The sequence below is a fragment of the Microbispora catharanthi genome, from assembly GCF_006334915.2.
Classification (GTDB): Bacteria; Actinomycetota; Actinomycetes; order Streptosporangiales; family Streptosporangiaceae; genus Microbispora; species Microbispora catharanthi.
This window is the reverse complement of record NZ_VDMA02000025.1, coordinates 54,911-111,177: the sequence shown is the minus strand read 5'-3', so window position 1 is coordinate 111,177 and position 56,267 is coordinate 54,911. Positions and strand designations below refer to the sequence as shown.

Here is a 56,267-nt window from a genome sequence, read left to right as displayed (position 1 = left end):
GTGAACCCGGTGCCGAACAGGTCGCGGACCGAGACCGGCACGCCCTCGCGGCTGAGCCGCACATGGGGCGCCCGGGTTCCCGGACGTCCCGAGGGCGAGGCCGGATCCTCGAAGAGCGGGCGCTCCTCGCCCGGTTCGCGGACGAACGCGCCGGACGGCGAGACGTACCCGAACAACACGACCGCCGGATCCATGATCTCCGCGACCGTGTCGTCGCGCAGGTGCGGCGCCCGGCGCTGGACCATGTTCGCGTACTGCTGCTCGGCGAGGGCGTCGGCGTACGGGCGGCGCTCGGCGTCGTAGGAGGCGACCAGGCCGGGACCCGCCACACCGGCCAGCGCGTACGCGAGCCTCCAGGCGAGGTGATACCCGTCCATGACGGCGGTGCTGCCGCCCTGCCCGCCGGTCGGCGGCATGAGGTGGGCGGCGCCGAGGCACTGCGAGCTCTGATGGAGGCGATGCGCGAGAACGCCGGCCGCGGAGTCGTGCTGCACCAGGCGATCGCGGATCGATTCGGGCTCGGTCCGACCGATCTGAAGTGCCTCGATCTGGCCCGCCACGAGCCGGAGCTCACGGCGGGACGGCTGGCCGAGCTCACCGGCCTGAGCACGTCGGCCGTCACGTCGGTCGTCGACCGGCTCGAACGCGGCGGCTTCGTCGAGCGGCATCGGGACGACCTCGACCGCCGCAAGGTGCTGATCCGTTCGACCGGACGGCACGAGGCGGCGCTGGAGGAGGTCTTCGCCACGGTGGAGTCGGAGTTCCTGGCGGTCGTCTCCGACTACGACGACGACCAATTGGAGAAGTTCGTCGATTTCGTCCGCCGTCTCAACGCGCGGGCGCACCAGGTGACGGCGGCACTCATCGCGCGTCCCCGCGCGTGACCGCGCCGCCGTACGACACGCAGGGCGTCGCACCCGAGTACGCGGGAGCGGACATCAGTGCGCCCCGATTCGGTACGCCACCACGCACCTGACGGACCTGAAGCCGCCCTGCCGGATGAGCCGGCACGAACCCGCCGGCCCCGCAGGCGCCACAGGACGATCACGGGAAGGCGCGGATCGACGCCCCACGATCTTCCTCACACCGCCGGGTGCCGTTTTGTTATGTTCACCGCCCTTGACCCTCCAACATGGACGGGTATAAACACATACGAAACAACATCGAAACGGCGGTGAACCAACACGATGTACGCCGAGGAGCGGCAGCAGGAGATCCTGCGGGCGGCCCGCGACGCCGGCCGGGTCGACGTGGTGACGCTGGCCGAGCGGTTCGGCGTCACGACGGAGACGATCCGCCGCGACCTGACCGCACTGGAGCGCGCGGGCGTCCTGCGGCGCGTGCACGGCGGCGCGATCCCGGTCGAGCGCCTGGGGTTCGAGCCCGCCCTGGCCGCCAGGGACGAGGTGATGACGGCCGAGAAGGAGCGCATCGCCAAGGCCGCCCTGGCCGAACTCCCCGAGGACGGCTCCGTGGTCATCGACGCGGGCTCCACGACGAGCCGGCTCGTGCAGGCACTGCCTCCGGACCGCGAGCTCACCGTCGTCGTGAACTCGCCTCCGCTGGCCACGGTGCTGGCGGCCCGTCCCAACCTGACCGTGCTCATGCTGGGCGGCCGGGTGCGCGGCCGGACGCTGGCCACCGTGGAGGACTGGGCCATCCAGCAGTTGTCGCAGCTCAACGTCGACGTGGCCTTCATGGCCACCAACGGCTGCTCGGTGGCCAAGGGCCTGACCACCCCCGACCCGGCCGAGGCGGCGATCAAGCGGGCGATGATCGCCTGCGCCGATCGCGCCGTCCTGCTGGCCGACCACACGAAGTTCTCCGGCACCTACCTCGCGCGCTTCGCGACGCTCGGCGAGATCGACGTCGTCATCACCGACACCGGGATCGACCCCGACCAGGCCGCCGCGCTGGCCGCCGCCGGACCCGAGGTGGTCCGCGCATGATCCTCACCCTGACCCTGAACCCCAGCCTCGACCGCACGATCGAGGTCGGCGCGCTGACCCGCGGGGCCGTCATCCGGGCGGCCGCCACCCACCTCGACCCCGGCGGCAAGGGCGTCAACGTGTCGCGGGCCCTGCTGGCCAACGACGTCCGGTCGTGCGCGGTCGTCCCGTACGGCGGCAGCGAGGGGCGCCGGCTCCTCGACCTGCTGTCGGCGGAGGGCATCGACATGATCCCCGTGCCGGTGGAGGGCCCCACCAGGTCCAACGTCGCGATCGCCGAGCCGGACGGCACCGTCACCAAGGTGAACGAGCCGGGCACCGCGCTGACCCCCGCCGAGCTGGACACGCTGGCGGGCGCCGTGCTCGACGCCGCACGGTCGGCCGACTGGGTGGTCGCCTCGGGCAGCCTCCCGCCCGGCGTGCCGGTGGACGTCTACGCCGGGCTGTGCCGCCGGTTCGCCGACGCCGGCATCAACCTGGCGGTCGACACGAGCGGCCCCGCCCTCGTGTCCGCCGTCAACGCCGGCCCCGCGCTGGTCAAGCCGAACCGCGACGAGCTCGCCGAGGCCACCGGCACGTCGATCGCCCGTGTCGGCGACGTGCTCGACGCGGTCGGCAAGCTGCGCGCCATGGGCGCGCGGTCGGTCCTGACCAGTCTCGGGGCGGACGGCGCGCTGCTGGTCGACCACGACGAACAGGTCTGGTACGGCGAATGCGCGGTCGAGGAGCCGCGCAGCAGCGTGGGCGCGGGCGACGCCCTGCTGGCGGGCTTCCTCGCCGCGGGGGCCCGCGGCGCGACGGCCCTCGCCGAGGGCCTCGCCTGGGCCGGCGCGGCCGTGGGACTGCCCGGCAGCCGGATGCCCCGCCCGGCCGACATCGATCGCACACACGTCCGGATCGGTCCCCCCGACCCGTCCCGGCCGCTCACGCCACCCCCTCGCTCGGCGCTCGACGGCGCCTGAGCGCGACGCACCGTCCCCACCGATTCACTCGCTTCGCTCGCTCATACCCGGGGGATGAGCGCCACCCCCCACCAACCGGCCAGCCAGGCCGGTCGCCCCGGAAGGAGCACGTCAATGGCCACGCCCTATACCCCCACCGTCAACGGCACCGGTGTGCGGGCCACGATCCAGCGCTTCGGCGGCCATCTCGCCGGGATGATCATGCCCAACATCGGCGCATTCATCGCCTGGGGCCTCATCACGGCCCTGTTCATCCCGACCGGGTGGCTGCCGAACAAGACACTCGCCGAGCTCGTCGGCCCGATAATCAGCACCCTCCTCCCGGTGCTCATCGGTTACACCGGCGGCCGGATGGTCCACGCCCAGCGCGGCGCGGTCGTCGGCGCCGTCGCCACGATGGGCGTGGTCGTCGGGGCGGACGTCCCGATGTTCCTCGGCGCGATGATCATCGGCCCGCTGGCCGCGCTGATCCTCAAGTACGTCGACAGGTTCACCGCCGAGCGGACCAAGGCCGGCTTCGAGATGCTGGTCGACAACTTCACCGCCGGCATCGTCGGCGCGGTGATGGTGATCGCCGGCGTCCTCGCCATCGGCCCGGTCGTGGAGAAGGTCACCGAGGTGGCGGGCAGCGGCGTTGAGTGGCTCATCACCCACTCTCTCCTGCCGATCGCCTCGCTCATCATCGAGCCGGCCAAGGTGCTGTTCCTCAACAACGCGATCAACCACGGCGTGCTCGGGCCGCTGGGCGTCGCCGAGTCGGTCAAGCACGGCAAGTCGATCCTGTTCATGCTGGAGTCCAACCCCGGCCCCGGCCTCGGCCTGCTGATCGCCTACCTGCTGTTCGGCCCGAGGTCACTGCGTCCCAGCACCCCCGCCGCCATGATCATTCACTTCTTCGGCGGCATTCACGAGATCTACTTCCCGTACGTGCTGATGAAGCCGCGCCTGATCCTCGCGGTGATCGCCGGCGGCGCCTCGGGCGTGCTCACCTTCCTGGTCACCGGGGCGGGCCTGGTCGCGACGCCGTCGCCGGGCAGCATCTTCGCCTACATGGCGGTGACCCCGAAGGGCGGCTGGTTCGGCGTGATCGCCGGGATCGTGGTCGCGACGGCCGTCTCCTTCGCCGTCGCCGCCGCGCTGCTGGGCTTCGGCCGCGCCAACGGCGACAAGGCGGACGACCCGGCGCAGGACGCCATCCCGGGCGACACCGACGACATCACCATGACGAGCGACGAGAACCGCGACACAACCGGCGAGACGGCGGCCGAGAGCGTGCCCGCCACCAAGGAGGCGTAGAACCGTGTCCAGCATCGAGGGCAAGGACGTCCGCAAGCTCATCGTGGCCTGCGACGCGGGCATGGGCAGCAGCGTCATGCTGGCGAGCACCCTGCGCAAGCAACTCAAGGGCACCCCGGTCAGCGTGGAGCACACCCCGGTCAACTCGATCCCCGGGGACGCCGACGTGATCGTGTGCCACACCGGGCTGGCCGACCGGGCCAGGGCGAGCGCCCCCGGCGTCGTGCTCGTGCCGTTCCAGGTCTTCATCGGCGACCCGGCCGTGGGACGGGTCGTCACCGCCATCAAGAACGGGGGCACGATCGATGGCTGACCGGGCCGGCACGGCCCCGCTCCCCCTCGATCCCCGCGCCGTACGGACGGCCGCGACCGCGGCGGACATCGAGGACGCCATCCGGCAGTGCGGAGCGGTCCTCCAGGAGGTCGGCGCGGTGGACGGGAGCTACACCGAGGCCATGCTCGAACGCGAGCGGTCGATCTCCACGTACGTCGGCGAGGGCGTCGCCATCCCCCACGGCACGCTGACCTCGAAGGAGGCGGTCCGCCACGACGCCGTCTGCGTGCTGCGCTTCCCCGAGGGCGTCGACTGGCACGGCGAGCGGGTGACGGTGTGCGTCGGCATCGCGGCCCGCGGGGACGGCCACCTGCGCCTGCTGTCGCAGCTCGCCCAGATCCTGCTCGACCCGGACCGCGCCGCGGCCCTGCGCGCGGCCACCGAGGTCGACGAGGTCATCTACCTGCTGCAACCGGACGGAGAGGAAGACTCCGAGTGAAAGTCGCCCGTTTCCACGCTCCCGGGGACATCCGCCTGGAGGAGGTACCCGAGCCCGTCGCCCGCCCCGGCGAGGTCAAGATCCGCGTGCGCAACTGCTCGACGTGCGGCACGGACGTGAAGATCTACCGGTTCGGGCACCACCACATCAGGCCGCCCCGTGTGATGGGCCACGAGATCGCCGGGGAGATCGTGGAGCTCGGCGAGGGCGTCACCGGCTGGAGCCCCGGCGACCGGGTGCAGGTGATCGCCGCGATCCCGTGCGGCCGGTGCGAGGAGTGCCGCCGGGGCCACCTCACGGTCTGCCCCAACCAGGAGTCGATGGGCTACCACTACGACGGCGGCTTCGCGCAGTACATGGTCGTGCCGGCCAAGGTGCTCGCCGTGGACGGGCTCAACCGCATCCCCGACGGGGTGGGGTTCGCCGAGGCGTCCCTCGCCGAGCCGCTCGCCTGCGTGCTCAACGGGCAGGAACTGGCCCGCGTCGGCGAGGGCGACGATGTGGTCGTGGTCGGCTCGGGCCCGATCGGCTGCCTGCACGTGCGGCTGGCCCGCTCGCGCGGCGCGGCCCGGGTGTTCCTCGCCGACCTGAACGCCGAACGCCTCACGATGGCCGCCGACCTCGTACGGCCGGACGCGGCGATCTGCTCGGGAGAGACCGACCTCGTGGACGAGGTGCTCAAGCTGACCGGAGGCCGGGGCGCCGACGTGGTGATCACGGCGGCGGCCTCCGGCGCGGCCCAGCGGCAGGCGTTGCAGATGGCCGCGCGGCAGGGCCGGATCAGCTTCTTCGGCGGGTTGCCGAAGGACGACCCGATCATCGCCTGCGACTCCAACCTGGTGCACTACCGGGAGCTGACCATCGTCGGCGCCAACGGGTCAAGCCCGGCGCACAACGCCCGCGCCCTGCGGCTCATCGCCGACGGAGCGGTGCCGGTCGCCGACCTGATCACCCATCGCCTCGGCCTGGACGAGGTCATGGACGCCATCGACGTCGTCGCCCGCGGCGCCGCCATCAAGGTCACCATCGAGCCCTGAAGCCGAGCCCCGAAGCCGAGCTTTGAAATCAAGCCCTGAGAGGAACACGATGCCGGAAAGGACAGTGGCGGTCGCCTCGCGCTCCGGCCTGCACGCCCGCCCCGCCAAGATCTTCGTCGAGGCGGCGGCGCGGCAGGCGGTGCCCGTGCGCATCCGCGTGGGCGACGGGAAGGTCGTCCCCGCCAACAGCATGCTGGGCGTGCTCACCCTCGGGGCCGGGCACGGCACCGAGGTCACCCTGGAGGCCGACGGCCCGGGGGCGGAGGAGGCCCTCGCCGCCCTCGCGGACCTCCTGTCCCGCGACCTCGACGCCGAAGGGGCCGAAGGGGCCCCGGATGCCGGAGCCGGAGCCGCCGGGGCCGCCTGACGGTGCCGAGGGCCCCGGCCGCCCGGCCGGGCGCGTCCCCGCACCGCGTCCCCCGCGGCCGTCCTCGCCCGATGGCCGCCGCGCTCCCCTTCGTGGAGACTGGGAGAGCGGGAAGGAGGACCAGTCGATGGCGGCGCGGACACGACGGACGACGGACGCGGACGAGCGCGAAGAGCGCGAAGAGTCACGCTTCCTGCACCGGCGGCCCGCTCCAGCGCTGCGTCCGCTGGTCGCGTGGTACACCGGCTATCGCGAGGCCGGAGTCCCGCCCGCCACGCACCGCGGACTTCCGTCGCCCTACCTGACGGTGATCGTCACGCTCGACGACCCGCTCGTCGTCGCGGCGCACCCCGATCCGCGCACCCCGCCCGGGTCGTACGACACGCTGATCGGCGGGCTGCACACCAGCCCCGCGCTGATCACGCACGACGGGCGGCAGTCGGGCGTGCAGCTCGCGCTGACGCCGCTCGGCGCGCGGGCCCTGCTCGGGCTGCCCGCCGGGGAGCTGTCGGGGCTCGACCTGGACGGCGCCGAGGTGCTCGGCCGGCGGGCGGGCGAGCTGCGCGAGCGCCTGCTGGAGGCGCCCGGCTGGGACGAGCGCTTCGCGGTCCTCGACGCGGTCCTGTCCCGCCACGCCCGCCCCACGCGGGCGCATCCGGCCGAGGTGGCGCGGGCGTGGCGGCGGATGCTGGCCGCCGGCGGGCAGGTCACCGTGTCCGGTCTCGCCCGCGAGGTGGGCTGGAGCACCAGACACCTGAACGGCCGGTTCCGTGAGGAGATCGGCCTGTCCCCCAAGGAGGCGGCGCGGGTCGTGCGGTTCGACCGGGTCCGCCGCCTGCTCCGCGTCCACTACCAGCCCCGGGGCGCGGTGGCGTCCGGACGGCGGCGCACGCTGGCCGACGCGGCGGCCGAGTGCGGGTTCTACGACCAGGCGCACCTCGCCCGCGAGTTCGGCGCCCTCGCCGGGTGCTCCCCCAGCCGGTGGCTGGCCGAGGAGGGCGGCCATGGCAGTGAGCTGTTCCGAAACGTCCAAGCCGGGGCGGGGGACGGCTCGCCAGACTCGGTGGCATGAACGACACCACACCAGCACCGCAGGTATGGCCCACGCTGCGGGCCAGGAACGCACGCGCCCTGATCGCCTTCCTCGACGAGGCGTTCGGCTTCGAGGAGACCGCCGTGTACGGCGAGGGCGACCGCGTCGACCACGCCCAGCTCTCCTGGCCGCACGGCGGCGGGATCATGCTGGGCAGCGTCCGGGACACGCCGGACGACAAGTGGAGCCTCACCCCCGGCTCGTTCGGCGCGTACGCCGTGACCGACGACCCGGACGCGTTGTTCGCCCGGGCGACCGCCGCGGGGGCGCGGGTCGTCCAGGAGCCGTACGACACCGACTACGGCTCCCGCGAGTTCGTCGTCCGCGACCCGGAGGACAACCTCTGGTCGTTCGGCACCTACCGCGGCGAGCCGCGGAAGGCGGCCCTTTAAACGTCGTCTCATTCGGTGAGACGGCGGTGGCGAATAGGGGCGGCAGCGATGGCGCCGACGTTCGTAGCGGCGGTGGAGACGGCGGCGGGGTCTCGCGTCTACGTCTCCGCGTCCGTGGCCGGCGCCGTCGTCCGCGTCGCGCGCACCGATCGCAGGATGACGAACATACAGGCCGTCCCGGCCGCACCGGCTCCGCAGATCACCGCGTACGGAGGAATGAACGCGGCGACGGCGCCGCCGGCGGTCACGCCGAGCCCCTGGAGGGTCATGAGCCCGGCGCCCAGCAGGGACATGGCGCTGCCCCGCACCGTCGCAGGCACCGCGTGTACGAACCACTGGTCCATGCCGAGCGTGTAGGCGGCGCACAGCCCGGTGAGCAACAGGAGCGCGACCGCGAGCGGCAACGGCGGATGGACGGCGAACGCCGCCATCGGCAGCATCGACCCCGCTGCCAGCGGCAGCGCGATCCGCTCGCGGGCGGCCGCCCCGAGCAGGGTGCCGGCCAGCACCTCGCCCGCCGCGGTTCCCGCGGGCATCGCGGCCATGATGAGCCCGAACCCCGCCGAGCCCGCACCCGCGGCGTCCGCGAAAGGCGCGGCGGTTCCTTCGGCGACGATGAAGAACATCGGCGGGATCCACCACATCAGCAGCAGCGCCCGGATTCGGGGGGCGCCGAGCAACGACCGGGTGGAGGCGATCGAAGCGCGCATCATCGCCCCGCCCCCCGATGCCCGGGCCGGGCGGCCGCGCGTGCCGAGACGCAGGAGCAGCGCGGAACCGAGAAAGGTCGCGACGGTCACGAGAAGCGCGGTGCGGGGTGACAGCCATACCAGGGCCAATCCGCCGAGTCCGTAGCCGATGATCTGGGACCCCTGCGAGACCATCCGCACCAGCGAGCGGCCCAGGACGTACAAGTCATCCGGCAGGATGTCGGCCAGGCTCGCCGCCCGGGTGCCGGTGAACAGGGGCGACATCATCGAGACGGCGAAGCGGAGGACGAACAACACCGCGAGCGGAGTCACCGGAACGGCCATCAACGTCACGCAGCCGGCCGAGAGCAGGTCGCAGGCCACCAGCACCCGGCGGGCGGGGTATCGGTCGGCGACACCGGAGAGCAGGATCCCGCTGAGAGCGTAGGGCAGGAAGCCGAGGGCGAGGACGAGCGCGGTCAGCGGCGCCGAACCGGTCTGCCGGAATACCAGCACGGCCAGCGAGGCGTCGGCGAAGACGCTTCCCAGCATGGAAAGGACATGGGCCGTGAAAATCGCCCGGAATTCTTTGACCGCGAACACGGCGCCGTATCCGGCTTTGACGCGTGCTCGGCTTCGTGAGGCCGCTGAGGCGTCCTGGGATTCGGTCGTGGAGGAGGGCTCTGCCATGCGGAGATTCGCTTTTCCCTGTCATGACGGTCACAGCAGGCATCCGCGGGCGCCGAAGCCGGATCCGAGGGGCGGCACGACGGCCACGGCATTCTGCCCCTCGGACCCGGCACGACGATCTCGTGACCGAATCGGACTGAGATCAACTTCTTGGGTCATGCCTGATTAGGCGGGGAACCAGCCCTTGGGGAACGACGTCATGGCAATTCACCTCCCTATAGGCAGGCAGTCTCATGTGGCGGGGATGGTCGCGGGGGAATGCGTCAACCGCGATCGCGGGCGTGACACGACCCCCGACTAACCTGAACAACTATGTTCGAGTTTCACTCTAGCAGTTAAGTTGTACATCAGTGTTCGGATTGATGCGTGACAAGGGTCACAGCGCGCTGCCGCTGTGAAGAGGAGAGGTGAGTCACTCCGCGGGGTCCGGGCCGGTGACGGTCTTACCGCCGAGCATGGTGGTGATCACCTGCGTGCCGGGAAGCTCGTCGAGTGGGCAGGCGAGCGGGTCGCGGTCGAGGATGACCAGGTCGGCGTGGTTACCGGGTCGCAGCGAGCCGATGTCGTCCCAGCGAAGGACGTGGGCGGCTTCGCTGGTCCACATGGCCAGTGCCCGGCGGCGGCTGATACCGGGGGTCGCCGCGGCGTTGCCGCTGGCGGCATAGCGGGGTTCGACGGCCAGAGCGATGTGTTCGAAGACGTTCTTGGGTCCCCAGTCGGTGCCGGCGGCGACGTGCAGGCCGGCGTCCAGGAGCCGGGCGAGGGGGATGAAGTCGGGGAGCAGGTGGTCGCCGAACCGTTCGCGAACGAGCTCTCCTTTGCCCCAGGAGAATGACATGGTGGTGGTGATGTCGAGGCCGAGGGCGGCGGCGCGTCGCACCAGGTCGGGTTCGGCGAAGGAGAAGTGCTGCAGCAGCCAGGCCCGGCCGTCGGTGGTCAGGGGCACGTGCCCGAGCTCTTCGAGCCGGCCGAGCAGGCCGTCGATCTCGGCTTGGCCTGAGGTGACGATGTTGAGGCGCACCCCCTTCTCGTGGCAGTACCGGATCGCCTGACCGACCTTTTCCGGGCTCACGGTGGACCGGCCTCGGGTCTGCCTGCCGTACGGGTCCTGGTATGCCTCGCGCATGCGGGCGAATCCCGGCCAGCACGGGCCGTACGGCGAGACGGTGACGCCGTCGACGCGGAACATCCGATCCGAGCGGTCGGTGAGGTCGCGAGCCCGGTCCAGCCGCTCCCGATAGCCGGGGGGTTGCAACGGGTCGCTCCACACCACCCCGAAGGGCTCGGCCTCTGGGGAGCACAGCACCCTGAGGGTGAGCTGGTCCTGGTCGCGCAGCGACCGGTAGAACTCGATGAGCGAGAAGGTCATCAGGTGCGCCTCGTACACGGCGGTGACGCCGAGGGCGTTGAAGGCGCGCATCGCCCGCCGCGTCCCGGGGACGATCGCCTCGGGCTGCAGCAGCGGAAGCCGGCGGAGCAGGCCGTTCATGAACGGGTCGTCGCAGTAGTAGTTGGTCACCGAGCCGTGCAGGCGTCCGGTCGGGCGGCCGGCCGGGTCCTTCTCGATCCAGACGTCGCCGACGCGATCCGGCGTGACGTGGCTGATGTCCAGCAGGTCGAGCGCGAGGCTGTTCATGGCGCAGACGTTCGGTACCACCGGTGCCCATGCCTGGATGAACACCGGATGCCGAGGCGCCGCGCGGTCGAGGACGTCGCGGTGCGGCAGGACGCCCTCGACCAGATCGCGGTAGGACCGGCGGATGAAGTAGTGCGGTTCGCCGACGGGAGTGGTCATGATCCACTCACCCGGTGGGGTCACGGCCGCCCGGGCGGCGATCCGGGCCACGATGTCCTCGTGGGAGCTCGCGTCCGTGAGGTCGACCAGCGGCTCGGCGAGCGCGCCGAAGTGCATCAGGTGCGGGTGGGTGTCGATCAGGCCGGGGATGACGATGCCGCCGCCCAGGTCGGCCACCCGGGCGCCGGTCCCGGCCTGAGCGCGGACGGTGTCGCTGTCGCCCACGGCCAGCACCCGGCCGTCGCGGATGGCGATGGCCTCGGCGATGGTGCCGCGTTCGTCGCAGGTGATGATGCGGCCGCCGTCCAATACGGTCGTGTCCATTGGTCCTCCGTGCTTCCGTTGCCGGTCTCTGATGGGCGCCTCCTTCAGACCCGTCCGAAGGTGCGGCCGAGCAGCACGTAACCCAACGCGTACGGGGCGGCGCCGATGATCTCGATGACGGATGTGATCACCGAGTGCGGTCCGAAGCCGAACAGGGACGCGGTTCCGCCGATCGCGTAGACGACGCCGCCGAATCCCAGGAGCAGGCCGGTCCACCGTTGTCCGTACCGGTTGAGCAGCAGGGCGAGCAGCACGTATCCCAGCGGGAAGACGATGTTCGCGGCCAGCACGATGATGCCGCCCTCGATGTCGATGTCCTTGGAGGTGTGCACGAGGTCGGGCGCGTACCTGGCCGTCACCGGGTTGTGGCCGCCGTCGAAGACGATCAGACCGAACCAGAGCATGGTCCCGACCAGCGCGGTGTACAGCGTGGTGAGTCCGCGCGGACCGAACCTGTTCATGACCAGGGCCAGGACACCGGCCAGGCAAGTCGCCTGGACCAGCAGGCTGATGGCCTCCATGGAATGAGTGAAGGCATACCACTGGGCGCCCGCCGCGATGTCGTGCCCGTCCCGGGCCGGGTGCAGGATGACGGTGAGCAGGAAGAACGGGCCCCCGATCATCGCGGTGAGCCTCACCATCCCCCGTACGTACCGGGTGTCGTCCTCGGCGCCGTGGTGGCGGAGGGGCCGGGGCGGTGTCGTCGTGCCGGCGTCATCGTGCGCCGAGCGGTGGGTACTCATCGTCGTTCTCCTGGATCTCGTTGCATTGCGGGTGCGCGTCTGGTGCGCGACTCGGCGGGGCGTGTGGCGCCGCGCCGACGCGTGCGGCCCTCGCGGGCACGACCAACGCGCTCAGCGCGGCGGCGGCCGACGCGACGACGGCGCCGACCGGGAAGGCCAGGGTGACGCCGGTCGTGCCGTAGGCGGCGACGGTGGACAGGACGGCGACCCCGAGTGCGCCGCCGAGCCGGTGGAAGGTGTTGACGATTCGGGAGTTAACCTGAACAACCATGTTCAGGTTTCAGGTTAGCACCTAAGTCGTACGCAAATGTTCGGGTTTGGGTGGCGAAGTCTCCAGGTCGCTGTCACCGGGAAGAGGCGTGCGCGGTCGCGGCACGGCGGTGAGGAGGTCTTGCGCCTTGAGAGGTCATCCGGCGGAGACCATGCCGAGCCGCGCCGCCGCGGCATAAGGGTGCGCGGCCAGGGCGGACCGGTGACGTCGGCGGTTACGGGGCCGGCGTGGGCACGGCCCTGCCGGGCGCGGTGAGGGCGGCGAGCAGCGTCGCCGAGATGACCCGCGCGGCGTCGTCGGCGTCCAGCCTGCCGGCGGCGGTGTCCTCCACCGCGGCGTGCATCAGGCTGAACACGGTCGTGACGAGCCACCTCGCGGGCAGGTCGTCGCGGAAGGCGCCGGCGCGTCGCCCGCGATCGATGATCGCCTGGACCCTTTGCAGGGTCCGGTCGTGGACGGCCAGGATCCGCTCCGGGGGCAGTTCGCGCTGCGCGGCCTGAAGCACGGAGTGAAACTGGTGGACGATCTGCCACGAGGCGCCGACGAGCCGGGTCAGCGCCTGGCAGGGGTCACCGGTGGTGTCGGTCGCGTCGAGCGCGGCGTCGGACTGCTCCATCGTGCGCGTCAGGACGGCGTCGACGAGATCCGCCCGGGTTTTGAAGTGCCCGTAGAGCGTGACCCGGCCGACCCCCGCCGCCTTGGCGATGTCGGCGACGCTGGCGTCGGCGTCGCGGGCCAGGCAAAGCTGGGCCGCGTCCAGGATGGACCTGATGTTGCGCCGGGCGTCGGCTCGCCGCTCGGCCTGCGCCGCGGGGCGCTGCGCGGACCGCGACCTGTCACCGGCGCCGCGCGGTGTGGCTGCCATTTCCGCTCCTGTGCTCCCTGAGCCGACGTTCCCGAGCAACTCGAACAGTGTAGTTCACGTTGCCAGGACGCGAGCGAGCCGTCACAGGGTCAAGCGCGCCGAACGCGCGCTAACGAGTGAGGTAGGGGATTCCCCACCATGGTTTCGGCGGTGCGCGGGATGGGTTGTGATCACCGCCGGAACCTACCGTCATCGCCATGACAAACCCCCTCTCCAAGCGACTCCTCGCCGCCGCGGCCTGCGCCGCCCTGGCGGTCACCGTGCTCTCCGTTCCCGCCACCGCCTCCGCCGCGATCACCCGGCCCGCCGCCACCGCCGTCACCGCGGTCGCCGCCGAGGCCCCGCGGGGCGCGATCGTGTCGGCGACCCGCCTCGACCGGCTGTCGCCCGCCCAGGTCTCCGCCACCCTGCGCGCCGCCGGATTCCCCGCGCCGGAGCACCCGCTCGGCGTCGACGTCCACCGGGTCGTCTACCGGACCATCGGCACCGACGGGGCGCCCACGACCGCCAGTGGCGTGGTGGCCCTGCCCCGCTCCCGGGACGGGCGCCTGCCGTTCGCGGTCTACGAGCACGGGACGCTCCCCACCAAGCGCTACGCGCCGTCGGTCTCGGCGGACGGCGACGGCCGGCTGGTGCCCGTCATGTTCGCCGCCGCCGGCTTCGCGGGGCTGGCGCCCGACTACCTCGGTCTCGGCCTCGGGCCGGGCCGGCACCCGTACATGGACACGGCGTCGGAGGTGACGGCCTCGGCCGACCTGCTGCGCGCCGCCCGCGATCTCGCCGCCCGGCACGGCCGGACCCTCGACGGCCGGGTGATGGTCACCGGCTTCTCCCAGGGCGGGCAGGCCGCGATGGCGCTGGGCCGCGCGCTCCAGCAGGGCGCCGTGCCCGGTCTCCGGCTCGCCGCGCTCGCCCCGATCAGCGGGCCGTACGCCGTGGAGCGGGCCGAGCTGCCCGCCGTCCTGTCCGGGGACATCGAGCCGCACACCGCGACGTTCTACCTCGCGTACTGGATCACCTCGATGAACCGCCTCCACCACCTGTACGACACGCCCGGCCAGGCGTTCCGCGCGCCGTACGACACGACGGTGGAGGGGCTCTTCGACGGGCTGCACACCGAGGAGCAGATCGCCGCCGCGCTCCCGGCGAGTCCGGCCGAGCTGCTGACCGGCGAGTTCATGGACCTGGTCAGGCAGCCCACCGGCGCTTTCCTCGAAGCGCTGCGCACCGGCGACACGACCTGCACCGGCTGGCGGCCCCGGGTCCCGGTCACGCTGTACGCCTCCCGGGGCGACCGCGACGTGGCGATCGCCAACTCCCGGCTGTGCCGCGACGACCTGGCGGCGGGCGGGGCCGAGGTGCGCCTGGTGGACGTCGGAGCCGTGGACCACGTGAACGGCGCCCTGCGGTCCCTCCCCCGCGTGCTCCGGGCGTTCCAGGATCTCCTCTCCTGAGAGCGCCGGGACGAATACCCCGACAAAAAGCGGAAAGGGGAGTCTTGAAGAGGACAAACAACTCAAATGAGATCAAATAGCGAGAGGAGCCGTCCCATGACGGACGTGTCGAGCAAGGGACCGGAGCCTGGGGACGAGCGTCCGGTGCTGACCAACCGTCAAGGGCACCCGGTCTACGACAACCAGAACCAGCGGACGGTCGGCGCGCGCGGCCCGGCCACTCTCGAGAACTACCAGTTCCTGGAGAAGATCAGTCACTTCGACCGGGAGCGCATCCCGGAACGGGTGGTGCACGCGCGCGGCACGACGTCGTACGGCTTCTTCGAGGCGTACGGCATGTGGGGCGACGAGCCGATCGCCCGGTTCACGAGGGCGAAGCTGTTCCAGGAGACCGGCAAGCGCACCGACCTGGCGGTGCGGTTCTCGACCGTGATCGGCGGGCGGGACTCGTCCGAGTGTGCCCGCGACCCGCGCGGCTTCGCCGTGAAGTTCTACACGGAGGACGGCAACTGGGACCTCGTAGGGAACAACCTCGCGGTGTTCTTCATCCGCGACGCCATCAAGTTCCCCGACGTGATCCACGCGCTCAAGCCGGACCCGGTCACGTTCCGGCAGGAGCCGAACCGGATCTTCGACTTCATGTCGCAGAGCCCGGAGAGCATGCACATGCTGGTCAACCTGTTCAGCCCGCGCGGCATCCCGGCGGACTACCGGCACATGCAGGGCTTCGGGGTCAACACCTACAAGTGGGTGAACGACCGGGGCGAGACCGTGCTCGTGAAGTACCACTGGATGCCCAAGCAGGGAGTCAGGAGCATGACGGCCGAGGACGCCGCCCGCATCCAGGCACACGAACTGGGCCACGCCACGAAGGACCTGCACGACGCCATCGAGCGCGGCGACTATCCGGAGTGGGAGCTGCTCGTCCAGATGATGAGCGACGACGAGCACCCCGAGCTGGACTTCGACCCGCTGGACGACACCAAGGTCTGGCCGGAGGAGATCTTCCCGGCCAAGCCGGTCGGGCGGATGGTCCTGAACCGGACGTTGGACAACGTCTTCGCCGAGAACGAGCAGATCTCCTTCGGCACCGGCGTCCTCGTCGACGGGCTGGACTTCTCCGACGACAAGATGCTGGTGGGCCGCACGTTCTCCTACAGCGACACCCAGCGCTACCGCGTCGGGCCGAACTACCTGCAGCTGCCGGTCAACCAGGCCAAGAACGCCGACGTGCGGACCAACCAGCGCGACGGCTTCATGACCTACCACCAGGATCGGGGAGGCGAGAACCCGCACGTCAACTACGAGCCGTCCATCACCGGCGGACCGCGCGAGGGACAGTTCCCGACGCACGACGAGCAGGGCCCGGAGATCGTCGGCAGGCTCACCCGCAAGCGCATCCCGCGGACCAACGACTACAAGCAGGCGGGCGAGCGCTACCTGCTCATGGAGCAGTGGGAGCGCGACGACCTGGTGGAGAACCTGACCACCATGCTGTCGCAGTGCGACCGGCCGATCCAGGAGCGCATGGTGTGGCACTTCCTGCTGGTCGAGGACGACCTCGGGCTGCGCGTCGGCGAGGGGCTCGGAATCACGCCGGACGACGTCAAGCACCTGGAGCCGCTGGCGAGCCAGGACCTGACCGACGAGGACAGGGAGCGCCTGTCCAACCTCGGCAAGAACGGCCCGCGCGACGTCTCGGGGCTGAAGATGACGCACTGCGTCCCCGACGAGCGGGCGACGATACCCGCGATGTGAGAGCCGCCGTGCGGATCAGGGCCCGGCCCGGACCTCCGAGCCGGGCCCTGACACGTCCGCACCCGCGTGGGCCGCTACCCTACGGGAAGGCCGCGATGTTGAGGAGTGTGCGACTATGCGCGTTATTGATGCTTTCCGTCAGGCGTACGGCGGCGATCCCGCCGGGGTCTGGCACGCGCCCGGCAGGGTCAACCTGATCGGGGAGCACACCGACTACAACGACGGCTTCGTGCTGCCGTTCGCGGTGCCGTGGGGCGTCACCGCGGCCGTCAGCCCCCGCGAGGACCACACCGTCCGGATCTCCTCGCTGCAGGCCCCCGGCGAGGAGCAGGTGCTTGAGGACGTCGAGCGGGCCGAGGGCTGGGCCCGCTACCCCGCCGGAGTCGTCTCGATCCTGCGCGGCGCCGGGCTGCCGGTGCGCGGCGCCGACATCGTGATCGACGGCGACGTGCCCAAGGGCGCGGGGCTGTCCTCCAGCGCGGCGCTGGAGGTGTCCGTCGGACTCGCCCTGAGCGACCTGTACGGCCTCGGCCTGGAGCCGATGGAGCTGGCCAGGCTGTGCCAGAAGGCCGAGAACGAGTTCGTCGGCATGCCGTGCGGGATCATGGACCAGGCGGCCTCGGCGCTGAGCAAGGAGGGGCACGCGCTGTTCCTCGACTGCCGCTCGCTGGCCGGCCGCGCCGTTCCGTTCGACCTGTCGGCGTACGGCCTGCAGATCCTCATCATCAACACCGGCGTGCACCACGAACTGGCCGACGGGCAGTACGCCAAGCGGCGCCAGGACTGCGAGAACGCCGCCAAGCACCTCGGCGTCCCGTCGCTGCGGGACGTCACCGACCTCGCCGCGGCCCTGTCGAGGCTCAGCGGCGACGAGCGGGCCCGCACCCAGCACGTCGTCACCGAGAACCACCGGGTGGAGGCCGTCATCGGACTGCTGCGGGCGGGAGCCGTACAGGAGATCGGCGCCCTGCTGAACGCCTCACACCTGTCTCTCCGCGACCAGTACCAGGTCTCCTGCCCGGAACTGGACGTGGCGGTGGAGGGCGCGATCAAGGGCGGCGCGCGCGGGGCGCGGATGACCGGCGGCGGCTTCGGCGGCTCGGCCATCGCGCTCGTCGCCGACGACCGGGTGGACCGGGTCCGCGCCACCGTGGAGCAGGCCTACGCCGAGCGCGGCTGGGCCGCGCCGACGTTCCTGCCCGCCACCCCGGCGGCCGGCGCCCACCGCCTCCGCTGAGTCCTATCCCAGGGGCGGGAAGTCCGGCGGCCGGCGTTCGAGGAAGCTCGCCACTCCCTCGGCGAAGTCCGGCCGCCGGAACGACTCCGTCATCAGCCGTACGGCCTCGTCCCTGGCCTCGTCGAGCCCCGCCTGCCAGCCGCCCCAGATCTGCCGCTTGATGATCGCCATCGAGGCGGGCGAGCACTGGGTGGCAAGCTCCTTCGCGTACGCGACGGCCTCGGCGAGCAGCCGCTCCCCCGGCACGGCCCGTACGGCGAGGCCCATGGCGCATGCCTCGGCACCGGTGAAGACGCGCCCGGACAGCAGCAGGTCCATGGCGCGGGCCTGCCCGGCGAGCCGGGGCAGGATCCAGCCGAGGCCGTACTCCGCGATGAGCCCGCGCCGGGAGAACGCGGTCGTCCACTTGGCGTCGTCGGCGGTGACGACCACGTCGCACACGAGCGCGTGGACCATCCCCAGACCGGCGCAGGCGCCGTTGACCGCGGCGACGACCGGCGTCCGCAGGGTGGTGGGGAAGGTGGTCAGCCTTTTGTCCTGCTCATCGGCGTACGTGCCCGCCTGCAGGGCCGTCAGGTCGGCGAAGTCGGCCCCGGCGCAGAAGCCCTTTCCCGCGCCGGTCACCACGATCGCCCGTACGGACGGGTCGAGGTCGGCCTCCTCCAGCAGGTCGAAGTAGCGCCGTCCCATCTCGGCGGTCCAGGCGTTCAGCCGTTCCGGCCGGTTCAACGTCAGGATCCGCACACCGCCGTCGTCCTCGGACAGCACCACCATGTTCACCCTCCCTCACCCGAACTATGTTCTACACCACGGGAGGGCGGTGGACGTAGGCCGGCGTGAGCCGTACGTCGTCGTAGTAGCGGTGGAAGACCGGCGTCGCGGCGCCGGACAGGGGAGGCACGATCCAGGACCAGTCCGCGGGGCAGACGCGCCCGCTGCGCTCCTCCCGCTCCAGATGGGTCAGGAACCGCCGCGCCTCGGTGTGGTGGTCGGTGATCGTGACGCCGTCCTCCGCGAAGGAGTGCAGCACGGCGACGTTGAGCTCCACCAGCGCCTGGTCGCGCCAGAGCGTCCGCTCGTGGGAGGTGTCGAGGCCGAGCCGCTCGGCGACCACCGGAAGCTGGTCGTAGCGGTCCCGGTCGGCGAGGTTGCGCGCGCCGATCTCGGTTCCCATGTACCAGCCGTTGAACGGCGCGCACGGATAGGCGACCCCGCCGATCTCCAGCGACATGTTCGAGATCGCCGGCACGGCATGCCATTTGAGGCCCAGGTCGGCGAACCACGGGAAGGCCGGGTGCCGCAGGGGCACCTCCAGGACCGCCTCGTGCGGCACCTCCCGCAGGACCAGGGCGCCCTTGGCCTCCACGACCAGCGGCAGGACGTCGAACCTCGTGCCCTCCCCCCGCCAGCCCATCCGCAGGGCCCGCTTGGTGATCTCCGCGTTCGCCGGGTCGCCGAGGACGGAGCCGTCCTCGCGGGTGTACCCGGCATACCGGATGAGCTGGTCGTTGAGGATTCGCGGCGCCCGCTCCCCCGGCCGGTCGGGGGCGAGCACCGTGATGGCGGGGCGGATCCTGCCCCTCCCGGTGGCCGCCCTGAGGTGCTCGACGCACTCCTCGGCCACGCCGTCGGCGGTGTCCACGTGCCGCCGGTCACGGACCTGCAGCGACCGCCAGTAGAGGCGCCCGATGCACCGGTTGCTGTTGCGCCACGCCACCCGCGCGCCGAAGGTCAGCTCGCCCGTGGTGTGCGTGTACGTCCCCGTCTGGTCGATCTCCGCGAGGACCTCCCGGAGCCGGGGCTCCACCGGGCCCGCCACCGGGTTCTCCGCGTGGTGGAGCCGGATGAAGTTCTCCGCCTCCCGCCAGTCGATCTCCTCCCCGCGCTCCCGTACGGGCGCGGGGGTCTTTTTCGATTTCCGCCAAGTCAGCACGACCGCCACACACTTCGCGCTCACGGGCGCCCCGCGCCGGTTCCGGGCCGGCGGCGACACCCTTCCCGCAGTGGCCCTCACCCCACTGCGCCGTCCGTGGTCCGCGGCAGCCGCGACCGGTACGGCCACGGCGATCACATTTTCCGCGATGTCCCCGGATTTGTCCGCCAAATCCCCACACCGGTGCGGTCAGTCTCCGGTGGCGACGACGCCGGCCTTCTCGATCATCAGTACGGCGCTGCGGACGGGGACGACGGGCCGGTGCGACATCCCGGCCGGGACGGTGAACGCCTGCCGGGGACCGAGCTCGACGGTGTCGGCACCCTCCAGCTCGATACGGAACAGCCCGTCCAGGACGAAGAAGAACTCATCCTGCTCGTCGTGCTTGTGCCAGTGGAACTCGCCGTGCATCACCCCCAGCCGCACCCAGACGTCCCCGACCTGGATGAGGGTCTGGTTGTACCAGGGGTCGTCGACCTGGTCGATCAACGCTTGGACGTCCATCGCCTGCAGGGTGGTGAACAGCGGCTGGTAGTGGATGGCGTACCGCCCGATCCCGGCTGCCGCTTCGCGGGCGAGTAGGCGTTCTCCGTGACGGCGGCGTCGAGTCCGCGCCGCGGAGACATGTGCCGTTCCTCCGTGGAGAGCAACACTGGAGAGCAACACAAAAACCCCGGGGCGGTGGTCTGTGACCACCGCCCCGGGGTGAAATGCTCCCGCGATAGGACTCGAACCTATAACCTGCCGGTTAACAGCCGGCTGCTCTGCCGATTGAGCTACACGGGATCGTGCTCTTACTGCTGTTACTGCCTGCTCCGCTCGTTCCGGCCTTTCGGCTTTCCTTGCGGCGCGGAACTAGATTAGCGCACTCCGGGGGGTGTCTGTCACATCGATTCCGTCCGCGAGTCGTCGGGTCTTGATCGGCGTACGGCAAAGAGCGCCCGGACGGCCCGGGAGCCCGCCCGGGCGGGGCCGGAACGGCTGCTGTTGGATAGAGACAGGCCCTCGGGGTAGGGGGGCGGGGAACACGAGCGCGGAGGTGGAAGATGCGATACAAGGCGATGTTCGCCACCGGGCTGGCCGTCGGCTACGTCCTCGGCACGCGGGCCGGGCGTGAGCGCTACGAGCAGATCAAGCGTTTCGCGCAGCGGTTCGCGGACAGCCCCACGGTGCAGGAGGCGGCGGGGCTGGTCGGCGCCCAGGCCTCGAAGGTGGCGGGCAAGGCCAAGGACTTCGCGGGCGACAAGGTGCCGTTCCTGAAGAAGACGGAGACCTGGGAGCAGGCCGACAGGACCGACCGGGTCGGCACGGCCACCGGCTGGCCGGCCGGCGCCGACCAGATCCCCTGATCCGCCCCCGAGACCGGACGGGTGCCGGTCCGGCTCCGTCTCCCCATGGAGGACCGGCCCGGACGGTGCGTGCCGTGCCATCGGCGGGCCCCCGGCATCACGCCGGGGGCCCGCCGCGTCAGACGCCGAGGCTGCGGCGCACCTCTTCGAGGGCCTGCTCGGCGTGGGCGCGCAGGCCCGGGTCGTCGGCGTCGAGCCCGGGGTCGAAGATGAACTCCCAGCGCGGGGTGTCGTAGCCGGGGATCCGGCGGGCGACAAGGCGCACTCCCCCACGGCCGTTGATGGTCACATGGCGACTCGCGACGATCGTCGAGGTCACCCGCTCACGGATCGTCTCCGGCAGTCTGCCCGGCTCGGGCAGGAGAGCCCGGTGGACGGCCCCGTCCGTCATCGTGACCGTCACGCCCTCCTCGTCCCACACGGCCTTGTCCATCAGGTGCCACGCCAGGCGCGGCCCGTCCGGCAGGTGCAGCGCCCGGGTGGTGGCGACGATGTGGCCGCCCTCCGGGGTCAGCCCGTGGCTGATCGGACGCTCGCCGCTCTCCAGGGCGAGAGCCGTACGGACCTCACGGGGCAGCCGGGAGCCGAACAGACGGGACAGCGAGGGCTTCTGAGAGGTCAAGGGAGCACCGCCAGCGTACGTCGACCGTTAACACCCCCGAGGCTATCCGGCGCCCCGGTGTCGACTTCGCTCCCCCCGGAAGGAGCCGCTTCACATCTCAGGGAAGCCACTCCTGAAGTCCGGCGAGATGCCCGAGTTCCGACTCGACGCGCCGCCTGTCGTCAACGGTGAGCTCCAGAGCACGCAGATCGGCGAGCCAGGGATCGATGGGCTCACCGAGCACCGTGGCCACGTCGACAAGGTGACACAGGGCGATGGCCCGCTCGACCGGCGAGGCGTCCGCGCCGTGCCTGCGCACCGCGGACTTGAGCGCACGGAAGGCCTGCAGGTCATCGTTCTTGAACTCGCGCAGGATCCGCGCGTTGTCGAGCGCCTTGGCCAGGCCCGTCAGCTTCTTCGAGCCGCCGTACTCCAACTCGGCCGGCTCGTCGCGCTGGATGAATATGATCGAGTTCCCGGACGGATCGATCACCGTGAACCGGGACGCGCCGGGCCGGTAGCGGGTGATCCGCGGAAGGCCGGAACTCAGCACCTTCCCGTAGACCCGGCGCATCGCGGTGGCGAACGCCGCATGGTAGGGCGCCACGGCGTCGACCATGACCAGGCAGCCTCCGGACTCCTCCCGGACCGGATCCAGGCCCTTGGGCGCCGGGCCGAAGTGCAGCTGGAATCCGCTCCACTGCAGCGCCACATAGACGTAGGGCTTGCTCTGTTTGTAGGTCGCCTCGAATCCCAGCGCCTCATAGAACGCCAGGGTCTCCTCCACCGACGCGCACGGCAGCAACGGCACCGTCGTCTCGTTCGGCCGAACCGCGGACTCACTCACGTCATCCACCTCCAGATCGCCCGGCGATGGTTACATTCCTCGGCACAGCTCGCATATGGATCGCTCCAGAGACCCGGCCTCGCGCCACCAGACGTCAACGTTCACCTGGGCGCGCCGGGCAACGCCGACCAGGTCATCGCCAACCTGACAACCCCGGCCGCCGGCCACCGCGAAACGCGACGAGCGCCTCCCAGGGGCGGGAGGCGCTCGTCCGCGGTCGAGGCGTCAGTCCAGGTAGTCCCGGAGCATCTGGGCCCGGGTGGGGTGGCGCAGCTTGGCCAGCGTCTTGGACTCGATCTGGCGGATGCGCTCACGCGTCACGCCGAACTCCCGGCCGACCTCCTCCAGCGTGCGGGGGTGGCCGTCGGAGAGGCCGAACCGCAGCTGGATGATCCGCTGCTCGCGCTCCGACAGCGTGGCCAGGATGTCGTCGAGCTGGTCCTGCAGCATGATGAAGGCCGCGGCCTCCATCGGCACCACGGCGTCGGCGTCCTCGATGAAGTCGCCGAGGTCGGAGTCCTCCTCGCCGATGGGCGCCTGGAGCGAGACCGGCTCCTGCGCGATGCGCTGGATCTCCACCACGCGGTCGATCGGCAGGTCCATCTCGGCGGCGATCTCCTCGGGGGCGGGCTCTCGGCCGAGATCCTGGTGGAGCTGCCGCTGCACGCGGACCAATTTGTTGATCGTTTCGACCATGTGCACGGGAATCCGGATCGTTCTCGCCTGGTCGGCGATCGCCCGGGTGATCGCCTGGCGAATCCACCAGGTCGCATAGGTCGAGAACTTGTATCCCTTGGTGTAGTCGAATTTCTCGACCGCACGGATGAGACCGAGATTGCCTTCCTGAATCAGATCCAGGAACAGCATTCCGCGCCCCACATAGCGCTTGGCGATGGAGACCACGAGCCTGAGGTTGGCCTCGATGAGCCGCTGCTTGGCGCGGACGCCCTCCCAGACCAGGTCTTCCAGCTCCGGCCGGGCGAACCTGGCGGCGGGGCTCTCGCAGAGCTTGTCCTCCGCGAACAGACCGGCCTCGATGGCCTTGGCCAGTTCCACCTCCTCCTCGGCGGTGAGCAGCGGAACCCTGCCGATCTCCCTGAGGTAGATCCTGACCAGGTCGCTGGTCGGAGCGCGTTTGCCGATATCCTCCTCGTCCGGCTTGCTGGGCTCCTCGTCGCCTTGCGGCTCGAGGACCTCAACCCCGTTCTCGGCGAGCATCCGCACGACGCGCTCCAGCGCGTCGGCGGGCAACTCGGATCGGTCGAGCGCGGCGGCCACGTCGTCAACCGTGACGCTCCCGCGTTCCCTTCCCTTAGCGACGAGGTCCGCCACCTGGTCTACCGATGGCGGCCTGCTTGGCAGCACCGATGCACCCACGCAACACAGTGTGCAGGAAAGGCACCACTAAATGGCAGGCCTATTTTTGTCACCCAAGGTAAGGCGGAAGTCAATACCGAATCGAGATCAAAACATATGTTTGGCGGCTGTGAGATCTGGAAAGGGACGTTTATTCAGGCCCCGCTGGCGCGTTCTCGCAACACGCGTCGCTGCTGTTCCAGCGCCACGAGTTCGCCGAACAGCCGGTTGTACTCCTGCTGCTCCTCGACCGGGTTGAGCCGCTGCAGGCGCGACTTCACCTGGGCGACGGCCCGGCCGACCGCGACCTCCTGGATCTTGGCCAGGACGGCCGCGCCGTACCGCTCCTCGACGTTGACGTCGGCGCGCACGGCCTCGACCGCGAACCGGGTGACGAGCGACCTCAGGTCGACGCCGGTCCCGCCGGGCGTCCCGGCGTCGGCCTGCTCCAGCAGCCGGTCGACCCACTCGCGCCCGCCGGGCCCTCCGGCGGCGGTCCCCCCCGCCGCCACGATGATCTCGTAGAGCGCGACGTGCTCGGGCAGGGTGAACGTCGCCGCGCCGAGCGCGTCGAACTCCGGCCCGAGCAGCGCGGGCCGCTGGACGGCGAGCTTGAGCGCCTCCGCCTCCAGGCGGACGGCGGGGTCCAGGGGCTCCTGACGCGCCGGGGCGGACCGCGCGGGCGCGGCTCCGCGCGCCGGCTGCCGGCGCCCGGGAGCGTGGACGCCCTCCTGCGCCCGCCCCACGACCTGCTGTACGCGCTGGATGACGAAGCCCTCGTCCATGAAGCCGATCCAGCGGTCGAGGTCCACCACGTAGGTCTTGCGCAGCCCCGGGTCCTTGATCGAGGCCACGACGGGCGCGGCGGCGTCGAGCGCGGCCAGGCGTCCCTCGTTGGTGTTGAGGTCGTAGCGCGACAGGATGCTGCGGATCGCGAAGGCGAACAGCGGCTCGCGGCTGGCGACCAGGTCGCGCACGGCGGCGTCGCCCTGCTTGACCCGCAGGTCGCACGGGTCGAGGCCGTCGGGCTGGACGGCGACGAAGGTCTGCGTGACGAACTTCTGCTCGTCCTGGAACGCGCGCAGGGCGGCCTTCTGCCCCGCCGAGTCGCCGTCGAAGGTGAAGATCACCTCACCCCTGAACTCGGCCTGGTCGAGCAGCAGCCGGCGCAGGACCTTGATGTGGTCCTCCCCGAAGGAGGTGCCGCAGGTGGCCACCGCGGTCGGCACGCCGGCCAGATGGCAGGCCATGACGTCGGTGTAGCCCTCCACGATGACGGCCTGGGACCGCTTGGCGATCTCCCGCTTGGCGAGGTCCACGCCGTACAGCACCGAGCTCTTGTGGTAGATCGGGCTCTCGGGGGTGTTCAGGTATTTGGGGCCGTCGTCGGAGTCGAGCAGCTTGCGCGCGCCGAAGCCGATGACGTCGCCGGTGATGTCGCGGATCGGCCAGACCAGCCGGCCGCGGAACCGGTCGACGGGCCCGCGCCTGCCCTCGCGGGCGAGGCCTCCCTTGATCAGCTCCTGGGAGGTGAACCCGCGGGCCATCAGGTGCCGCGACAGCGCCTCCCACTCGTTGGGGGCGTAGCCGACGCCGAAGTGCTCGGCGTCGGCCCGCTCGAAGCCGCGCTCGGACAGGAAACGACGCCCCGGGGCCGCCTCCGGGCCGGACAGCCGCTCGGCGTAGAACTCGGCGGCGGCGCGGTGCGCCTCGATCAGCCGCAGCCGCTCGCCCTGCTCACGACCGGGCACATAGCCGCCCTGCTCGTAGCGGAGCTGGATGCCGGCGCGCTGGGCGAGCCGCTCGACGGCCTCGGTGAACGTCAGGTTCTCGATCTTGCGGACGAACGTGATGACGTCGCCGCCCTCGGCGCAGCCGAAGCAGTAGTAGTAGCCACGGGCCGGGGTGACGTTGAACGAGGGCGACTTCTCGTCGTGGAACGGGCACAGCCCCTTCAGGTTGCCCCCGCCCGCGTTGCGGAGCTGGATGTGCTCGCCGACGACGTCGGCGATCGGCGAGCGCTCCCGCACGAGCGCGATGTCCTCGTCACTGATCCGACCGCTTCGCCCTGCCACGCTGGCGAGTCTAGAGCCTGCCTCCGACAGCCCGGACGCCCCACGGCGGATGGTCGAGGACATGTCACGACTTTCCGGAACCGGTCGTGATGTGCGGCTTGGTCCGTTACAAAGGAAAGGTTCGGTAACGTCGACCAGGTGGAGATCATGCGATCGGGGAGACTGGCCGCCCTCGCCGGCGCCGCGTTCGTCGCGGCGTCCTGCGGCGCGCCCGCCGGGGTCGCGGGAGTGAGCACGCTGCCGCCCATGCCGCCGCCGGGAGGCGGCGTCACGGCCGCCATGGACGACTCCCAGCCCGGCCACGTCGTGCCTCCGCCCGGGGACGAGCCGGTGCGGGTCCCCCCGCCGAAGGTGTCCTCCTACACGTACGCCTTCCCCATCAAGGGCTGCAAGGTGTCGTACTCCCGCAAGCTGCTCGTGCTTCCCAAGACCATCATCTGGGCGGCCAAGGGATGCGCGTTCGTGTCGCCGGTCGACGGGGTGGTCCAGGAGGTCAACGTCAAGAACCTCTGGACGCCCTCGACCGACCGCGGCGCCGACCGGGAGGGCCGGTTCGTCACCGTCAAGGGCGAGGACGGCGTGCTGTACCTCGGCGGGCACCTCGACTCCGTGGAGCAGGACATCGCGCCGGGCACCAAGGTCAAGGCCGGGCAGCTGCTCGGCCGGGTGGGCAACACGGGCAACGCGCGTGACACCGCGAGCAACCTCTACTTCGCCATCTCGTGGCCGGCCGCGCCCCAGTACTGGTGGGTGCGGCGGGGCGTGGTGCCGGCGTGGCCCTACCTGGACGCCTGGGACGACGGCAACCGCACCGTCTCCCCACGCAAGGCCATGCTCACGCTGCGCAAGAAGATGGGCGCGACCCCGGCCTGCACGCAACTGTGCGCGTCCAACTCGTCCAAGCAGCCCACGCCCACCCCGGACGAGACCAAGCCCCCCACGAAGAAAAAGAAGAACGGGGGCGGCGACGACGACGTGGTGGTCATCCCGCTCTGAGCGGGACGGTCACCACGGCATCGGTCCTGCGGAGAAGCACGGTCACCAGGGCACCGGTCCGTCCTCGTCGAAGAATCCGCCCGACGGGCCGTCCGCACCGAGCGTCGCGAGCTTGACCGCGACCGCCGCGCCCTGCGCCGCCGTACGCGGCAGGGACCTGCCGAGATCCCTGGCGAAGTCGGTGTCGCACGGCCCGGGGGCGACGGCGTTGACCAGGATGCCGAGCGGGCGCAACTGCTTGGCGTACTGCACGGTGAGCATGTTGAGCGCGGCCTTCGACAACGGATAGGCCGCGAAGCCCGGACTGCCGGTGAAGTAGTGGCCGGGGTCGGTCATGTGCGTCATCGACCCGGTGCCGCTCGACACGTTGACGACCCGGCCGGCCGCCGACCGCCGCAGCAGCGGCAGCATCGCGTCGGTCACCCGGATGACGCCGAAGAGGTTGGTCTCGAACACCTCGCGCACGACGCCGAGGTCGACCGAGCCGGGCGTCTGCCGCGTCCCGCCCGAGATGCCGGCGTTGTTGACGAGCACGTCGAGGTGGCCGAACCGCTCCCCCACTTGCTCCGCCGCCGCCCGCACGCTCTCCTCTCCGGTGACGTCGATCGTCAGCGGGTGGACCTCCAGGCCCTCCGCCCGCAGCTTCGCGGTCGCCTCGTCCCGGCGTCCCGGGTCGCGCGCCCCGAGCAGCACGGTCATGCCGAGCTCGCCGAGCTGCCTCGCGACCTCATAGCCGATGCCCTTGTTCGCGCCCGTGACGAGGGCGACGGTGGCGGTGCTGTCAGTGCTGTTCATGGGGCAAGCCCATCACCGCGTCCCCCGCGGCGCCCAACACCGTCTCGGTCACGGGCGATACCCTCGCGGTATGACCGCCGGTGACGACACCGTGGAGACACGGGAGCTGGCCTATTTCGTGGCGGTGGCCGAGGAGCTGCACTTCGGGCGGGCGGCCCGGCGGCTCGGCATCGCGCAGCCGCCTCTGTCACGGGCGATCCAGCAGCTCGAACGCCGCCTCGGGGTGCGGCTGCTGGAGCGCGACCACCGCACGGTGGCGCTGACGGAAGCGGGCGAGACGCTGCTGCGGGAGGGCCACGCCGCACTCGCCGCGGTGTCGGCGGCCGTGCGCAGGACCCGGCGGGCCGGCCGGAGCGAGCCCTCGCTCGTGCTCGCCGCCAAACCGGGCGGGGACGCGGACCTGCTGCCCGAGATCCTCGCGGCGTACGCGGCCACGCCGGGCGCGCTGCCCGTCGACATCGTCTTCAGCGCACTGGAGCGGGGCGCGATGGTGCGGGACGGCCGGGCCGACGCCGCCCTGCTGCACGCCCCGCGCGAGGACCTGACCGGCCTGGCGGTCGAGGAGCTCCTGGTCGAGAGCCAGGTGGCGGTGCTGCCCCGGGGGCACCGGCTCGCCGGGCGCGCGGAGCTGTCGATGGCGGACCTCGACGGCGAGCCGCTGCCGCGGTGGCCCGGCGCCGTCCCCGAGGGCTTCTCCCGGATCGCGGAGAGCGGCCAGCTCATGCATCTCGTCGCGCTCGGCCGGGCCGTGGCGGTCGTCCCCGAGTCGATCCGGGCGAACCTGCGTCACGACCTCGTCGGCGTGCCCGTGGCCGACGCGCCGCCGACGACGCTGGTCCTGGCCTGGCCGCAGGACGCGCGGTCGCGGGCGCTGGCCGCCTTCGTGCGCGCGGCGGCGGAGGTGGCGCGGCGGGTCTCAGCCGGTTCTGAGGCGGCCCGGCGGAGCGGCCGGCTCTGAGGCGGCCGGCGGGTCAGCCGGCCTTGAGGCGGTGCGTGGCCGCCGACAGGCGACGGTGCCAGCCCATGGCGGAGGCGTCGGTCAGTGAGGCGATCTGGTCGACCACCGCGCGCAGCCGCCCCGCGTCGTCGGCGGCCTGCTCGAACTGCGGCCGCAGGGCGGGCTCCAGCGTCGCCGGGGCGCCGCGCAGGATGAGGTCGCCCAGCTCGGCGATGATCTCGCGCTGCCGGGCCTGGACGGCGTGGTGGGCCTCCCTGGACATCACGTAGCGGGCCGTCACCCCCTTGAGCAGCGCGCACTCCAGGCGGGTCGTCCTCGGCACCACCAGGTCCGCGTCGTACCGGTTGTGGCCGCCCCTGTCTCCCGGCGTGGGGCGGCAGCCGTACGTTTCGCGCGTGGCGTCCTGGGCGGCGCGGCACAGCCGGCCGATGAGCGCGCTGGTGAGCCGCTTGAGCGCGGCGAGGTCGGCGAGCCCGGCGTCGAAGGCGGCCGGCCACAGCGGCTCGGCGAGCAGCCGGGCGAAGGTCTCCGACAGTTCCTCCAAGCCCGCGTCGGGCGCGTACCACTCCCTCGTCAGACGGCACACCTCGAGCCGCTCCTCCGGGTCGCGCAGGGCCGCCATCGTGACGTGTCCGCACGTCAGCGCGTCCTCCAGGTCGTGCACCGAGTAGGCCACGTCGTCGGCCCAGTCCATGACCTGGGCCTCGAAGCCGACCGCGTAGTCGGGCGCCCCCTCCCGCACCCAGCGGAAGACCGCCAGGTCGTCGGGGTAGACGCAGTACGGCCGGCCCTCTGCGGCGAGCGGGACGCCCGGGACCCGGCAGGAGGACCCGGCCCAGGGATACTTGCAGACCGAGTCGAGCGCGGCCCGGGTGAGGTTGAGCCCGGCGCTGCGGCCGTCCTCGGTGATGACCTTGGCCTCCAGCCGAGTCAGCAGGCGCAGGTTCTGCGCGTTGCCCTGGAACCCGCCACACGGCGCGGCCAGTTCGTCGAGGGCGGCCTCCCCGTTGTGGCCGAACGGGGGATGGCCGAGGTCGTGGGCGAGACAGGCGGTCTCCACCAGGTCGGGGTCGCAGCCGAGGACCTTGCCCATCTCCCGGCCGATCTGCGCGCACTCCAGGGAGTGGGTCAACCGTGTGCGGGGGCTGTGCAGGCCGGTGCAGTCGGCGGGGGCGACCACCTGCGTCTTGGCGGCGAGCCTGCGCAGCGAGGCGCTGTGGAGCACGCGTGCCCGGTCCCGCTCGAACGCGCTCCGCTCGGGGTTACCCGGCGGCTCCGGCACCCACCGTGCCTGGTCGTGCTCGTCGTAGCGGGCCATCCATCCTCCTTCCCAGTGGCAAGCCCCGTGGCGGCGGGGAATGGAGCGTACCCGCGAAGGTCCGGTTTCACGACAGATCCGGTAGTCCGATGGGAGATTGCCCCCTTGCCCGGTAAGCGACCGCGAGTGATACTCGATTTTTCCCGCCCTGGCGCTTCCGAGGAGGAGCCCTGGTGGTGGACAACGAGCTCGCGGAGGTCCTCCGATCCGGGCCCTTCGAGCGCGCCCTGCGGGCGGCCATCCGCGCCCGGGGGCTGAGCCTCGACCGCCTGCACTCACGGCTGCGCGAGCGGGGCGTCCACGTCAGCCTGTCCAGCCTCAGCTACTGGCAGCGCGGCCGGTCGCGGCCCGAGCGCGCCGCCTCGCTGGCGGCGGTCCGGGAGCTCGAAGGCATCCTGTCCCTGCCGGAGTACGCGCTGATCGGCCTGCTCGGGCCGCCCCGCCCGCGGGGCCGGCGGCCGGAGACGCTCACCGTGCTCAGCCACCACGAGCAGGTGGTGGTGGGCGCCGGCCGGCGGCACCGGGTGAGCGCCCGTGCCGTGCTGCGAGCCGCCGCGCCGGGCGTGGACCGGTACGTGGTCGCCCATCCGCCGGGCACCCGGCTGCTGCGCACCGAGGGCTGCCGGCCCGGCCGCGGCGACGACGACGGGACCGGCCCCCTGACCGAGCTGATCTTCCCGCACCCGCTCGCCCCCGGCGAGACCCAGGTCGTGGAGTACGTCACCGCCGTCGCCGCCGCCGATCGGTACGACCGGCGCCTGCTTGACCCGGTCGAGCAGCATCTGGTGCAGGTGCGGTTCACGGGCGGGCGGCTGCCGGTGCGGTGCTTCCACACCTGGTCCCCCGACGCGTCGGCACCGCCCGGGGACTCCGGTGAGCTGCGCGTCGACGCGTTCGGCGCCGCCCACCTGGTGGACACCGGCGCCCGGCCCGGCGTGCGCGGCATCCGCTGGGAGTGGGACTAGCCGTGAGCGGCGGTCCGGGCGAGGCGGACGAGCTCGGCGGCCGGGCCGGTCAGCCGGGTCCTGGCCCGCCACACCGCGAGCAGCGGCCGGCGCAGGTCGAGATCGGCGACGGGCACCTCGATCAGGCGTCCGTCGCGTAGTTCGGCGGCCACGGCGAGACGGCTGAGGACCGCCGGGGCGAGCCCGGTCTCCACCGCCACCTTCACCGCGGCGTTGGAGGACAGCTCCAGGATCGGCGGGGCGACGTCCGGCCCGGCCAGGAGACGGTCGAGGGCGTGGCGGGTGCCCGAGCCGGGCTCGCGCACCACCAGCGGCGTCGCGGCCAGGTCGGCGCGGCTCAGTGGTGCCCCGCGCAGAGGTTCCCCGCGCGAAGGCTCACCACGCAGGGGCTCACCGCGCAGGGGCTCACCGCGCCGGGCCCACTCGTGGCCCGGGGCCACCACGACGACGAGCCGGTCTTCTGCGACCGGCCAGGAGGTCAGCTCCCGCGGCACGGCGGGCGACTCGATGAAGCCCGCGTCGATCTCGCCGTCCATCGCCATCCGGCAGACCTCACCGGAGTTGACCACGCTCAGCCCCACCTCGACGTCGGGCAGCACGCGGCGCAGCGCCACCAGCCAGCCAGGCATCAGATATTCGGCGACGGTCATGCTCGCGGCCACCCGTACGCGGGCGTCGCGCCGGCCGCGAAGGGCCTGCACCCCCGTGAGCAGGTCGTTCGCCGCCGTCAAAGTGGCGCGGGCCCAGTCGACGACGACCTGGCCCTGCGGGGTGAGGCGCGAGCCCGTGGTCGAGCGGTGCAGCAGCGGCACCCCCAGCTCCCGCTCCAGCGTGTCGAGCCTGCGGCTGGCGGACGCCTGCGTGACGCCGTGCAGCTTCGCCGCCTTACCGAGGCTGCCCTGCTCCGCCACCAGGAGCAGCAGTTCGAGGCTGGCCAGATCCGGCCACCGTGGGGTCATACGGCAACCGTATGAGCTCTTGCGGAACCGGTGGCTACCGGGGCATATGGGACTTCGCGACGATCTCCGCATGCCTCCGTCTCTCACGCGGGCCACCGCTGCCCGTTCCACGCTTGATTCCCGGCTGCTTCCGGGACTGCTGGTGACGACCGCCGGGGTCGCCCTGGCCATCGCCGTCAACGCGCTCGTCCCCGCCGTCAGCCCGCTGATGGCGGCGCTCGTCCTCGGCGCCGTCACGACCAACCTGGGCCTGTCCTCACCCGCCCTGCGTCCCGGGCTCCAGTTCGCCGCGAGAGGGCCGCTGCGGCTCGGGATCGTCCTCCTCGGCGCGCAGCTCGCCCTTCCCGACGTCCTCGCCCTGGGACTTCCGGTGCTGCTGCCGGTCGTGGTGACGGTCACCGCGACCTTCTTCGGCACACAGTGGCTCGGCCGCAGGCTCGGGCTGGGGCGTGAGCTGTCCCTGCTCGTCGCGACCGGTTTCTCCATCTGCGGGGCCGCGGCCGTCGCGGCCATGGACGGGGTGACGGACAGCGACGAGGAGGACGTCATGACCGCCGTCGCCCTGGTGACGCTGTACGGCTCGCTCGCGATCGCCGTCCTGCCGCAGGCCGAGGGCCTCCTGCACCTGTCTCCGGAGGCGTTCGGCGTCTGGGCCGGCGCGAGCGTGCACGAGGTGGCCCAGGTCGTGGCCACCGCGCAGGCTGTAGGCGGGGCGGCGCTCACCACCGCGGTGGTCGTCAAGCTGACCCGGGTGGTCCTGCTCGCCCCTCTCATCGCCGGGGTCACGCTCTGGCGCCGCCGTACGGCCGCTCCCACCGAGGGCAGGAGGCCGCCCGTCGTGCCCCTCTTCGTGGCCGGCTTCCTCGCCATGGCGGCCCTGCGCAGCCTCGGCGTCCTGCCGCCCGCGTCGCTGGCGGCGCTGAAGACCGCGGAGACCCTGCTGTTCACCGCCGCGCTGTTCGGCATGGGAGCGGCGGTCCGCCTGCGCGCGCTCCTGCGCACCGGCCGCCGCGCCGTCGCGCTGGGCGCCCTCTCCACGACCCTTGTCACGCTGGTCGCCCTCGCCGGCGTCACGGTGCTGGCGTGATCCCCGCAGGGTCAGGTCTTCGTGATCGTCACGTCGTCGGCCCCGGCCTCCAGAAGGCTGGCGGAGGCCAGGTCGGCCGCCTCGAACTGGATCCGCACAGTCTGGCCTGCCAGCCCGGTCAGCGACGCGGTGGCGACGCTCCACGCGCCGTCCCTGTCGGCGGCCGCGCCGAGCTGCTCGAAGACCGTGCTGGTCGTGCCGCCGATCACCTTCACGCGGAAGTAGTCGGCCGTGGAGGAGTTCGACCCGTGGGCGAGATACCAGGAGAACGACAGCGTGAGCGTCCCCGACGCCGGCAGCGTGATCGGCGGCGACGTGATCGTGGTCACTCCCCCGTCGACGTCGCCGTCCCCGGCGCTCGTCCCTGCGGAGGCGCCGGTGACCAGGTCGTAGCTCCCGCTGACCGTCGTGCCGAGCTGCTTGGCCCCGCTGGACGAGGTCGCCGCGGGGTCGGCGCGCTCCCACGCGCCCGAGGTGACCGTGTCGGCGCCGGCGGCGTTCGCGGTCCAGCCGGTCGCGGTCTCGAAGGTATCGGAGTAGACGGTCGCGGGCGGTGTGCCGGTGCCGCAGTACGCGGACTCCTTGCCGATGACCCGGTAGACGCAGTCGGCGTTCTGGACGAGCAGCAGCGCGGCCGCCCGGTTGCGGGAGGTCTCCCGGTCGATCACCTCGTCGGGCGGATAGAAGCCGGGGCTGCTCCCCTTCGGGTACATCTCGAACGTGTACGTGAAGATCTTGTACGTGCCCCACATCCAGTCGTCGATCGAGCCGTCGGTGATGTAGAGGTCGCTCGACTGCTCGGCGGTGTACCCGTTGGTGGCCGCCATGCTCCGGCCGAGGGCGGCATGCGCGTCCCGGTCGTCCTGCGTCATGCCCGGGCCGGTGTCGGCCGTCGTGTACCCGTACGGCCACAGGACGAGCTCGCTGTAGGTGTGCCAGTCGATGGCCGCCTTGATCTGCTGGACGCCGCCGACCACGCGGCTGCGGACGAAGTCGGCCGCCGCCCTGACCTCCGGGGCCGACTCGGCGGCCGAGCCGCGGTAGGTCTCGCTGGACGGGGTGCCGGAGGAGCCGCCGCAGCAGCCCCACCTGTAGGCCCAGTTGCGGTTGAGATCGGTGCCGACGCTGGAGGTGCCGGAGTTGGGCTGGCGGTTCTTCCGCCACGACCGGTAGGAGCCTGTGGCGATGTCGTACTCCCCGCCGTCGGGGTTGAGATCGGGCAGGATCCAGATCTCCCGCGTGTTCACCAGGTCGGTGATCTGGGCGTCGGCGCCGTAGTCGTCGGTGAACAGGCGCAGCAGGTAGATCGCCATCTCGACGGTGAGGTGCTCGCGCGCGTGCTGGTGGGCGGTGAACAGTACCTCCGGCTCGCTCTCGTCTGTGGCCACGTTGTCACTGATCTTCACGCCCATCAGGTCGCGGCCCTCGTACGAACGGCCGTAGCTGAACCTGCGGGCGATCGCGGGATGGGCGGCGACGACCTGGTCGACCAGCGTGCTGAGCTCGGCGTGGTTGTGATAGCCGGAATCCCCCGAGGGGAAGTCGAAGGTCTGCGGCCCGCGGGCCTCGGCGGGGGGTGCCAGCTCGGTCACCGTGAACCCGAGCCGGCGGATGGCGTCGGCCTCCTGGAGCGTCGCGGTGACGACCATGCTCCGGCCGTGCACCTCGTCGACGGCGGCCCCCGTGCGGGCGACCGCGTTGCGCTGCGCGACGGTGGCCGGGCCGTCCACCTGGTATTGCCTCGACGGCGACGGCTCCTGGCCGGCCCCACCCGCCACCGAGGCCGTCAGCGAGACGGCCGACGAAGCGGGGGCGGCACCGAGCAGTGCCACGAGGGCACAAAGCAACGCGAAGACGGCAGGGCGCAGGGCCGCCGCGATCCCCAGCGCCGGCAGGCGGCGACGTCTTCTCACTCCACGCCCTCCCTTGCGGTAGGTACGTAGGGTGATCAATCAGACGTGCGGCTGCAACGGTCACCGGGCCGTGTCGCGCGGCCCGGTGAACCGCCTCCACTCCGACCTGGTCATTCCACAACCAGTCCGGATGTTTTGTGGAATTTCAACTCATCGCGTGTCGGACTGCGCGCAGGTCAGCGCGGCACGGCCCGCCTCCAGCCGGGCCACCGGAATGCGGAACGGCGAGCAGGAGACGTAGTCGAGGCCGATCTCGTGGCAGAAGTGCACCGAGTCGGGGTCCCCGCCGTGCTCGCCGCAGATGCCGAGCTTGAGGTCCGGCCGGGTGCGCCTGCCCTCCTCGACCGCGATCCGCATCAGCCGGCCGACGCCCTCGCGGTCGATGGACTCGAACGGCGAGACCCCGAAGACGCCCAGGTCGAGGTACGTGCCGAAGAAGGCGCTCTCCACGTCGTCGCGGGAGAAGCCCCAGGCCATCTGGGTGAGGTCGTTGGTGCCGAACGAGAAGAACTCGGCGGCCTCGGCGATCTGCCCGGCCGTCAGCGCCGCCCTCGGCACCTCGATCATCGTGCCGATCGCCGCCTCCACGCCCGCCTCGGCGAGGATACGGTCCGCCTCCTCCTTGACGATCTCCAGCTCCTGCACCGCGCCGACCAGCGGAATCATGATCTCCGCCCGCGTGCCCCCGACCTGCCGGGCCGCCGTGGCGATGGCCCGCACCTGCATGGCGAACAGGCCGGGGATCGTCAGGCCGAGCCGTACGCCGCGCAGGCCGAGCATCGGGTTCTGCTCGTGCAGCCGCTTGACCGCGTCGAGGAGCCTGCGGTCCCGGTCGTCCGCCCTGTCCCCCGCCAGGGCCACCTTCACGGCCAGGTCGACGAGGTCGGGCAGGAACTCGTGCAGCGGCGGGTCGATCAGCCGGATCGTCACCGGCAGCCCGTGCATGGCCGTGAAGATGCCGGTGAAGTCGCCGGTCTGCAGCGGTTCGAGCGCGTCGAGCGCGGCCTGCCGCGCCTCGGGCGTCGTGGCCAGGATCAGGTCCTCGACGAGCCGCCGCCGCTCCCCCAGGAACATGTGCTCCGTACGGCACAGCCCGATGCCCTGGGCGCCGTAGCGGCGGGCGCGGGCGGCGTCCTCGGGGGTGTCGGCGTTGGCCCGTACGGCGAGGCGGCGTGCCGAGTCGGCGTGGGTCATGATCCGGTCGACGGCCCGCACCAGCTCGTCCTCTGCCGCCTCGCCTTCGAAGTACTTCGCGACCGGCGAGGCGGTGACGGGGACCTCACCGAGGTACACGGCTCCGCTGCCGCCGTCGATCGAGATCACGTCGCCCTCGTCGACGACGACCCCTCCGGGTGCGGTGAACCGGCGGGCGTGCGGGTCGACCTCCAGCTCCTCGGCCCCGCACACGCAGGTCTTGCCCATGCCGCGCGCCACCACGGCGGCGTGGGAGGTCTTGCCGCCCCTGGAGGTGAGCACGCCGTGAGCCGCGATCATCCCGGCGAGGTCGTCGGGGTTGGTCTCCCGCCGCACGAGGATGACCGCCTCGCCCCGTCCGGCCAGCTCGACGGCCCGCTCGGAGCTGAAGACGGCCCTGCCCGCGGCGGCGCCGGGCGAGGCGTTCATGCCGGTGGTCAGCCTGCGGTCGCCGGCCGTCGCGGCGAAGCGGGGGAACATGAGCTGGGCGAGTTGCTCACCGGTGACCCGGGTGACCGCCTCGTCCATGTCGATCAGGCCCTCGTCCACGAGCTGGGTGGCGATGCAGAAGGCGGCGGCGGCCGTGCGCTTGCCGACCCGGGTCTGCAGCATCCACAGCTTGCCGCGCTCGATCGTGAACTCGATGTCGCACAGGTCGCGGTAGTGCCGCTCCAGCGTCGCCATGATGTCGAGGAGCTCGCGGTAGGCCCCCGGATTGATGGTCTCCAGCTCCTGCAGGGGGACGGTGTTGCGGATGCCGGCGACGACGTCCTCGCCCTGGGCGTTGCGCAGGTAGTCGCCGTAGACGCCCTGGCGTCCCGAGCCGGGGTCACGGGTGAAGGCGACCCCGGTGCCGGAGTCCGGGCCCATGTTGCCGAACACCATGGCGACGATGTTGACGGCGGTGCCGAGGTCGGCGGGGATGCGCTCCTGGCGGCGGTAGAGGATCGCGCGCGGGGCGTTCCAGGAGTCGAAGACCGCCCTGACGGAGAGGTCCATCTGCTCCCGGGGATCGGCGGGGAAGTCGCGGCCCGTCCGCTCCCCGACGATGCCCTTGAAGGTCTCGACCAGCCGCTGGAGGTCGGCGGCGTCGAGGTCGGTGTCGTCCCGCTCGCCCTTGAGCTCGTCCATCGCGTCCTCGAACAGCTCGCCGTCGATGCCCAGGACGGTCTTGCCGAACATCTGGATGAGCCGGCGATAGGAGTCCCACGCGAAACGGTCGTTGCCCGACTGCTTGGCCAGCCCGAGGACGGAGTCGTCGTTGAGGCCGATGTTGAGGACTGTCTCCATCATGCCGGGCATCGAGAACTTGGCCCCCGACCTCACGCTGACCAGCAGCGGGTCGTCCGCCTGACCGAGGCGCTTGCCCATCCGGGCCTCGAGGGCGGCGAGGTGCTCGGCGATCTCCCCCTCCAGCCCGTCGGGCATGCCGCCGTGCCCCAGGTAGTGGCGGCACGCCTCGGCGGTGATCGTGAAGCCGGGAGGCACGGGGAGGCCGATGTTCGTCATTTCCGCCAGATTGGCACCCTTGCCACCGAGCAGATCTTTGAGGTCCTTGTTGCCCTCGGTGAAGTCGTAAACATACTTGGGCATGCGACGCTCCTTCGCCGACTTCAATAAAACCGCGGACGCGGCCCGCAACCGGACTGTACCTAGGAAAAGCAGCACCAAACCTCACCCTTCACCACATATGGCGTCTAAGCAGGTAGAGGGCATCGGAGAGGTCTAATCCAATCCAAGAACGGCTATTTCTTCGACGATGGCGCACTGGTATAAACCAATTTGCCGCCAAGGACGACAGGAAGGCTCCGCATCACGAGAGGGGAAATGGTTTAGACCATTGTCCGGTAAGGCGGAGTTCCGGTGAGTCGGCGGTGCGGTCGCGACGGCATGCGATATAAACGAGGCACCCTCCGAATACAGTCGAACACGGAGGGTTGTCAGTGTCGCGAGCGTTGTCGCGAGGGGTTCCGGAGCGAGGGATATCGGCGCGAGTGGCGGCGCGGACGCGGGCGGCGCGGGGAGTGGCGGCGCGCAGGGTCTGGCCGGTGATGGCGGCGGCGGTCGCCGGGATCGGCGCGATGACGGCGACCGCCGGCTGCGGGGGCGCACGGGTCACCCCGGAGGGCTACGTTTCGGGCACGCCCTCCCTGTCCTGGAAGGCGTGCGAGGAGACGGCCTCCTCCTCCGGCTTCGAGTGCGCCACGCTCCAGGTGCCCCTCGACTACGCCAAGCCGGAGGGCAAGAAGATCGGCATCGCCCTGGTCCGGATGCGGGCCACCGACCAGAGCCGGCGGATCGGCTCCCTGGTCTTCAACTTCGGCGGTCCCGGCGGCTCCGGCGTCACGACGCTCATCAACGCGGCCCACGCGTTCTCCACCCTGAACAGCCGCTACGACCTCGTCGGCTTCGACCCGCGCGGGGTGGAGCGCAGCAGCGGCATCCGCTGTCTCAGCGCTCCCCAGATGGACCAGTACATGAGCAGGGAGCCCAGCGAGAACGCCGCGACCGAGACCACGCTCGTCAAGGGATTCGCCCAGGCGTGCGAGCGCAACGCGGGCTGGATCCTGCCCTACGTCGGCACCGTCAACGCGTCACGCGACATGGAGTCGCTGCGCGCGGCCCTCGGCGACCCGCGCCTCAACTATCTCGGCTTCTCCTACGGCACCCACCTCGGGGCGGTGTACGCCACGCAGTACCCGAAGAAGGTGGGGCGGATGGTGCTCGACTCGGCCGTCGATCCCTCGGTCACCATGCTCGACATGGCCAAGACGCAGGCCCTCGGCTTCCAGAAGGCGTACGAGGACTACCTGGCCGACTGCACCAAGACGCGGACGAGTTGCCCGCTCGGCGCCGACGCCGCCGCCGCGAACGCCACCGTGCTGAAACTCCTCGACACCGTGGCACGCACGCCGGGGAAGGTCGGCTCGCGCACGGTCACCGAGGACATCGCCAGGGCGGGCATCACCCAGGCCCTCTACAGCAAGTACACCTGGCCGCTGCTCACGGAGGCGCTGGACGAAGGCAGGAAGGGCAAGCTCGACGGCCTGCTCGCGCTGGCCGACCAGTACGCCGGGCGGCAGCCGAACGGCACCTACTCGACCCTGCAGTTCTCGCTGCCGGCGGTGCTGTGCGTCGACAGCACCGACCGCCCCTCGGTCGCCCAGGCCGAGGAGCTGGCCCGGCGGCTGGAGAAGAAGAGCCCGATCTTCGCCTCGACCGCGATCAGCGCGGGATCGTGCAGCGTCTGGCCGGTGCGCGGAGACGACGCCGCCAGGCATGTCGACGCCACCGGGTCCAATCCCATCCTGGTGGTCGGCGTCACGAACGACCCGGCCACGCCATACCAGTGGGCGCCGCGGCTGGCCGACCAGCTGCGCACCGCCGTGCTGCTGACGCTGAACGGCGAGGGCCACGGCGCGTACGGCCAGAACCAGTGCATCGACGACAAGGTCAACGCGTATCTGCTGGAGGGGACGGTCCCGGCCAAGGGGACGCGCTGCGGCTGAGCGCGCTCCCCCGCTCGTTCACGGCGCCATCCACCTCGCCGCTGTGCCGCTCACTGTGCCGCTCACTGTGGCGTCCGCAGGGCGCCGAGCCCGGCCACCACGTGGTCGACGATGCCGTACTCCCTGGCCTCCGCGGCGGTGAACCACCGGTCCCGGTCGGAGTCCGCCTCGATGCGTTCGAGTGGCTGACCGGTGTGGAAGGCGATGCGCTCGGCCAGGGTCTTCTTCGTGTGCAGCATCTGCTCGGCCTGGATCGCGATGTCGGCCGCCGTGCCGCCGATGCCGCCGAGCGGCTGGTGCATCATGATGCGCGCGTGCGGCAGGGCGTACCGCTTGCCCGGCGCGCCGGCGCACAGCAGGAACTGTCCCATCGAGGCGGCCAGGCCCATGCCCACGGTGACGACGTCGTTCGGCACGTATTGCATGACGTCGTAAATCGCCAGGCCGGCCGACACGGAACCACCGGGGGAATTGATGTAAAGGCTGATGTCCCGTGTGGAGTCCTCCGCGGTCAGCAGCAGCAGTTGCGAGCAGATCCGGTTGGCGATGTCGTCGTCCACCTCCTGGCCGAGCACGACGATGCGCCGTTCCAGCAGCTTACGGCCAAGATCGCCAAAGGCGAACCGGTCGGCGGCGGGGTCGCCGGAGCGCGCGTGGTGGTCCATCTGGTCTCCCTGTTCCGGTAATCGGGTTGTGCGGCGACATTAGTCCCGGAACCCGGAAAAGGGCCTGCCTATTTCACCCTGAGCACATTTCGCCGTCAGCAAATTACGCTACGAGCGTATTCCACCGTCAGCGCGGTTCCGGATGCTACGGCTGCCCCAGACAACCCGGCAGAGCCGGGGCCGCCGCCTGGCTCGCCGAGCTCGCCGACATATCGTCAGGCGGGGCCATCCGACCGCCCCAGCCTCGACCGGAGGTCGTCGGCGCTGGGGTGGCCCAGATCGGTCAGGATGTTCAGCGCCAGCCGCCATGTGCCGCGGGCGTCCGCTTCCCGGCCCGCCGCCTCGTGGTTGTCGCCCATATGGGTGAGGACCAGAGACTCGTTGTAGCGGTCGCCGTCCTGCCGGTGCATCGCGAGCGCGCGCCGGTAGCAGGTCTCGGCCTGGTCGTAGTCCCCGAGCTGATGGTGGGCGTGGCCCAGGCTGTCCCAGGTGGCCGATTCCCCGTCGCGATCCCCGGCCTCCCGAAGCCAGGTCAGAGCCTGCCGGCAGTGGGCGAGCGCTTCCCGATGGTTTCCGACCGCGATGTGATACCAGCCGACCGCGCTGATCGCCCTGGCCTCCCAGTGCCGCTGGCCGGCGGCCCGGTAGAGCCGGAGTGCGTGCTCGGCGCTGTCCAGCGCCTCCACATGGTGGCCCTGCTGCTCGAAGACCCGCGCAAGGTTGCTGTGAATGTGCGCCTGGCCGGTCAGGTCTTCCAGCCGCGCGAAGTGCTCGAGCGCGTGCCCGTACTCCCGGACGGCCGCGTCGGCGCCACCCAGCCGGGTGTGGGCCAGGGCGATCCCGAGCCGGCTGAGGGCGAGCACCCGGTCGTCCCCTCGGGCCGCCGCGAGAGCGAGACCGTGTATCGCGATCATGTCCCGCCAGGCCCCTGTACGGTCCAGGAAACTGCTCATGGACCACGCCAGCTGCCAGGTGTGCGTGTCGAACCCGTACGCGGCGGCGAGCTCGGCGCACGCGAGCAGGACGGACCGCTCCGATGTGAACCAGGCGAGGGCTTCGCCGTGGTCGGCGGGGGCGGCCACCGTCACGCCAGGACGCGGATCGGCGATCGCGATGGGGTCGCGCGCCGGATGGAGGAGAAGCGCCGATTGGTAGGCGGTCTGCAGGTAGTGGTCGATGACGCGGCCGGCGACCTCGCGGCGTTCCGCTTCGTTCTCGGCCTCCCGGTGCAGCTCGGCGGCGTAGGTGTGCAGCAGATCGTGGAACGCCCACCTGCCCGGCGCGTGCTCCTCCAGCAGGTGGACCGCGGTGAGCTCCGCCAGCAGGCGGCGCGCCTGCTCCGGGGGGAGTGCGGCGGCGCTCGCCGCCACGGCCAAGCCGAAGTCCGGCCGGGGGTGGGCGCTCATCCGCCGGAAGATTTCCGCCGCTCCGACGCTGAGTGCCCGGTAGGAGCAGGCGAAGACTGACCGCACATCGGTCGCCGGGTCGTCGTCGTGGAACGCGTCCAGGCTCGCGCCGGCCTGCCGGAGCTCGTCCGCGAGCGCGCGCAACGGGAACGCGGGACGGGTCACGGCCCGGGCGGCGGTGATCACCAGCGCCAGCGGGAGGCGGGCGCAGGAGGCGATGAGGTGGTCCACCGCGCCGGCGTCCGCCGAAACCCGGTCGCGTCCGATCCTGCGGGTCAGCAGCTCCTGCGCCTCTTCAGGGGTGAGCACGTCGACCGCGAGCGGATGGGCACCATGACCGGCGATGAGACCGGAGAGCCGGTTGCGGCTGGTCACCAGGACGAAGGACCCAGGCGATCCAGGCAGCAGTGGACGCACCTGTTCGGCGCTGTGGGCGTTGTCGAGGATCACCAGCATCCGCTTGTCGGCCAAGAGATCGCGATACAGGCCGATCTGGGCGTCCGGGGACACCGGCACCCGATGCACGGGAACCCCGAGGGCGGCGAGGAAGCCGCGCACGACCTGCTCGCTGGTGACGGCCGACCGGCTGGCATCGAAGCCGCGCAGGTCGGCGAACAGCTGCCCGTCCGGGAAACGATGACGCGCGCGGTGGGCCCAGTGCACCGCGAGGGCGGTCTTGCCGACCCCGGGCACTCCGGAGAGCACAGCCACGACCACAGCTATCGCTTCCCGTTCGGACATCACCGCCAGCTCGTCGAGCGTGCTCACGGCCTCTGCCCGCCCGGTGAAGCCCATCACGTCCGCGGGCAGCAGGACCGGTCCGCGCCGTGGTGCCGCCGTGCTCGTGGCCCCGGCCGTGGGGCCCTGCGGAGAGAGGGCGTCCCGGTACGCCTGCCGGAGATCGGGGGACGGATCCGCGCCCAGCTCCTCCGCCAGGCGCCGGCGCGTCTCCGCGTAGACCTGCAGGGCCTCCGCGTTGCGCCCCACCGCGGCCAGGGCCCGGATCAGTTCGGCGCTCAACGGCTCGACCAGGGGATGCTCGTCGAGCATCTCCCGCAGGCGCTCGATCACGACCCCACCCCGGCCCGCTGCCGTCTCCAGGCGCGCCAGGTCGAGCATCGCGCCGAGGCGCCGCTGGGCCGCCTCCCTGCGCACGGACTCCGCCCACTCCCCGGTCAGGCCGGTGAGCGGAACCCCCCGCCACAGGCCGAGCGCCTCCCGCAGCAGCTCGGCTCTGCGCGGATCGTCCCCTCGTGTCGCCCGCGCGCAGTCGAGCAGCAGCCGGAAACGGTGCAGGTCCACCTGCTCCGGCCGGACGCCGAGGACGTAACCGGCATGGCGATGCTCCAGCCTCGGCGCGTCGCCTCCGGCGGCGGCCTCGCTCAGCGCCCGGCGCAGCCGGGTGACGTAGCTGTGCACGGCCCCGCGAGCGGTCGTGGGCGGCGCCTCGTCCCAAACCCGGTCGATGATCTTCTCGATGGGGACGAGCACGCCCACGTCGACCAGTAACGCGGCGAGAACCGCCTGTTGTTTGCGCGGGCCTGCATCCACCAGATGCGTGTCCGTCGTGATTTCGACCGGTCCCAGCAGCCGGAACTGCACCATGGCCTGTCTGTTCCCCTTTGGTAGCGCGGACCGGTCCGTGCAAATGCGCGACCACAGCTAATCAGGACAGATCGGCTCGGCTCAAGGATTCGTTAAGCGCGAATGGAGCGGGCGGCGAAACCTTGGTGGCACCGCCGGTTCCGCCCTTCCCGCGGGGGCGGGCGGAGACCGCGGGCGGCGCGCCATTCCCGGAGCACGCGTCGTAGTGGCTCTACCAGTGCGTATACCTGCCCTATATCGACGTCTCGGACGCTTTGTCGCCTGCCCTTGTTCCCGGACCGGATCCACCTCCTCGCAGAACCCTCGCTTCCCTCCACCCCCCTCCTGCCTTACGGGACGCCATGAGCACTCTTCGCATGCGAAAAATCACGCTTCTGACAGTGCCGCTTCTATTGTTTTGTGCGCTGATGACGGCCTCCGCACGGGACGCTGTCGCGCACTCCGCCACCGGGGCGATCACGGAGAACGGCTGCGATCACATCCGTGATCGCTTCCCTTCACTCGCCCGTCAAGGCAAGAGGAAGGTGCTGTGCGTCGCGCCGGTGACACAACCGCCGGGCAGATCGGTCCTGAGTTCGACGAGCGCCGCCGACGACCCGCCACCCCTGCCCGCCTGGTGCATCGATCCCCCTGACGATCAGTCGAAGAGCGCGTGGAAGACCAGGCGATTCGCCGCCTGCCTGATCAACTACGCGTCCGTCAGCGTCTACGACACCACCACGAGGGCTCTGCTCGGCCGGACCATGATCAACTACATGCATTTCATCGGCATGTTCAACGACAGCCTGGAACTCACCGATGTCTTCGCGATCGTCCGCTTCTACTCCGAGGGAGAACTGGTCCCGGACGACGCGCTCAGCTTCCGCCTCGCGGTCAGTTGTTCCTACGGCTGTACGGCCGGCGACTTCGGCCCTCCGATCGCACTGCCCGAGAACTCCACCCGCTACCTGACCCCGTCCGTCCCGCATCTCGTGAACGTGCCCATCGACGGGATACGCACCGTCAACACCACGTACGAGCTGCAGTTGACGCATCCGGGCGGGGACACGGAGATGATCAACGTCTTCCCGCCGGAAAAGGGCCCTTACCCTTCGCCGGACATCCGCTGCGACAGGATTCTCAGCGGCGCCGGCTGCGTCATCCCGAGTTTCATCCCCACGCTCGACGGGCTGTCCGCCTACCCGACGGTCAGTGCGCACATCAAGCGTGCGCAGGCCAGTGGGCTTCCGGGAGCTCCCGGCACCACCCCCCTTCACCGGCTTGCCGACCCGGCCAAGGTCAAGAAGAACCGGGACACGGCCTGCCCCGACTCGCTGCCCCGTCCACCTGGGCTGACATGCGACGAATACCCCATGGCGCGCACCTGGGAGGGCGCCTGGACGAGCGGCGGCGCCTACAGCACGGACATGGTCCTCGACACGGACAACTCGGGCGCGGGAGGGAAGTTCGGAGCACTCGTCACCCGCGATCGGCTGCTGGACCGCGACGCCTTCTGGGTCGATCCCAACTGATTCCCCGACGGCCGCTTCATTCTCATCGCACCGGGCCCGCCATCGGACCGGTGACCACGTAGATCCGCCAATGGAAAGGACAGCCGTGACTTACAAGAACACGACCTCGAAGCGCTTCATGAAGGTTCTCTTCGCCGTGGTCATCGGAGCGGCGGCCACGACGGCCGGCCCGATCTCCGCCGCGCACGCCACCACAGGCGAGTGCGACAAGACCTGGGTTCCCGACTACTACAAGGAGGTCGGCGGCGCCGACATCTACCTGGGAAACGCACGCTTCGTCAAGCTGATGAACGGCGGCGCCTTCAACTACAGCTACGCCCAGATCTCGCCGAGCGATTCGGGGTACACCGTCTGGGTCGACCGTAGCCTGCAGGGGATGCCCAGCAGCCTGCCCATGTTCCCCACCACGGAGCAGGTGCAGGCGAACGGCGGCTGGAAGCAGTGCGGTCCGTTCTACAGCTCCAGCAGCAGCAACCTCGTCATGAACTGGAACACCGATCAGCAGCGGCACTACGCGGTCCGCGCGTGCGCGCGCAACGCGCTCGGCAGCTTCTGCGGTAACTGGTACATCGACCGGAGCTGACCGGCCGCCCCGCACCGGGCCGGCGGCACCCACGTCACCGCTGATCGACCATGCCGGCCCACAACACGAGGTCGCCGGTGACAAGTGAGCGCCTTCCGGGACCCGGAAGGCGCTCGCCCGCACGGGAAGGGCGGTGACCGAACCCCACAGGCACGACGGGGCACCGGGTCAGGCGGCCGGCTCATCGTTCACGCGCGACGCGGGTCCACGCACGGACGTGGACCGCCCTTCACCGTGCATGGGGTAGCAGCACGCGATAACAAAAAGCGCCTGTCCGGAAATTTCCGGACAGGCGCCTCGTTGCGGGGATCAGTCGTTGAGGTGCTGGCGCAGGTACGACTCGACCTGGTCGAGCGCGACCCGCTGCTGGGCCATGGTGTCCCGCTCGCGGATCGTCACGGCCTGGTCCTCCAGGGTGTCGAAGTCGACCGTGATCGCGAACGGCGTGCCGATCTCGTCCTGGCGGCGGTAGCGGCGGCCGATGGCCCCCGCGTCGTCGAAGTCCACGTTCCACCGGCGGCGCAGCCGGGCCGCGAGGTCCCGGGCCTTCGGCGACAGATCGGCGTTGCGCGACAGCGGCAGCACCGCGACCTTGACCGGAGCAAGGCGGTGGTCGAGGCGCATCACGGTCCGCTCCTCCATCACGCCCTTGGCGTTGGGCGCCTCGTCGACCGTGTAGGCGTCGAGGAGGAAGGTCAGCGTCGCGCGGTCCACACCGGCCGCCGGCTCGATGACGTACGGCACGTAGCGCTCGCCCGACTCCTGCTCGAAGAACGACAGGTCGGTGCCGGACGCCTTGCCGTGCGCGGTGAGGTCGAAGTCGGTGCGGTTGGCGATGCCCTCCAGCTCGCCCCACTCGCCACCGGCGAAGTTGAAGCGGTACTCGATGTCCACGGTCCGCTTCGAGTAGTGGGACAGCTTCTCCTTCGGGTGCTCGTAGAGCCGGAGGTTGTCCTTGTTGATGCCGAGGTCGACGTACCAGCGCAGGCGCTCGTCGATCCAGTACTGGTGCCACTCCTCGTCCGTGCCGGGCTTGACGAAGAACTCCATCTCCATCTGCTCGAACTCGCGGGTGCGGAAGATGAAGTTGCCCGGGGTGATCTCGTTGCGGAACGACTTTCCGACCTGGCCGATGCCGAACGGGATCTTCTTGCGGGCCGACTGCTGGACGTTGAGGTAGTTGATGAAGATGCCCTGGGCGGTCTCCGGCCGCAGGTACGCCAGGCCCGACTCGTCCTCGACCGGGCCGAGGAACGTCTTCAGCAGGCCGCTGAACTGCTTGGGCTGGGTGAAGGCGCCCTTGTTGCCGCAGTTCGGGCAGGTGATGTCGGCCAGGCCGCCCGCCGGCTCACTGCCGTGCTTGGCCTCGTACGCCTCGACGAGATGGTCGGCGCGGTAGCGCTTGTGGCACGACTGGCACTCGGTGAGCGGGTCGGTGAAGGTCTCGACGTGGCCGCTGGCCTGCCACACCTCGCGGGCGAGGATGACGCAGGAGTCGAGGCCGACGACGTCGTCGCGGCCCTGCACCATGGCCTTCCACCACTCGCGCTTCACGTTGTTCTTGAGCTCGACACCGAGAGGGCCGTAGTCCCAGGACGCCCGCAGGCCTCCGTAGATCTCGCTCGACGGGAAGACGAGCCCGCGGCGTTTGGCGAGGCTGACGATCGTTTCCAAGACGTCGGTGCGACGTGCCATCAGTGGAACTCCATCCGGCTGGGTGTCGGCGTTGAGATCGGGGTCAGCGGTGCGATGCTCGCTGAAGCGGGCGGGCCGGCCCGGCCGTGTCGCGGCTGCGGGACGTCCGGCCACCTGCCCGGATCCGTGCTCAAGCTTAGGGGAATCCGGCGCCCCCGCGCTCAAGCCTTGCCCACGGTCCCCGCGCTCGCCCCCTCGCCCGGCAGCGCGTAGACGCCCTCGAAGGCGCTGGGCTCGTTGATCATAAGGGTCATCAGGGGATACATCACCATCCGGGCCGCCGACAGGGCGCGCCGGTAGTAGCCCGCGCCCTCCCACTCGCTGACCACCGCCCACAGGACCGGCTCGTCCACCGACCTGCCGATCTGCCCGCGCAGGTATCCCGGCTGCGCGGAAAGCAGATCGAGGATGGCGCGCGCCTGGGCGGCGAACTCGTCGGCGCGGGCGCCCGGCACCGAGTAACGGATCACGGCGAGCATGCCGCCCAGCATGCCACCCCGCGCGTACACCCCGCCGGGGAGGGGGCGACCCGGACGGAAGGAGCACCGTGGGCGGCGCGACAGGGCGAAGATTGAGCAGATGCGCACTAGGCTCGAACACGTGGGAAGCGAAACCGAACCGCCGCGCCGTCAGGTGCCGTCCCATCCTCTGGCGAGGAAGCCTCCCGCCCGGGGGAACGCGGCGTCCCCGCGGGTGCGGCGGCCGCTGCCGCCGGGCGAGCAGTTCTTCACGCCCGGCGCCACCGGGCTGCGCGCGGCGGTCGAGCGCAAAAGCGCCGCGCCGCTGGTCTTCCTGTTCCAACTGCCCCGCTGGCTGGTCCCTCTGGTCCTGGTGGCCCTGCTGATCGCCGGACTGGTGGTGCCCGACTGGCGTGGCGGGGTGGCCGTGCTTCCGGTGCTCGCGTTCATCGTCTGCCTGGCCTACCTGTCGTGGCCCTCGTTGCGTCCGGTGGGCCGGTTGCTGCGCGTGGCGGTCGCGACGTTCCTGGTCCTCCTCGCCGCCACCCGTTTCGGCCTGATCTGATGCAAACCGGCCTAACCTGGTAGGTCGTAGGGCGAAGCCGTACACAGGAGTCCTGATGACGAAGAGCCGCGACGCCGTTCACGAGATCCTCCGCCAGAGCCGGGGGTTCCGCAGCGCGCAGGACGTGTTCGCCGAGATGCGCGCGGTCGGCTCGAAGATCGGCCTGACGACCGTGTACCGGGCGCTCCAGTCGCTCTCCGACGCCGGCCGGGTCGACGTGCTGCGCACCGACGAAGGCGAGTCGGTCTACCGGGCATGTCAGACCGACACCCATCACCATCACCTCGTGTGCCGGGAGTGCGGGCGCACGATCGAGGTGGCCGGGCCGGACGTGGAGCGCTGGGCCGAGGTGGTCGGGGCCGAGCACGGCTTCATCGACGTCACTCACACCGTGGAGGTCTTCGGCACCTGTTCCTCGTGCGCGGAGGCGGCCGGGGCGCGCGCGGAGGCGGCGAGAAAGAGCTGACCCCGCCCCGCGCGGGCTCCCTGAGAGGTACGCTGCCTGCGCCGCGACAGGGACCGCCGCGACAAAAGGGAGATGGCGTGCCGTTCAGCCATGACATGGTGTACTCGCTGGCGACGGTGGTGGACCTCATCAACACCGGCGCCGGCGAGCGCGACGGGCTGGCCGAGGTCGGCGACCTGGAGGAGTTCGTCCGCAGGCGGGAGGTCAGCGGAGTCGGGGCGGTGACCCGGCGCGACCTCGGCGAGGTCCGGGCCCTGCGCGAGGAGTTCCAGGCCGTGTTCACCGCGCCGGACCAGCCGACGGCGGTCGGCCTGCTCAACACGCTGCTGCAACGCACCCGCATCACGCCGCACCTCGCCGAGCACGACGGCCACCCCCTCCACGTCCACTACTTCGCGCCGGGCTCGTCGGTCGCCGAGCATCTGGCCGCCGACTGCGGTGTCGCCCTCGCCCACGTGCTCGTGGAGAACGAGCGGGATCGCCTGCGCACGTGCGCGGCGCCCGACTGCTCCCACGTCTTCGTGGACGAGTCGAGGAACCGCTCCCGCGTCTACTGCGACAGCCGCACCTGTGGGAACCGCATGCACGTCGCCGCGTACCGGGCCCGCCGCCGCGACGCCTCCTGACGCCGGTGGCCCGCCGGCGCCGTGACTCAGCGCCGCGCTGTTCTCAGTGCCGCACCGTGACTCAGTGCGCGCCGTGTCTCAGTGCGCGCCGTGTCTCAGTGCCGCGCCGTGACGGAGTTCTGGGCCGCCTCGTTCGGAACGGCCCCGCCATACCTGCGGTCGCGCTTGGCGTAGATCTCGCACGCCTGCCACAGGTCGCGCCGGTCGAAGTCGGGCCACAGCTGGTTCAGGAAGACCATCTCGGCGTACGCGGACTGCCACAGCAGGAAGTTGGAGGTGCGCTGCTCGCCGGACGATCGCAGGAACAGGTCCACGTCCGGGATCTCCGGCTCGTCCAGATAGCGGGCGAAGGTCTTCTCCGAGACCTTGTCGGCCTTGACCCGGCCCGCGGCGATGTCGCGGGCGAGCCGCACGGCCGCGTCCACGATCTCCGCGCGGCCGCCGTAGTTCACGCAGAACTGGAGGGTCAGCGTGCTGTTGCCGACCGTCATCCGCTCGGCGTCCTCAAGCTCCTTGATCACGCTCTTCCAGAGCCGCCCGGGACGTCCGGCCCAGCGCACCCGCACGCCCATCGCGTTGAGCTGGTCGCGCCGCCGGCGGATGACGTCGCGGTTGAACCCCATGAGGAAGCGCACCTCGTCAGGCGAGCGCCTCCAGTTCTCCGTGGAGAAGGCGTACGCCGACAGGTAGGGGATGCCGATCTCGACGGCGCCCTCGATGACGTCGAACAGCGACGCCTCGCCCATCTTGTGCCCCTCGGTCCTGGGCAACCCACGCGCCTTGGCCCAGCGGCCGTTGCCGTCCATGACGATCGCCACGTGTCGCGGCAGCAGGTCGCGCGGGATGGCGGGCGGGGTGGCACCGGACGGGTGCGGAGTGGGAGGACGGACCATGTACCGAGGGTATTGCGTCCAGACCGGTCCTCAGGCGCGGGAGACGTGCGGATCCGGTGCGGATACCGTGCGCGTTCCGTGCGTCCCCTCGCATCACGCCGACGCCACCGGAAACGCCCCCGGACCTGTTGACCCGGGAGACGACCCCCGGACCTCCGCAAGGCCGGTCAGATGATCCTCGCTTCGCTTGCGGTCATCTGACCCGCCGACACCGGGGGACGACCCCCGGACCCCCGCAAGGCCGATCAGATGATCCTCGCTTCGCTTGCGGTCATCTGACCCGGCCACTCCCGTTCCACGTGACGCAGCGAGCGGATGCCGTGCTCCAGGTGCCACTGCAGGTATGCGGCGACCAGGCCGCTGCACTCGGCGCGGTGCCGGGGCTCGGAGGCGTCGGCGGCCGTCCAGTCGCCGCGCAGCAGGGCGATCATCAGCGCGATCGTCTCCGCGGCGGGCACCGCGGCGCCGGCCGGGCGGCACGCGCCGCACACGACGCCGCCGGCGACGATGGCGAAGGCGCGCACGGCCTCCGCGCCGCACCGCGCGCACTCCGACAGCGCGGGGGCGTAGCCCGCGACGGCCAGCGAGCGCAGGAAGAACGCGTCGAGCACCAGCCGGGCCTCGTGACCGCCCTCGGCGAGCGTGCGCAGTCCGCCGACCAGCAGCAGGAACTGCCGCAGCGCCGGCTCCTTCTCCCCCACCGTCAGCCGGTCGGCCGTCTCCAGCATCGCGCTCCCCGCGGTGTACCTGGCGTAGTCGGCCACGATCGCCTCGCCGTACGGATGCAGGGTCTCGACCTGGGTGACCACGTCGAGTGACCTGCCGCTGTGGAGTTGCAGGTCGACGTGGGAGAACGGCTCCAGCCGCGCGCCGAAGCGCGACATGGTCCTGCGCACGCCCTTGGCCACGCCGCGGACCTTGCCGGTACGCCGGGTGAGGAGCGTGATGATGCGGTCGGCCTCACCCAGCTTCTGGGTGCGCAGCACGACGCCCTCGTCCCGGTAGAGGCTCACCCCGCCATCGTATGGGTGCGCGCGGGCGGCCGCCCCGGCAGACGGTCATTCGCCCCGTTGAGGGGCATGAATGGTGAAAATTCGGTAATGATCCGGCGACGATGCCAGGCGACGAACCCTTCTCAAGCTGTACATAAAGGGGCCGTACGGTAAACCTGGGGTGCATCGGTTCAACCGAAAGGTCACTAAGCTTTGGCTTCCGGCGGACTTCCCCGCGCCGGTCAAGCCTGAGGGCCTGATCTCCCCCCGTTGCGTGAAAGGTTGCCATGACCCGCGTGGTCCTGCTGGGCGCCCCGCCCGGCCCGATCAGTCCCCCGCCGCACGGCGGTCAGCCCGCCCTGCCCGCGGCCATCACGCTGAGATCGCTGCCGGGGGCCCCCTCCGCGTACGACAGGCTGCTCGCGCAGGCCGCCGCTCTGGACCCCGAGCCGACGACCATCGCCCGGCCGGGGGACGCCGCCGCCTACCACAGGCCGTACGGCCGGGTGGTGGAGAGCCGTGACGTCGCCGGCGACCTGCGCGCGCTGGCCGACGCGGTCGAGGGCGCCGAGGAGAACCTGCTGATCCTGCCGGCCGACTCGCTGGTGCACGACGAGCTGATCTACCAGATCACCAAGGCCAAACGGGGGGCCATCGCACTGGTCGTCCGGCAGGAGCGGCAGGAGCAGGACGAGAACGAGCCTCCGGAGGAGGAGGTGCCGATCGAGGAGGCGGAGCCCGAGATCGGCGACAAGGTCATCGAGGGGCTCCCCCAGCGCACCCGCATCGGCCGGAGCCGGATCATCTCGGTCGGCACCGCCTACCACGCGGTGACCCGGCCGAACGCGGCGCTGCTCGGCCCGCTCCACCTCCACCAGCGGCACCTGCAGACCCTCGCCGAGGTCGCCCGCGAGCTGGCGGACATGGCCCACCTGTTCGGCCCCGAGGACGACGTGACCGAGCTTCTCGTGCTCGGCCTGGTCCGGCGCGGCGTGTCGGTGGGCCGGCGGGGCCGCCGCGACCTGTTCTTCCGCCGCGTCCGCAGCCAGGCCGAGGCCGACGAGGCGCTGGCGGAGATGGCTGGGTACAACGAGGACCGGGCCCGGCTGGACAACGCCGTGAAGGGCGCCGACGGCTTCTTCACCACGTTCTTCGTCAGCACCTACTCGCGCTTCATCGCCCGCTGGGCGGCCCGCCGCGGGCTCACGCCCAACCAGGTGACGCTGATCTCCATCGCCCTCGGCCTGCTGTCGGCCGGCGCGTTCGCCACCGGCACCCGCTGGGGGGCGGTGGCCGGCGGGGTGCTCATCTACTTCGCGTTCGTCTTCGACTGCGTGGACGGCCAGGTCGCCCGCTACGCGCGCAAGTTCGGCGTGCTCGGCGCCTGGCTGGACGCCACGTTCGACCGGTTCAAGGAGTACGCCGTCTTCGTCGGCCTGGCGGTCGGCGCGACGGTGTCCGGGCAGTTCGGCGACGGCGAGGGCGTGTGGACGCTGGCGCTGGTCGCGCTGGCCCTCCAGTCGGTCAAGCATCTGCTGGACTTCTCGTTCGGTGCGGCCAACCGGCGCAAGGCGCCCGTGCCGCTGCCCACGCTGGACCTGACGGTCGCCGACGACCGTCCGCTGCGGGAGGCGCTGGAGCAGCGCAGGGCGAGCCGGAGCACCGGCGTGCGCGGGCTGCTGAAGCTGTGGACCAAGGCCGGCAAGTTCCGCCCGGTCCACTGGGCCCGCAAGATGATCGTGTTCCCCATCGGCGAGCGTTTCGCCGCGATCGCGATCACCGCCGCGTTCTTCAACCCCCGGGTGACGTTCCTCACGCTGATCGTCTGGGGCGGCATCGCGGCCACCTACACCCTCACCGGACGTCTCCTGAGGTCGCTCGCATGATCACCCAGCCGCAGACCATCACGCCGCTTCCCGACCCGGACGAGGAGCGCCGCCGGGTCCAGACCGCGCGCCTGCTCGCCTACCGCGACGACGGCCCGCTCGCCACCGCGCTGAAGGGCTCCCTGGGCCGGCTGCTGCCGCCCGTGCCCGCGACCGTGGTGGCGCTGATCGCGATCGTGGCGCTGGCCGTCGCCGGCGCCCTCACCGACGGCCCGGTCCTGCTCGTGCCCGTCGCCGTGCTGCTCGTGCTGGTCCTGCCCACCGCCGGCCGCGACCACCTGGGCCGCTTCGACTGGCTCACTCCCCCGCTGCTGCGTGCGGCCGAGTTCCTGACGATCATCCTGCTCGGGCTGGCCGAGGACACGCCCAAGTGGCTGCTGTTCGTGCTGATCTACGTGATCGGCTACCACACGTACGACACCGTCTACCGCACCCGGCAGGGCATCTGGCCGCCCGCCTGGCTGTACCAGGCGGGGCTGGGCTGGGAGGTCCGCCTGCTGGTCCTGGGCGTGGCCGCCGCCGCCGGATGGCTGACCCCCGTGGCGGCCGTCCTCACGGCGTACCTGCTCGTGCTGTTCGCGGTCGAGAGCATCACGAGCTGGGTCCGGCTGGACAAGGCCTCCGCGCAGGCCCAGGCCGAGCAGGATCTGGAGCAGTCGCCCGAGGAGGCCGCCGAGCAGGTCACCGGCGAGGCCGAGCAGGGCTGACCGAGCCCCACGTCTCCGGCCCGCCCGGCGAGTTCCTCGGGCCTTCACGTCCTGAACCGAGGCGAGACACCCTGGCACATCCGTCCTTACGGCACGGTGGACGGCCGCACGGTCGAGTCGCTCACCCGGCCGCCGTGCCGTACGGACCTGGAGCCGGTCACCCGCTGTCTCCTGCCCTCGGCGCCCTCCCGCGCCGCCCTGTCGCGGCTCGGCTGACCACGAAAGCCGACCCCGAAAGGCGGGCCGTCAGGAGGCGGGCGAGGCGTCGAACAGCGCCCAGACCACCTTGCCTCCGCCGCGGGTGAGGATCCATCCCCACGCCGCGGTCAGCGCCTCGACCAGATGCAGCCCCCGGCCCGACTCCGACAGGTCGTTCCCGGGCGAGACCGCGGGCACCCTCTCGCTGGCGTCGCTCACGCCGCAGCCGATATGAAACCGGTGCTTCACCAGCCTCAGGCGGATCGGCGGAGCGTCCGCGGGGTCGCCGGGAACGTGCCGCAGCGCGTTGGTCACCAACTCGGACACCACGATCTGCGCGTCCGGCACGAGGCCGGGGACGCCCCAGCCGCACAACGTCCTGGCGGTGAAATCACGTGCCGCGGCGGCGGACGTGGTGCGCCCATGAAAGGTACACGTGGCCGACGGAGGCAGGGACAAGCCGGCGACGTCGTCGCGCTCGAACATCGAGGTCAACCACGGAGGCGCTGTCGCGGCTCCCGGGCCCGCCAGGTCTGCTGTCATCGCCGATCCCTCAGGTCTCACTCATTACATGATGTGAATTTCCCTGCCGTCGTGTATCTTGCCCTGTGCCTTGCGGATGCAAGCACGCGTGCACGTGCAAATGTCGCGCGTCCCCCGACTTTCCGTGGAAGTTCCCAGAAAAGACGGCCTCACCACGGTCCGGTAGGATGATCAATCCGATTGGTTCACCAGGAATTCTTCCGGGAGCGCCGCCGATGGAGCGATCGTGAACGCACAGGCGGGCCACACCGCCCCCGTACCGGTCGGGACCGCCCGCGGCGGCCCGACGGCCCTGCGGCTTCTGCTCGGGGCCCAGCTCAGGCGGCTGCGCCGGGAGAGCGGCATCACCCCCGAGAAGGCGGCCCGTGCCATCCGCGGGTCGCACGCCAAGATCAGCAGGCTCGAGCTCGGCCGGGTCGGCTTCAAGGAGCGGGACGTCGCCGACCTGCTCACCCTCTACGGCATCACCGACGCCGACGACCGGGCCGTGCTGCTCGACCTGGCGCGGCAGGCGAACATCCCCGGCTGGTGGCACAAGTACAGCGACGTGCTGCCGGGCTGGTTCGAGTTCTACGTCGGGCTGGAGGAGGCGGCGTCCGTCATCCGCTGCTACGAGCTGCAGTTCGTGCCGACGCTGCTGCAGACGCCCGAGTACGCGCGGGCCCTCGTCCTGCGGAGCACAGCGGGGCGGGCCGCCGACGACGTCGACCGGCGTGTGGACCTGCGGATGCGCCGGCAGGAGCGGCTGACCGGGCCCGAGGCGGCGACCCTGTGGGCCGTGATGGACGAGGGGGCGCTGCGCCGCCCTATCGGCGGCCGGAAGGTGATGCGGGCCCAGCTGGAACACCTCATCGAGGTGACGAAGCAGCCGAACATCACGCTGCAGATCGTGCCGTTCGACCACGGCGGGCACGCCGCGTGCGGGGGGCCTTTCACGATCCTGCGCTTCGAAGCGCCCGAACTGCCCGACGTCGTCTACCTGGAGCAGCTCACCAGCGCGCTCTATCTGGACAAGCCCGAGGACACCGAGGCGTACACGCAGGTGATGAACGCGGTTTGTGTGGACGCCCGGCCGGCCACGCAGACCGGCGCGTTCCTGGAGGAGTTGCTCGCCGACCTCGGGTGAACTACCTCCTGGAGAAGAACGCCTGGCAGGTCTCGGCGAAGGCGACCGCCCGGGCGGTGGGCCGCACACCGCGCACCGAGGCGAGCACGACGTCGAGCGCGGGCACGTCGTCGCTGATCGGGACGCACGCGACCCGGCCGCCGTCGTAGGTCTGGTCGTTGTCGGCCCGCTGGTTGAGTATCGAGTAGCCGTGCCCGCCCGCCACCAGCGAGCGCGCCGTCTCGTAGCTCGACGTGCGGAACCGCACGCGCGGCTCGGTGGGGTAGATGGCCCGGAAGTAGTCGCGGCTGCGCGGCAGGTCCAGCAGGATCATCGGCTCGGCCGCCAGGTCCGTCAGCGACACCGTCTCCGCCCCGGCCAGGGGATGCTCCGGCGGCAGCAACGCGTACGGCCTGGCCCGGGTGAGCGTCCGGATGTCGAGGTCGAGGGCGAGGTCGATGGCGTAGACGAGGGCGACCTCGCATCGCCCGTCGAGCAGGGCCGACTCCATGGCGGAGATCTCGCCCTCCGCGACGCTGACCCGCACCCCGGGGTACTTCTCGGCGAACTCGCGCAGCAGCCGGGACAGGTAGAACGGCGCGAGCGTGGTCAGGCAGCCGACGGCGAGCTCACCGGTCAGCGATCCCGCGAGGCCGCGCGCCGACTGGGCGAGCGCCGCGGCGTGGGACAGGAACTCCCTGGCCTCGACGAGGAAGCGCTCGCCCGCGCGGGTCAGCGACAGGCCGCGGGCGTGGTGGCGGATCAGGAGCTGGACGCCCAGCTCCCGCTCCACTTGGGCGATGGCGGCCGAGA

Annotated in this window: 53 protein-coding genes and 1 tRNA gene (2 of these 54 running past the window's edge); 27 read left to right on the top strand and 27 right to left on the bottom strand. The window is 71.2% G+C overall.

Annotation, left to right across the window (positions count from 1 at the left end):
* Positions 1-494: the 5' portion of an aromatic-ring hydroxylase C-terminal domain-containing protein gene (locus FH610_RS44005; protein ID WP_161628151.1), read on the bottom strand. It extends 259 nt beyond the left edge of the window; 494 of the gene's 753 nt are visible here — the first part of the coding sequence; it begins with the start codon at positions 492-494; the stop codon falls past the left edge of the window.
* On the opposite strand from FH610_RS44005, the gene FH610_RS35190 reads away from it, so the two are divergent.
* From FH610_RS35190 to FH610_RS35145, 10 genes are all read left to right on the top strand, one after another.
* Complete coding sequence (locus FH610_RS35190; protein WP_161628150.1) at positions 459-884, top strand: MarR family winged helix-turn-helix transcriptional regulator; 426 nt, start codon at positions 459-461, stop codon at positions 882-884. The two genes, FH610_RS44005 and FH610_RS35190, sit on opposite strands and share 36 nt — an antisense overlap.
* Positions 885-1,187: 303 nt before the next feature.
* Positions 1,188-1,949, top strand: coding sequence for a DeoR/GlpR family DNA-binding transcription regulator (locus FH610_RS35185; protein ID WP_139579556.1), 762 nt, complete (start codon positions 1,188-1,190; stop codon positions 1,947-1,949).
* The gene (pfkB, locus tag FH610_RS35180; protein ID WP_139579555.1) at positions 1,946-2,911 is read left to right on the top strand and encodes a 1-phosphofructokinase; all 966 of its coding nucleotides are present in this window, start codon (positions 1,946-1,948) and stop codon (positions 2,909-2,911) included. Before FH610_RS35185 ends, pfkB begins: the two co-directional genes overlap by 4 nt.
* A gap of 114 nt (positions 2,912-3,025) precedes the next feature.
* Positions 3,026-4,207, top strand: a complete 1,182-nt coding sequence (gene mtlA / locus FH610_RS35175; protein ID WP_139579554.1) for a mannitol-specific PTS transporter subunit IIC — start codon at positions 3,026-3,028, stop codon at positions 4,205-4,207.
* Positions 4,208-4,211: 4 nt separating this feature from the next.
* The gene (locus tag FH610_RS35170) at positions 4,212-4,520 is read left to right on the top strand and encodes a PTS sugar transporter subunit IIBC family protein (protein WP_139579553.1); all 309 of its coding nucleotides are present in this window, start codon (positions 4,212-4,214) and stop codon (positions 4,518-4,520) included.
* Complete coding sequence (locus tag FH610_RS35165; RefSeq protein WP_139579552.1) at positions 4,513-4,980, top strand: PTS mannitol transporter subunit IIA; 468 nt, start codon at positions 4,513-4,515, stop codon at positions 4,978-4,980. The genes FH610_RS35170 and FH610_RS35165 overlap by 8 nt, the downstream gene beginning before the upstream one ends.
* Positions 4,977-6,017: a zinc-dependent dehydrogenase gene (locus FH610_RS35160; protein ID WP_139579551.1), complete on the top strand. Its 1,041-nt coding sequence runs from the start codon at positions 4,977-4,979 to the stop codon at positions 6,015-6,017. Before FH610_RS35165 ends, FH610_RS35160 begins: the two co-directional genes overlap by 4 nt.
* A 49-nt stretch (positions 6,018-6,066) precedes the next feature.
* The gene (locus tag FH610_RS35155; protein ID WP_139579550.1) at positions 6,067-6,384 is read left to right on the top strand and encodes an HPr family phosphocarrier protein; all 318 of its coding nucleotides are present in this window, start codon (positions 6,067-6,069) and stop codon (positions 6,382-6,384) included.
* A gap of 127 nt (positions 6,385-6,511) precedes the next feature.
* Complete coding sequence (locus FH610_RS35150) at positions 6,512-7,456, top strand: helix-turn-helix domain-containing protein (RefSeq protein WP_139579549.1); 945 nt, start codon at positions 6,512-6,514, stop codon at positions 7,454-7,456.
* Entirely contained in the window at positions 7,453-7,869 is a 417-nt protein-coding gene (locus FH610_RS35145) for a VOC family protein (RefSeq protein ID WP_139579548.1), read from the top strand. Before FH610_RS35150 ends, FH610_RS35145 begins: the two co-directional genes overlap by 4 nt.
* Positions 7,870-7,967: 98 nt before the next feature.
* On the opposite strand, the gene FH610_RS35140 is transcribed toward FH610_RS35145, so the two are convergent.
* From FH610_RS35140 to FH610_RS35120, 5 genes are all read right to left on the bottom strand, one after another.
* Positions 7,968-9,248, bottom strand: a complete 1,281-nt coding sequence (locus FH610_RS35140; RefSeq protein WP_139579547.1) for an MFS transporter — start codon at positions 9,246-9,248, stop codon at positions 7,968-7,970.
* A 412-nt stretch (positions 9,249-9,660) separates the two neighbouring features.
* The gene (locus FH610_RS35135; protein ID WP_139579546.1) at positions 9,661-11,367 is read right to left on the bottom strand and encodes an amidohydrolase; all 1,707 of its coding nucleotides are present in this window, start codon (positions 11,365-11,367) and stop codon (positions 9,661-9,663) included.
* A gap of 44 nt (positions 11,368-11,411) precedes the next feature.
* Positions 11,412-12,110 (bottom strand): hypothetical protein, encoded by a 699-nt coding sequence (locus FH610_RS35130; protein ID WP_139579545.1) that lies wholly within the window; start codon positions 12,108-12,110, stop codon positions 11,412-11,414.
* Positions 12,082-12,381: a hypothetical protein gene (locus FH610_RS35125; RefSeq protein WP_139579544.1), complete on the bottom strand. Its 300-nt coding sequence runs from the start codon at positions 12,379-12,381 to the stop codon at positions 12,082-12,084. Before FH610_RS35125 ends, FH610_RS35130 begins: the two co-directional genes overlap by 29 nt.
* 214 nt (positions 12,382-12,595) lie before the next feature.
* Positions 12,596-13,246 carry a TetR/AcrR family transcriptional regulator gene (locus FH610_RS35120; protein ID WP_139579543.1) on the bottom strand — a complete coding sequence of 217 codons (651 nt, stop codon included), beginning with the start codon at positions 13,244-13,246 and terminating at the stop codon, positions 12,596-12,598.
* A gap of 197 nt (positions 13,247-13,443) precedes the next feature.
* On the opposite strand from FH610_RS35120, the gene FH610_RS35115 reads away from it, so the two are divergent.
* The 3 genes from FH610_RS35115 (at position 13,444) to galK (ending at position 17,695) form a co-directional block, all read left to right on the top strand.
* The gene (locus FH610_RS35115) at positions 13,444-14,700 is read left to right on the top strand and encodes a hypothetical protein (protein ID WP_139579542.1); all 1,257 of its coding nucleotides are present in this window, start codon (positions 13,444-13,446) and stop codon (positions 14,698-14,700) included.
* 96 nt (positions 14,701-14,796) lie between these two features.
* Positions 14,797-16,458, top strand: a complete 1,662-nt coding sequence (locus FH610_RS35110) for a catalase (protein WP_139579541.1) — start codon at positions 14,797-14,799, stop codon at positions 16,456-16,458.
* A gap of 115 nt (positions 16,459-16,573) precedes the next feature.
* Positions 16,574-17,695 carry a galactokinase gene (gene galK, locus FH610_RS35105; RefSeq protein ID WP_139579540.1) on the top strand — a complete coding sequence of 374 codons (1,122 nt, stop codon included), beginning with the start codon at positions 16,574-16,576 and terminating at the stop codon, positions 17,693-17,695.
* Between the two features lie 3 nt (positions 17,696-17,698).
* On the opposite strand, the gene FH610_RS35100 is transcribed toward galK, so the two are convergent.
* The 4 genes from FH610_RS35100 to FH610_RS35085 all read right to left on the bottom strand — a co-directional run bounded on the left by FH610_RS35100 (position 17,699) and on the right by FH610_RS35085 (position 20,414).
* A complete protein-coding gene (locus FH610_RS35100) occupies positions 17,699-18,469 on the bottom strand; it encodes an enoyl-CoA hydratase-related protein (RefSeq protein WP_139579539.1) in 771 nt (256 codons plus the stop codon).
* Positions 18,470-18,497: 28 nt separating this feature from the next.
* The gene (locus FH610_RS35095; RefSeq protein ID WP_240809387.1) at positions 18,498-19,652 is read right to left on the bottom strand and encodes a nitric oxide synthase oxygenase; all 1,155 of its coding nucleotides are present in this window, start codon (positions 19,650-19,652) and stop codon (positions 18,498-18,500) included.
* Between the two features lie 165 nt (positions 19,653-19,817).
* On the bottom strand, positions 19,818-20,132 hold the full coding sequence (locus FH610_RS35090; protein WP_139579538.1) for a cupin domain-containing protein: 315 nt from the start codon (positions 20,130-20,132) through the stop codon (positions 19,818-19,820).
* Between the two features lie 209 nt (positions 20,133-20,341).
* Positions 20,342-20,414, bottom strand: a tRNA-Asn gene (locus tag FH610_RS35085).
* A 260-nt stretch (positions 20,415-20,674) separates the two neighbouring features.
* On the opposite strand from FH610_RS35085, the gene FH610_RS44850 reads away from it, so the two are divergent.
* Positions 20,675-20,977, top strand: a complete 303-nt coding sequence (locus FH610_RS44850) for a YtxH domain-containing protein (RefSeq protein WP_139579537.1) — start codon at positions 20,675-20,677, stop codon at positions 20,975-20,977.
* A gap of 118 nt (positions 20,978-21,095) precedes the next feature.
* Here the strand turns inward: FH610_RS44850 and FH610_RS35075 are convergent, their stop codons facing one another.
* The 4 genes from FH610_RS35075 to dnaG form a co-directional block, all read right to left on the bottom strand.
* Entirely contained in the window at positions 21,096-21,599 is a 504-nt protein-coding gene (locus FH610_RS35075; protein ID WP_240809386.1) for a hypothetical protein, read from the bottom strand.
* 97 nt (positions 21,600-21,696) lie between these two features.
* The gene (locus tag FH610_RS35070; RefSeq protein WP_139579536.1) at positions 21,697-22,425 is read right to left on the bottom strand and encodes a VOC family protein; all 729 of its coding nucleotides are present in this window, start codon (positions 22,423-22,425) and stop codon (positions 21,697-21,699) included.
* Positions 22,426-22,650: 225 nt separating this feature from the next.
* Positions 22,651-23,790, bottom strand: a complete 1,140-nt coding sequence (gene rpoD, locus FH610_RS35065) for an RNA polymerase sigma factor RpoD (RefSeq protein WP_079312297.1) — start codon at positions 23,788-23,790, stop codon at positions 22,651-22,653.
* Positions 23,791-23,936: 146 nt separating this feature from the next.
* The gene (gene dnaG, locus FH610_RS35060; RefSeq protein ID WP_240809385.1) at positions 23,937-25,856 is read right to left on the bottom strand and encodes a DNA primase; all 1,920 of its coding nucleotides are present in this window, start codon (positions 25,854-25,856) and stop codon (positions 23,937-23,939) included.
* A gap of 147 nt (positions 25,857-26,003) precedes the next feature.
* Here dnaG and FH610_RS35055 point away from each other — a divergent pair, with 147 nt between their 5' ends.
* Complete coding sequence (locus FH610_RS35055; RefSeq protein WP_139579533.1) at positions 26,004-26,852, top strand: M23 family metallopeptidase; 849 nt, start codon at positions 26,004-26,006, stop codon at positions 26,850-26,852.
* A gap of 42 nt (positions 26,853-26,894) precedes the next feature.
* Here the strand turns inward: FH610_RS35055 and FH610_RS35050 are convergent, their stop codons facing one another.
* Positions 26,895-27,647, bottom strand: a complete 753-nt coding sequence (locus FH610_RS35050) for an SDR family oxidoreductase (protein WP_139579532.1) — start codon at positions 27,645-27,647, stop codon at positions 26,895-26,897.
* 70 nt (positions 27,648-27,717) lie between these two features.
* On the opposite strand from FH610_RS35050, the gene FH610_RS35045 reads away from it, so the two are divergent.
* Entirely contained in the window at positions 27,718-28,605 is an 888-nt protein-coding gene (locus FH610_RS35045; RefSeq protein WP_205826288.1) for a LysR family transcriptional regulator, read from the top strand.
* A gap of 13 nt (positions 28,606-28,618) precedes the next feature.
* On the opposite strand, the gene FH610_RS35040 is transcribed toward FH610_RS35045, so the two are convergent.
* Positions 28,619-29,923, bottom strand: coding sequence for a deoxyguanosinetriphosphate triphosphohydrolase (locus FH610_RS35040; protein ID WP_139579531.1), 1,305 nt, complete (start codon positions 29,921-29,923; stop codon positions 28,619-28,621).
* Between the two features lie 173 nt (positions 29,924-30,096).
* Between FH610_RS35040 and FH610_RS35035 the strand changes: the two genes are divergently transcribed.
* Positions 30,097-30,888, top strand: a complete 792-nt coding sequence (locus FH610_RS35035) for a hypothetical protein (RefSeq protein ID WP_240809384.1) — start codon at positions 30,097-30,099, stop codon at positions 30,886-30,888.
* Here the strand turns inward: FH610_RS35035 and FH610_RS35030 are convergent.
* Positions 30,885-31,847 (bottom strand): LysR family transcriptional regulator, encoded by a 963-nt coding sequence (locus FH610_RS35030; RefSeq protein WP_167538814.1) that lies wholly within the window; start codon positions 31,845-31,847, stop codon positions 30,885-30,887. The genes FH610_RS35035 and FH610_RS35030 overlap by 4 nt on opposite strands.
* Positions 31,848-31,917: 70 nt before the next feature.
* Here FH610_RS35030 and FH610_RS35025 point away from each other — a divergent pair, with 70 nt between their 5' ends.
* The gene (locus FH610_RS35025; protein WP_139579529.1) at positions 31,918-32,934 is read left to right on the top strand and encodes a YeiH family protein; all 1,017 of its coding nucleotides are present in this window, start codon (positions 31,918-31,920) and stop codon (positions 32,932-32,934) included.
* Between the two features lie 11 nt (positions 32,935-32,945).
* Here the strand turns inward: FH610_RS35025 and FH610_RS45530 are convergent, their stop codons facing one another.
* Both FH610_RS45530 and ppdK read right to left on the bottom strand, forming a co-directional pair.
* Positions 32,946-34,847: a M14 family metallopeptidase gene (locus FH610_RS45530; protein ID WP_338104619.1), complete on the bottom strand. Its 1,902-nt coding sequence runs from the start codon at positions 34,845-34,847 to the stop codon at positions 32,946-32,948.
* 150 nt (positions 34,848-34,997) lie between these two features.
* Positions 34,998-37,634, bottom strand: coding sequence for a pyruvate, phosphate dikinase (ppdK, locus tag FH610_RS35015; protein ID WP_139579528.1), 2,637 nt, complete (start codon positions 37,632-37,634; stop codon positions 34,998-35,000).
* Positions 37,635-38,035: 401 nt separating this feature from the next.
* Between ppdK and FH610_RS35010 the strand changes: the two genes are divergently transcribed.
* On the top strand, positions 38,036-39,550 hold the full coding sequence (locus tag FH610_RS35010) for an alpha/beta hydrolase (RefSeq protein ID WP_205826287.1): 1,515 nt from the start codon (positions 38,036-38,038) through the stop codon (positions 39,548-39,550).
* Between the two features lie 62 nt (positions 39,551-39,612).
* Here the strand turns inward: FH610_RS35010 and FH610_RS35005 are convergent, their stop codons facing one another.
* Both FH610_RS35005 and FH610_RS35000 read right to left on the bottom strand, forming a co-directional pair.
* The gene (locus tag FH610_RS35005; RefSeq protein WP_139579527.1) at positions 39,613-40,215 is read right to left on the bottom strand and encodes an ATP-dependent Clp protease proteolytic subunit; all 603 of its coding nucleotides are present in this window, start codon (positions 40,213-40,215) and stop codon (positions 39,613-39,615) included.
* A 215-nt stretch (positions 40,216-40,430) separates the two neighbouring features.
* The gene (locus tag FH610_RS35000) at positions 40,431-43,226 is read right to left on the bottom strand and encodes an AfsR/SARP family transcriptional regulator (protein ID WP_139579526.1); all 2,796 of its coding nucleotides are present in this window, start codon (positions 43,224-43,226) and stop codon (positions 40,431-40,433) included.
* 407 nt (positions 43,227-43,633) lie between these two features.
* Between FH610_RS35000 and FH610_RS34995 the strand changes: the two genes are divergently transcribed.
* Together FH610_RS34995 and FH610_RS34990 are read left to right on the top strand one after the other, a co-directional pair.
* Positions 43,634-44,737 carry a NucA/NucB deoxyribonuclease domain-containing protein gene (locus FH610_RS34995; RefSeq protein ID WP_161628149.1) on the top strand — a complete coding sequence of 368 codons (1,104 nt, stop codon included), beginning with the start codon at positions 43,634-43,636 and terminating at the stop codon, positions 44,735-44,737.
* Positions 44,738-44,822: 85 nt separating this feature from the next.
* Positions 44,823-45,320 carry a hypothetical protein gene (locus FH610_RS34990; protein ID WP_139579524.1) on the top strand — a complete coding sequence of 166 codons (498 nt, stop codon included), beginning with the start codon at positions 44,823-44,825 and terminating at the stop codon, positions 45,318-45,320.
* Positions 45,321-45,629: 309 nt separating this feature from the next.
* Here the strand turns inward: FH610_RS34990 and FH610_RS34985 are convergent, their stop codons facing one another.
* Both FH610_RS34985 and FH610_RS34980 read right to left on the bottom strand, forming a co-directional pair.
* Positions 45,630-47,015 (bottom strand): glycine--tRNA ligase, encoded by a 1,386-nt coding sequence (locus FH610_RS34985; protein WP_139579523.1) that lies wholly within the window; start codon positions 47,013-47,015, stop codon positions 45,630-45,632.
* A gap of 161 nt (positions 47,016-47,176) precedes the next feature.
* The gene (locus FH610_RS34980; RefSeq protein ID WP_139579522.1) at positions 47,177-47,494 is read right to left on the bottom strand and encodes an antibiotic biosynthesis monooxygenase family protein; all 318 of its coding nucleotides are present in this window, start codon (positions 47,492-47,494) and stop codon (positions 47,177-47,179) included.
* A gap of 121 nt (positions 47,495-47,615) precedes the next feature.
* On the opposite strand from FH610_RS34980, the gene FH610_RS34975 reads away from it, so the two are divergent.
* The 3 genes from FH610_RS34975 to FH610_RS34965 all read left to right on the top strand — a co-directional run bounded on the left by FH610_RS34975 (position 47,616) and on the right by FH610_RS34965 (position 49,130).
* The gene (locus FH610_RS34975; protein ID WP_240809383.1) at positions 47,616-48,038 is read left to right on the top strand and encodes a DUF6703 family protein; all 423 of its coding nucleotides are present in this window, start codon (positions 47,616-47,618) and stop codon (positions 48,036-48,038) included.
* Positions 48,039-48,093: 55 nt separating this feature from the next.
* The gene (locus FH610_RS34970) at positions 48,094-48,504 is read left to right on the top strand and encodes a Fur family transcriptional regulator (RefSeq protein WP_139579521.1); all 411 of its coding nucleotides are present in this window, start codon (positions 48,094-48,096) and stop codon (positions 48,502-48,504) included.
* Between the two features lie 77 nt (positions 48,505-48,581).
* A complete protein-coding gene (locus FH610_RS34965; RefSeq protein WP_240809382.1) occupies positions 48,582-49,130 on the top strand; it encodes a CGNR zinc finger domain-containing protein in 549 nt (182 codons plus the stop codon).
* Positions 49,131-49,225: 95 nt separating this feature from the next.
* Here FH610_RS34965 and FH610_RS34960 read toward each other — a convergent pair whose 3' ends face one another.
* Both FH610_RS34960 and recO read right to left on the bottom strand, forming a co-directional pair.
* Positions 49,226-50,023 (bottom strand): isoprenyl transferase, encoded by a 798-nt coding sequence (locus FH610_RS34960; RefSeq protein WP_139579520.1) that lies wholly within the window; start codon positions 50,021-50,023, stop codon positions 49,226-49,228.
* A gap of 245 nt (positions 50,024-50,268) precedes the next feature.
* Entirely contained in the window at positions 50,269-51,036 is a 768-nt protein-coding gene (gene recO / locus FH610_RS34955; protein WP_139579519.1) for a DNA repair protein RecO, read from the bottom strand.
* 266 nt (positions 51,037-51,302) lie between these two features.
* On the opposite strand from recO, the gene FH610_RS45370 reads away from it, so the two are divergent.
* A complete protein-coding gene (locus FH610_RS45370; protein WP_139579518.1) occupies positions 51,303-52,901 on the top strand; it encodes a CDP-alcohol phosphatidyltransferase family protein in 1,599 nt (532 codons plus the stop codon).
* Complete coding sequence (locus tag FH610_RS45365) at positions 52,898-53,608, top strand: DUF5941 domain-containing protein (RefSeq protein WP_139579517.1); 711 nt, start codon at positions 52,898-52,900, stop codon at positions 53,606-53,608. The genes FH610_RS45370 and FH610_RS45365 overlap by 4 nt, the downstream gene beginning before the upstream one ends.
* Positions 53,609-53,854: 246 nt before the next feature.
* Here the strand turns inward: FH610_RS45365 and FH610_RS34940 are convergent, their stop codons facing one another.
* A complete protein-coding gene (locus FH610_RS34940) occupies positions 53,855-54,349 on the bottom strand; it encodes an ATP-binding protein (RefSeq protein ID WP_139579516.1) in 495 nt (164 codons plus the stop codon).
* 226 nt (positions 54,350-54,575) lie between these two features.
* Here FH610_RS34940 and FH610_RS34935 point away from each other — a divergent pair, with 226 nt between their 5' ends.
* On the top strand, positions 54,576-55,475 hold the full coding sequence (locus FH610_RS34935; RefSeq protein ID WP_139579515.1) for a helix-turn-helix domain-containing protein: 900 nt from the start codon (positions 54,576-54,578) through the stop codon (positions 55,473-55,475).
* 1 nt (position 55,476) lies between these two features.
* Here FH610_RS34935 and FH610_RS34930 read toward each other — a convergent pair whose 3' ends face one another.
* Positions 55,477-56,267, bottom strand: partial view of a LysR substrate-binding domain-containing protein gene (locus FH610_RS34930; RefSeq protein WP_139579514.1) — the 3' portion only. Its footprint extends 118 nt past the window's final position; only the last 791 of its 909 coding nucleotides appear in the window; its start codon lies off the right edge, out of view; the stop codon is at positions 55,477-55,479.

Bases quoted from the DNA above. Each gene is read 5' to 3' on its own strand.
- ppdK (WP_139579528.1), bottom strand. From the start codon at position 37,634: ATGCCCAAGTATGTTTACGACTTCACCGAGGGCAACAAGGACCTCAAA.
- FH610_RS35165 (WP_139579552.1), top strand. From the start codon at position 4,513: ATGGCTGACCGGGCCGGCACGGCCCCGCTCCCCCTCGATCCCCGCGCC.
- FH610_RS34940 (WP_139579516.1), bottom strand. From the start codon at position 54,349: ATGACAGCAGACCTGGCGGGCCCGGGAGCCGCGACAGCGCCTCCGTGG.
- FH610_RS35030 (WP_167538814.1), bottom strand. From the start codon at position 31,847: ATGACCCCACGGTGGCCGGATCTGGCCAGCCTCGAACTGCTGCTCCTG.
- FH610_RS35000 (WP_139579526.1), bottom strand. From the start codon at position 43,226: ATGGTGCAGTTCCGGCTGCTGGGACCGGTCGAAATCACGACGGACACG.
- FH610_RS35125 (WP_139579544.1), bottom strand. From the start codon at position 12,381: ATGGTTGTTCAGGTTAACTCCCGAATCGTCAACACCTTCCACCGGCTC.
- FH610_RS34985 (WP_139579523.1), bottom strand. From the start codon at position 47,015: ATGGCACGTCGCACCGACGTCTTGGAAACGATCGTCAGCCTCGCCAAA.
- FH610_RS35145 (WP_139579548.1), top strand. From the start codon at position 7,453: ATGAACGACACCACACCAGCACCGCAGGTATGGCCCACGCTGCGGGCC.
- FH610_RS35050 (WP_139579532.1), bottom strand. From the start codon at position 27,647: ATGAACAGCACTGACAGCACCGCCACCGTCGCCCTCGTCACGGGCGCG.
- FH610_RS35110 (WP_139579541.1), top strand. From the start codon at position 14,797: ATGACGGACGTGTCGAGCAAGGGACCGGAGCCTGGGGACGAGCGTCCG.
- FH610_RS35135 (WP_139579546.1), bottom strand. From the start codon at position 11,367: ATGGACACGACCGTATTGGACGGCGGCCGCATCATCACCTGCGACGAA.
- FH610_RS35115 (WP_139579542.1), top strand. From the start codon at position 13,444: ATGACAAACCCCCTCTCCAAGCGACTCCTCGCCGCCGCGGCCTGCGCC.
- FH610_RS34980 (WP_139579522.1), bottom strand. From the start codon at position 47,494: ATGCTCGCCGTGATCCGTTACTCGGTGCCGGGCGCCCGCGCCGACGAG.
- FH610_RS35100 (WP_139579539.1), bottom strand. From the start codon at position 18,469: ATGGTGGTGCTGTCCGAGGACGACGGCGGTGTGCGGATCCTGACGTTG.
- FH610_RS35130 (WP_139579545.1), bottom strand. From the start codon at position 12,110: ATGAGTACCCACCGCTCGGCGCACGATGACGCCGGCACGACGACACCG.
- FH610_RS35140 (WP_139579547.1), bottom strand. From the start codon at position 9,248: ATGGCAGAGCCCTCCTCCACGACCGAATCCCAGGACGCCTCAGCGGCC.
- FH610_RS45365 (WP_139579517.1), top strand. From the start codon at position 52,898: ATGATCACCCAGCCGCAGACCATCACGCCGCTTCCCGACCCGGACGAG.
- FH610_RS35155 (WP_139579550.1), top strand. From the start codon at position 6,067: ATGCCGGAAAGGACAGTGGCGGTCGCCTCGCGCTCCGGCCTGCACGCC.
- galK (WP_139579540.1), top strand. From the start codon at position 16,574: ATGCGCGTTATTGATGCTTTCCGTCAGGCGTACGGCGGCGATCCCGCC.
- FH610_RS44850 (WP_139579537.1), top strand. From the start codon at position 20,675: ATGCGATACAAGGCGATGTTCGCCACCGGGCTGGCCGTCGGCTACGTC.
- FH610_RS34960 (WP_139579520.1), bottom strand. From the start codon at position 50,023: ATGGTCCGTCCTCCCACTCCGCACCCGTCCGGTGCCACCCCGCCCGCC.
- FH610_RS35120 (WP_139579543.1), bottom strand. From the start codon at position 13,246: ATGGCAGCCACACCGCGCGGCGCCGGTGACAGGTCGCGGTCCGCGCAG.
- FH610_RS35040 (WP_139579531.1), bottom strand. From the start codon at position 29,923: ATGGCCCGCTACGACGAGCACGACCAGGCACGGTGGGTGCCGGAGCCG.
- FH610_RS35005 (WP_139579527.1), bottom strand. From the start codon at position 40,215: ATGGACCACCACGCGCGCTCCGGCGACCCCGCCGCCGACCGGTTCGCC.
- mtlA (WP_139579554.1), top strand. From the start codon at position 3,026: ATGGCCACGCCCTATACCCCCACCGTCAACGGCACCGGTGTGCGGGCC.
- pfkB (WP_139579555.1), top strand. From the start codon at position 1,946: ATGATCCTCACCCTGACCCTGAACCCCAGCCTCGACCGCACGATCGAG.
- FH610_RS35090 (WP_139579538.1), bottom strand. From the start codon at position 20,132: ATGGACGTCCAAGCGTTGATCGACCAGGTCGACGACCCCTGGTACAAC.
- FH610_RS35150 (WP_139579549.1), top strand. From the start codon at position 6,512: ATGGCGGCGCGGACACGACGGACGACGGACGCGGACGAGCGCGAAGAG.
- FH610_RS34970 (WP_139579521.1), top strand. From the start codon at position 48,094: ATGACGAAGAGCCGCGACGCCGTTCACGAGATCCTCCGCCAGAGCCGG.
- FH610_RS45370 (WP_139579518.1), top strand. From the start codon at position 51,303: ATGACCCGCGTGGTCCTGCTGGGCGCCCCGCCCGGCCCGATCAGTCCC.
- FH610_RS35190 (WP_161628150.1), top strand. From the start codon at position 459: ATGCGCGAGAACGCCGGCCGCGGAGTCGTGCTGCACCAGGCGATCGCG.
- FH610_RS35045 (WP_205826288.1), top strand. From the start codon at position 27,718: ATGACCGCCGGTGACGACACCGTGGAGACACGGGAGCTGGCCTATTTC.
- FH610_RS35025 (WP_139579529.1), top strand. From the start codon at position 31,918: ATGCCTCCGTCTCTCACGCGGGCCACCGCTGCCCGTTCCACGCTTGAT.
- FH610_RS34995 (WP_161628149.1), top strand. From the start codon at position 43,634: ATGACGGCCTCCGCACGGGACGCTGTCGCGCACTCCGCCACCGGGGCG.
- FH610_RS35055 (WP_139579533.1), top strand. From the start codon at position 26,004: ATGCGATCGGGGAGACTGGCCGCCCTCGCCGGCGCCGCGTTCGTCGCG.
- FH610_RS35185 (WP_139579556.1), top strand. From the start codon at position 1,188: ATGTACGCCGAGGAGCGGCAGCAGGAGATCCTGCGGGCGGCCCGCGAC.